Origin of the sequence: Cognatiyoonia koreensis, assembly GCF_900109295.1 — a bacterium.
GTDB lineage: Bacteria > Pseudomonadota > Alphaproteobacteria > Rhodobacterales > Rhodobacteraceae > Cognatiyoonia > Cognatiyoonia koreensis.
The window spans coordinates 226,992-284,662 of the sequence record NZ_FOIZ01000001.1 but is presented as its reverse complement, the minus strand read 5'-3'; the positions used below and the strand labels follow the sequence as shown (position 1 = coordinate 284,662).

General features: G+C 58.6%; 50 protein-coding genes (2 of these 50 cut by a window edge). 23 read left to right on the top strand and 27 right to left on the bottom strand.

Going from position 1 to position 57,671, the window contains the following annotated elements:
* Both BMY44_RS01325 and BMY44_RS01320 read right to left on the bottom strand, forming a co-directional pair.
* Positions 1-939, bottom strand: partial view of a biopolymer transporter ExbB gene (locus BMY44_RS01325; RefSeq protein WP_089994348.1) — the 5' portion only. 165 nt of this gene lie to the left of the window's left edge; the window shows 939 of its 1,104 coding nt (coding positions 1-939); its start codon is at positions 937-939; its stop codon lies off the left edge, out of view.
* A gap of 132 nt (positions 940-1,071) precedes the next feature.
* Complete coding sequence (locus tag BMY44_RS01320; protein WP_089989327.1) at positions 1,072-1,605, bottom strand: gamma-glutamylcyclotransferase; 534 nt, start codon at positions 1,603-1,605, stop codon at positions 1,072-1,074.
* 64 nt (positions 1,606-1,669) lie between these two features.
* Here BMY44_RS01320 and BMY44_RS01315 point away from each other — a divergent pair, with 64 nt between their 5' ends.
* Positions 1,670-2,620, top strand: a complete 951-nt coding sequence (locus tag BMY44_RS01315; RefSeq protein ID WP_089989324.1) for a DUF2125 domain-containing protein — start codon at positions 1,670-1,672, stop codon at positions 2,618-2,620.
* Here the strand turns inward: BMY44_RS01315 and BMY44_RS01310 are convergent.
* Complete coding sequence (locus BMY44_RS01310; protein ID WP_089989322.1) at positions 2,610-3,605, bottom strand: YcjF family protein; 996 nt, start codon at positions 3,603-3,605, stop codon at positions 2,610-2,612. The two genes, BMY44_RS01315 and BMY44_RS01310, sit on opposite strands and share 11 nt — an antisense overlap.
* Complete coding sequence (locus tag BMY44_RS01305) at positions 3,602-5,014, bottom strand: YcjX family GTP-binding protein (protein WP_089994344.1); 1,413 nt, start codon at positions 5,012-5,014, stop codon at positions 3,602-3,604. The genes BMY44_RS01310 and BMY44_RS01305 overlap by 4 nt, the downstream gene beginning before the upstream one ends.
* Positions 5,015-5,114: 100 nt before the next feature.
* Here BMY44_RS01305 and truA point away from each other — a divergent pair, with 100 nt between their 5' ends.
* Entirely contained in the window at positions 5,115-5,873 is a 759-nt protein-coding gene (gene truA / locus BMY44_RS01300) for a tRNA pseudouridine(38-40) synthase TruA (protein ID WP_089989318.1), read from the top strand.
* Here truA and BMY44_RS18275 read toward each other — a convergent pair.
* Together BMY44_RS18275 and BMY44_RS01290 are read right to left on the bottom strand one after the other, a co-directional pair.
* Entirely contained in the window at positions 5,870-6,394 is a 525-nt protein-coding gene (locus BMY44_RS18275) for a hypothetical protein (protein WP_089989315.1), read from the bottom strand. The genes truA and BMY44_RS18275 overlap by 4 nt on opposite strands.
* On the bottom strand, positions 6,391-8,037 hold the full coding sequence (locus tag BMY44_RS01290; RefSeq protein WP_089994341.1) for a hypothetical protein: 1,647 nt from the start codon (positions 8,035-8,037) through the stop codon (positions 6,391-6,393). Before BMY44_RS01290 ends, BMY44_RS18275 begins: the two co-directional genes overlap by 4 nt.
* Before the next feature lie 228 nt (positions 8,038-8,265).
* On the opposite strand from BMY44_RS01290, the gene BMY44_RS01285 reads away from it, so the two are divergent.
* Both BMY44_RS01285 and BMY44_RS01280 read left to right on the top strand, forming a co-directional pair.
* Entirely contained in the window at positions 8,266-10,038 is a 1,773-nt protein-coding gene (locus tag BMY44_RS01285; protein ID WP_242650455.1) for an autotransporter assembly complex protein TamA, read from the top strand.
* Complete coding sequence (locus BMY44_RS01280; RefSeq protein WP_242650454.1) at positions 10,035-14,276, top strand: translocation/assembly module TamB domain-containing protein; 4,242 nt, start codon at positions 10,035-10,037, stop codon at positions 14,274-14,276. The genes BMY44_RS01285 and BMY44_RS01280 overlap by 4 nt, the downstream gene beginning before the upstream one ends.
* Before the next feature lie 6 nt (positions 14,277-14,282).
* Here the strand turns inward: BMY44_RS01280 and BMY44_RS01275 are convergent, their stop codons facing one another.
* The 6 genes from BMY44_RS01275 to acs all read right to left on the bottom strand — a co-directional run bounded on the left by BMY44_RS01275 (position 14,283) and on the right by acs (position 22,133).
* Positions 14,283-15,287: an oligopeptide/dipeptide ABC transporter ATP-binding protein gene (locus BMY44_RS01275; RefSeq protein WP_089989310.1), complete on the bottom strand. Its 1,005-nt coding sequence runs from the start codon at positions 15,285-15,287 to the stop codon at positions 14,283-14,285.
* Positions 15,287-16,255: an oligopeptide/dipeptide ABC transporter ATP-binding protein gene (locus tag BMY44_RS01270; protein ID WP_089989307.1), complete on the bottom strand. Its 969-nt coding sequence runs from the start codon at positions 16,253-16,255 to the stop codon at positions 15,287-15,289. The genes BMY44_RS01275 and BMY44_RS01270 overlap by 1 nt, the downstream gene beginning before the upstream one ends.
* A 3-nt stretch (positions 16,256-16,258) precedes the next feature.
* Positions 16,259-17,215, bottom strand: coding sequence for an ABC transporter permease subunit (locus BMY44_RS01265; RefSeq protein ID WP_089989304.1), 957 nt, complete (start codon positions 17,213-17,215; stop codon positions 16,259-16,261).
* A gap of 11 nt (positions 17,216-17,226) precedes the next feature.
* A complete protein-coding gene (oppB, locus tag BMY44_RS01260; protein ID WP_089989302.1) occupies positions 17,227-18,150 on the bottom strand; it encodes an oligopeptide ABC transporter permease OppB in 924 nt (307 codons plus the stop codon).
* A gap of 75 nt (positions 18,151-18,225) precedes the next feature.
* The gene (locus BMY44_RS01255; protein ID WP_089989298.1) at positions 18,226-19,860 is read right to left on the bottom strand and encodes a peptide ABC transporter substrate-binding protein; all 1,635 of its coding nucleotides are present in this window, start codon (positions 19,858-19,860) and stop codon (positions 18,226-18,228) included.
* 308 nt (positions 19,861-20,168) lie between these two features.
* A complete protein-coding gene (gene acs, locus BMY44_RS01245) occupies positions 20,169-22,133 on the bottom strand; it encodes an acetate--CoA ligase (protein ID WP_089989293.1) in 1,965 nt (654 codons plus the stop codon).
* A 221-nt stretch (positions 22,134-22,354) separates the two neighbouring features.
* Here acs and BMY44_RS01240 point away from each other — a divergent pair, with 221 nt between their 5' ends.
* Positions 22,355-22,852 (top strand): YdcF family protein, encoded by a 498-nt coding sequence (locus BMY44_RS01240; protein WP_089989290.1) that lies wholly within the window; start codon positions 22,355-22,357, stop codon positions 22,850-22,852.
* Positions 22,853-22,906: 54 nt separating this feature from the next.
* The gene (locus tag BMY44_RS01235) at positions 22,907-23,608 is read left to right on the top strand and encodes a hypothetical protein (RefSeq protein WP_089989289.1); all 702 of its coding nucleotides are present in this window, start codon (positions 22,907-22,909) and stop codon (positions 23,606-23,608) included.
* Positions 23,609-23,623: 15 nt separating this feature from the next.
* Here BMY44_RS01235 and BMY44_RS01230 read toward each other — a convergent pair whose 3' ends face one another.
* Together BMY44_RS01230 and BMY44_RS01225 are read right to left on the bottom strand one after the other, a co-directional pair.
* Positions 23,624-25,912, bottom strand: coding sequence for a glycosyl hydrolase family 28-related protein (locus tag BMY44_RS01230; RefSeq protein ID WP_089989286.1), 2,289 nt, complete (start codon positions 25,910-25,912; stop codon positions 23,624-23,626).
* Between the two features lie 121 nt (positions 25,913-26,033).
* The gene (locus BMY44_RS01225) at positions 26,034-26,435 is read right to left on the bottom strand and encodes a DUF4864 domain-containing protein (RefSeq protein ID WP_089989284.1); all 402 of its coding nucleotides are present in this window, start codon (positions 26,433-26,435) and stop codon (positions 26,034-26,036) included.
* Positions 26,436-26,561: 126 nt separating this feature from the next.
* Between BMY44_RS01225 and BMY44_RS01220 the strand changes: the two genes are divergently transcribed.
* Positions 26,562-27,119, top strand: coding sequence for a peptidoglycan-binding domain-containing protein (locus BMY44_RS01220; RefSeq protein WP_089989281.1), 558 nt, complete (start codon positions 26,562-26,564; stop codon positions 27,117-27,119).
* A 68-nt stretch (positions 27,120-27,187) separates the two neighbouring features.
* Here BMY44_RS01220 and BMY44_RS01215 read toward each other — a convergent pair whose 3' ends face one another.
* Entirely contained in the window at positions 27,188-28,753 is a 1,566-nt protein-coding gene (locus tag BMY44_RS01215; RefSeq protein ID WP_089989278.1) for a lysine--tRNA ligase, read from the bottom strand.
* 112 nt (positions 28,754-28,865) lie between these two features.
* Here BMY44_RS01215 and BMY44_RS01210 point away from each other — a divergent pair, with 112 nt between their 5' ends.
* A complete protein-coding gene (locus tag BMY44_RS01210; RefSeq protein WP_089989276.1) occupies positions 28,866-29,285 on the top strand; it encodes a tellurite resistance TerB family protein in 420 nt (139 codons plus the stop codon).
* Positions 29,286-29,319: 34 nt separating this feature from the next.
* On the opposite strand, the gene dacB is transcribed toward BMY44_RS01210, so the two are convergent.
* A complete protein-coding gene (dacB, locus tag BMY44_RS01205) occupies positions 29,320-30,831 on the bottom strand; it encodes a D-alanyl-D-alanine carboxypeptidase/D-alanyl-D-alanine endopeptidase (protein WP_089989273.1) in 1,512 nt (503 codons plus the stop codon).
* 42 nt (positions 30,832-30,873) lie between these two features.
* On the bottom strand, positions 30,874-31,482 hold the full coding sequence (locus BMY44_RS01200) for a nicotinate-nucleotide adenylyltransferase (protein WP_242650453.1): 609 nt from the start codon (positions 31,480-31,482) through the stop codon (positions 30,874-30,876).
* A gap of 171 nt (positions 31,483-31,653) precedes the next feature.
* On the opposite strand from BMY44_RS01200, the gene ettA reads away from it, so the two are divergent.
* From ettA to BMY44_RS01185, 4 genes are all read left to right on the top strand, one after another.
* Entirely contained in the window at positions 31,654-33,309 is a 1,656-nt protein-coding gene (ettA, locus tag BMY44_RS01195; RefSeq protein WP_089989271.1) for an energy-dependent translational throttle protein EttA, read from the top strand.
* Between the two features lie 158 nt (positions 33,310-33,467).
* Complete coding sequence (locus BMY44_RS18130; protein ID WP_165611759.1) at positions 33,468-33,638, top strand: hypothetical protein; 171 nt, start codon at positions 33,468-33,470, stop codon at positions 33,636-33,638.
* 185 nt (positions 33,639-33,823) lie between these two features.
* Positions 33,824-34,030 carry a cold-shock protein gene (locus tag BMY44_RS01190; RefSeq protein ID WP_089989269.1) on the top strand — a complete coding sequence of 69 codons (207 nt, stop codon included), beginning with the start codon at positions 33,824-33,826 and terminating at the stop codon, positions 34,028-34,030.
* 240 nt (positions 34,031-34,270) lie between these two features.
* On the top strand, positions 34,271-34,480 hold the full coding sequence (locus BMY44_RS01185) for a cold-shock protein (protein ID WP_055291916.1): 210 nt from the start codon (positions 34,271-34,273) through the stop codon (positions 34,478-34,480).
* A gap of 61 nt (positions 34,481-34,541) precedes the next feature.
* Here BMY44_RS01185 and BMY44_RS01180 read toward each other — a convergent pair whose 3' ends face one another.
* The 3 genes from BMY44_RS01180 to BMY44_RS01170 are packed head-to-tail and all read right to left on the bottom strand — an operon-like array spanning position 34,542 to position 36,054.
* Entirely contained in the window at positions 34,542-34,742 is a 201-nt protein-coding gene (locus BMY44_RS01180) for a dodecin family protein (protein ID WP_089989266.1), read from the bottom strand.
* A gap of 37 nt (positions 34,743-34,779) precedes the next feature.
* A complete protein-coding gene (locus BMY44_RS01175) occupies positions 34,780-35,364 on the bottom strand; it encodes an SOS response-associated peptidase (protein WP_089989262.1) in 585 nt (194 codons plus the stop codon).
* A gap of 3 nt (positions 35,365-35,367) precedes the next feature.
* The gene (locus BMY44_RS01170) at positions 35,368-36,054 is read right to left on the bottom strand and encodes an arylesterase (RefSeq protein WP_089989259.1); all 687 of its coding nucleotides are present in this window, start codon (positions 36,052-36,054) and stop codon (positions 35,368-35,370) included.
* Here BMY44_RS01170 and BMY44_RS01165 point away from each other — a divergent pair.
* The 3 genes from BMY44_RS01165 to BMY44_RS01155 are packed head-to-tail and all read left to right on the top strand — an operon-like array spanning position 36,053 to position 39,776.
* Positions 36,053-36,733: an ABC transporter ATP-binding protein gene (locus BMY44_RS01165; RefSeq protein ID WP_089989257.1), complete on the top strand. Its 681-nt coding sequence runs from the start codon at positions 36,053-36,055 to the stop codon at positions 36,731-36,733. The genes BMY44_RS01170 and BMY44_RS01165 overlap by 2 nt on opposite strands.
* Positions 36,730-39,246 carry an ABC transporter permease gene (locus tag BMY44_RS01160; protein ID WP_089989254.1) on the top strand — a complete coding sequence of 839 codons (2,517 nt, stop codon included), beginning with the start codon at positions 36,730-36,732 and terminating at the stop codon, positions 39,244-39,246. The genes BMY44_RS01165 and BMY44_RS01160 overlap by 4 nt, the downstream gene beginning before the upstream one ends.
* Complete coding sequence (locus BMY44_RS01155; RefSeq protein WP_089989252.1) at positions 39,243-39,776, top strand: gamma-glutamylcyclotransferase family protein; 534 nt, start codon at positions 39,243-39,245, stop codon at positions 39,774-39,776. The genes BMY44_RS01160 and BMY44_RS01155 overlap by 4 nt, the downstream gene beginning before the upstream one ends.
* On the opposite strand, the gene BMY44_RS01150 is transcribed toward BMY44_RS01155, so the two are convergent.
* The 4 genes from BMY44_RS01150 to BMY44_RS01135 all read right to left on the bottom strand — a co-directional run bounded on the left by BMY44_RS01150 (position 39,756) and on the right by BMY44_RS01135 (position 44,672).
* The gene (locus BMY44_RS01150) at positions 39,756-41,144 is read right to left on the bottom strand and encodes an MATE family efflux transporter (protein ID WP_089989250.1); all 1,389 of its coding nucleotides are present in this window, start codon (positions 41,142-41,144) and stop codon (positions 39,756-39,758) included. The genes BMY44_RS01155 and BMY44_RS01150 overlap by 21 nt on opposite strands.
* Positions 41,144-42,469: a glutamate--tRNA ligase gene (gene gltX / locus BMY44_RS01145; protein ID WP_089989247.1), complete on the bottom strand. Its 1,326-nt coding sequence runs from the start codon at positions 42,467-42,469 to the stop codon at positions 41,144-41,146. The genes BMY44_RS01150 and gltX overlap by 1 nt, the downstream gene beginning before the upstream one ends.
* A gap of 48 nt (positions 42,470-42,517) precedes the next feature.
* Positions 42,518-42,943 carry a DUF1801 domain-containing protein gene (locus tag BMY44_RS01140; protein WP_089989244.1) on the bottom strand — a complete coding sequence of 142 codons (426 nt, stop codon included), beginning with the start codon at positions 42,941-42,943 and terminating at the stop codon, positions 42,518-42,520.
* A 64-nt stretch (positions 42,944-43,007) separates the two neighbouring features.
* The gene (locus BMY44_RS01135; RefSeq protein ID WP_089989242.1) at positions 43,008-44,672 is read right to left on the bottom strand and encodes an NAD+ synthase; all 1,665 of its coding nucleotides are present in this window, start codon (positions 44,670-44,672) and stop codon (positions 43,008-43,010) included.
* Between the two features lie 133 nt (positions 44,673-44,805).
* Between BMY44_RS01135 and BMY44_RS01130 the strand changes: the two genes are divergently transcribed.
* The gene (locus BMY44_RS01130; protein ID WP_089989239.1) at positions 44,806-46,281 is read left to right on the top strand and encodes an MORN repeat-containing protein; all 1,476 of its coding nucleotides are present in this window, start codon (positions 44,806-44,808) and stop codon (positions 46,279-46,281) included.
* A 34-nt stretch (positions 46,282-46,315) separates the two neighbouring features.
* Here BMY44_RS01130 and BMY44_RS01125 read toward each other — a convergent pair whose 3' ends face one another.
* Entirely contained in the window at positions 46,316-47,842 is a 1,527-nt protein-coding gene (locus tag BMY44_RS01125) for a cryptochrome/photolyase family protein (protein ID WP_089989235.1), read from the bottom strand.
* Complete coding sequence (locus tag BMY44_RS01120; RefSeq protein ID WP_089989234.1) at positions 47,836-48,489, bottom strand: SDR family NAD(P)-dependent oxidoreductase; 654 nt, start codon at positions 48,487-48,489, stop codon at positions 47,836-47,838. The genes BMY44_RS01125 and BMY44_RS01120 overlap by 7 nt, the downstream gene beginning before the upstream one ends.
* Before the next feature lie 231 nt (positions 48,490-48,720).
* On the opposite strand from BMY44_RS01120, the gene BMY44_RS01115 reads away from it, so the two are divergent.
* The 7 genes from BMY44_RS01115 (at position 48,721) to BMY44_RS01085 (ending at position 56,994) form a co-directional block, all read left to right on the top strand.
* On the top strand, positions 48,721-50,280 hold the full coding sequence (locus BMY44_RS01115; protein ID WP_089989231.1) for a 2-isopropylmalate synthase: 1,560 nt from the start codon (positions 48,721-48,723) through the stop codon (positions 50,278-50,280).
* 212 nt (positions 50,281-50,492) lie between these two features.
* A complete protein-coding gene (locus BMY44_RS01110) occupies positions 50,493-51,530 on the top strand; it encodes a rod shape-determining protein (protein ID WP_089989229.1) in 1,038 nt (345 codons plus the stop codon).
* A 24-nt stretch (positions 51,531-51,554) separates the two neighbouring features.
* Positions 51,555-52,457, top strand: a complete 903-nt coding sequence (mreC, locus tag BMY44_RS01105; protein ID WP_089989226.1) for a rod shape-determining protein MreC — start codon at positions 51,555-51,557, stop codon at positions 52,455-52,457.
* Complete coding sequence (locus tag BMY44_RS01100; RefSeq protein ID WP_089989224.1) at positions 52,450-52,989, top strand: hypothetical protein; 540 nt, start codon at positions 52,450-52,452, stop codon at positions 52,987-52,989. The genes mreC and BMY44_RS01100 overlap by 8 nt, the downstream gene beginning before the upstream one ends.
* On the top strand, positions 52,986-54,926 hold the full coding sequence (gene mrdA / locus BMY44_RS01095) for a penicillin-binding protein 2 (RefSeq protein ID WP_089989221.1): 1,941 nt from the start codon (positions 52,986-52,988) through the stop codon (positions 54,924-54,926). Before BMY44_RS01100 ends, mrdA begins: the two co-directional genes overlap by 4 nt.
* Entirely contained in the window at positions 54,923-56,062 is a 1,140-nt protein-coding gene (gene rodA, locus BMY44_RS01090) for a rod shape-determining protein RodA (protein ID WP_089989218.1), read from the top strand. Before mrdA ends, rodA begins: the two co-directional genes overlap by 4 nt.
* Positions 56,062-56,994: a 2-hydroxyacid dehydrogenase gene (locus BMY44_RS01085; protein ID WP_089989216.1), complete on the top strand. Its 933-nt coding sequence runs from the start codon at positions 56,062-56,064 to the stop codon at positions 56,992-56,994. Before rodA ends, BMY44_RS01085 begins: the two co-directional genes overlap by 1 nt.
* Positions 56,995-57,052: 58 nt before the next feature.
* Here BMY44_RS01085 and BMY44_RS01080 read toward each other — a convergent pair whose 3' ends face one another.
* On the bottom strand, positions 57,053-57,671 hold the 3' portion of the coding sequence (locus tag BMY44_RS01080) for an SseB family protein (RefSeq protein ID WP_089989212.1). It continues 161 nt past the right edge of the window; only the last 619 of its 780 coding nucleotides appear in the window; its start codon lies beyond the right edge, outside the window; it ends in the stop codon at positions 57,053-57,055.

Here is a 57,671-nt window from a genome sequence, read left to right as displayed (position 1 = left end):
ACCTTCGCCGCCGCCTTCCTCCAGGTGCTTGATCAGCGCCTCTTGCCCTTTGGCCACGCGGTCCAGCGACTCTGCACTGCTGCCTGACAGGCTGATGGCCTGCACCATTTTGTCGATCGCGACGGACATGTCGCCCAATTGCCGTTCCAACGTCAGCCGGCTTTCATCCGCCAGAATCGCATTGGCCTGCAAGGCATCCATCTGTTCGGCCATGTGCTGTGCGAACGCACCCAGCACTGACGTATCCGCGCCGCTGCCGTCCTCTGAACCCGCAAAGCCAAGCCGCGTGATCGTAGAGAGCCATTCTTCAAGTTCGCGGTAGAACCGGTTCTGGCCGTGCCCTGCGAACAATTCCAAAAGCCCAACAACCAGCGACCCCGCGAGTCCCAGAAGCGATGATGAAAACGCTGTTCCCATGCCGCCCAACTGGCTTTCCAGCCCTTTCTGCAAGCGCCCAAAGACCGCGGCACCGGATTCCCCGTCCTCTGGTGACAAGGAACGGATGGTTTCAACGAGGGCAGGCACGGTTGTTGCAAGGCCATAGAACGTCCCCAGAAGGCCCAAGAAAATCAACACATTACCGATATAGCGCGTGATTTCACGATCTTCGTCGATCCGCTGCGCTACGGAATCCTGAATCGACCGACTGGATGTCGAGGAAATCTGCATCCGCGATCCGAGCGAGTTCAGCAGCGTCGCCAAGGGGGCAAGCAGTGACGGGGCCTCTACCAGATTTGCCCCGATCCGCGCACCGGCAAAACCTTCGATCCATTGCACCGATTTCATAAGCTGGAACACCTGCCCGAATGTCGACAGGACACCCAGCACAAAGACGACCAGAATGACGCCGTTCAGATAGGCATTGGACAGAAAGATCGCCTGGATCTGCGCAAAGCCCAGATAAACCAATGCACCGACCACCGCTAACACGACCAGCATCATCGTGATCTGGCGCACGGGTTGGGTGAACTGCGGTCTCGCCTCGGGTTCCCTGATTTCGCTCAACGCGCTGGGTCCTCGTTGTATTTGGTTGCCGGAAATCATAGCGCCGAATGCGCAAAACGAAACCGTTTAATGGGCTTTCATGATTTCCTTCACGCGTGTGACCAACCAGCCCATATCGTCGTCACGGATACCCATTTCGGTCAAATGGTCTGCGGTGTTGAACAGATATTCAGGGTTCGGCCCCTTTCCGCCCACGGATCGGGCGATAATCTGCGCCTGAGTTTCGAGGTCGTACTGGCAATACTGCCGGTGATCCCGGTTGATGATGTAGCAGAGCGCGTGCACGTCGCGTCCGTCGTCCAATTTCAGCGGCAGGGTATCTTCGTAGTATGCCGATGAAATCAATTCGCGTTCCCGGAGGGCTGCCAGAACCGAATTTTCATCCTCTTCAGCAATGCGAAAGGCCACGCCCGTACATTGCCCCCCTTCCTGTGTGTCAAGCGCGAGGACCAGCCCCGGTTCTGCTTCTGATCCGCGGTGATGGATCGACAGCATACAGAACGACCGGTGAAAATCCTTCAGGACCGCCCGGCGGGCTTCCGCAGGGTGAAACCCCGGATTCCACAAGAGCGAGCCATATCCGAATACCCAAAACGCCATGCCACTGGTCCTTCCCTGACGCCCCCTATAAACACCGTCCAAAGCGAAACAGAAAGGCCCCTTCATGCGGCGACTGACCTATTTCATCGTGATATGTGCCGCCCTTTACGGCGGTTACTGGTTCATCGGCGCAAATCGGGTCGAGGCCGGAGTGCGCGCCGCTTTGGTCGAGCTTGAGGCCGAAGGGTGGGACGCTGAGGCCGAGGTGAACACGCGTGGTTTTCCGTCGCGGTTTGACACCACACTTAGCGATGTTTCATTCGCCGTACCGGGGGATCAATGGGGATACGAGGCCCCTTTCGTGCAGGCGCTTGCCCTGAGTTACCGGCCCAATAATGTCATCATCGTGCTGCCAGACGAACAGCGTCTTCGCTTTCCGGGCGATACCGGCACGCTGACCGCCGACCGATTGCGCGCGAGTGCGACTGTCCAGCCAAACCTTGCGCTTGCCTTCGACAATCTCACGGCAGAGGGCGAGATGCTGACTTATACTTCTGATCGCAACTGGACGCTTTTGATCACCAAACTGATTACCGCGGCGCGTCTGCAGCCCGACACGAACGCAAGCTATGATGTCTATGCCAAACTCGACGACATCACCTTGCCCGAAGGCACCGGTGCCATCACAACAATGCTGGCTGACGCCGATGTGCGTCTGCAGGACCCGCTTGACCGGACCACGGTCGAAGTGATTGTCGAACAGATTGTCGTCAACGCCGTACAGGTCACCTGGGACAACGTCGTCCTGACCGGGCGGGGTCAACTTGACGTCGATGCTTCCGGGCTGCCGACAGGGCAGATCGGGCTCGAGATCGAAAACTGGCAGGCGATCCTGCCGCGCCTTGTGGATGCCGGTGTCATTGACCGCAACTTTTCCGATCAGGCCCTGACGATGGGCAGCCTGTTTGCAGCCGGTCAGGACAAGATGGTGCTGCCGCTCAAGTTCGAAAACGGCTATAGCAGCTTGGGCCCGCTTCCGCTTGGCCCGGCACCACGCCTTCACTTCACCCGCTGAAAAGCCCGGTCAGTGCACGTTTGACAAGACCTGTCACCGACGGGCGCTTGCTTGCGTGAAAGGGGAGCGGGCGACAGACTTCGATTGCCGCGACACCGACTCGCGCGGTCAAGGCACCATTGATGACACCTTCGCCGAAACGGCGCGACACTTTCGCGACAATCCCCCCGCCCGCGATGGAACTGATGAGATCGTCCCCGACGGCCACCGCACCTGTCGCCACAAGATGCGTCAGGACAGTGCGGGTCAGCCTCCAACTGCCAAAGGTTCCGGCGCGACCACCATAAATTTCGGCGATACGCCGGATCATCCGCAGGTTCGCGGTAAGCGCGGTAAAGACATCCGCGAGCGCCAGCGGCACGATGGCTGTGACCATGGCAACCTGACGTGCGGCGGCTTCGACCTCGCGCGTGGCGCGCGCATCAAATGGTTCAAGCAAAGTGGTTTCAGCAAGACCGAGCAGGCCATCGGCGTCCAGTACGTCGCTTTCGAGTTCTGTCAGACGCGCTGTGCCCCAGGCCGCGTCATCGCGTTTGTTGTAAAGTGTGCGCAGTTCACCGATCACCCCCCGCGCGGCTGGCAGATCATGCGTGGAAAGCGCATCAATGGCAGCGCGCTGAATACGATCGACGCGGCGCAGCCGGCCCAATGCGGCCAATTCGCGGATCGCGATGGCCAACAAAACTGCGATGAACAAAACGAAAAGCGCGGTGATCAACATCCCAAGGATCGGGGACCGCGCGATCAACGCATTGACGTAATCCCAAGCGGCCAGCGAAACCACGAAGCCGAGCAAGGTCAGAAGCAGCGACCAGAACCATTTGGCCAAGGGCGATGGCCGCCGCGCGGCGATTGCGGCGACGGTCTGCATCGCCGCGCCTTGCGGCGAATCCATAATTTCCGGCACTGGTGCGACGGTCGCAGGCGTTTCACGCGGGCTCGCCTCTTCAAGTTCGATCAGAACCGGTCCTTTGGGTCCGCTCATAGTTTGTCCCCGATCAGGAATTCTGCGGCCTTGTCCAGCCGGATATGGGGCGGTCCGTCGCCGGGTTTGAGGGTCAGGGCGGCAGGTGCGAAACGCATGACCTGATAATCCTGATCCAGCCACTTGTCCTTTCCCGCCTTGGCAGGGGCCAGCAAATGCTGCGGGTCGGTTGGCAAGGCACCGGGATAGAACGCGGCTTGCTTGCCGTTGTCCAGCAATCGACCCCGCACAACGTTCAGCTTGCCATCGACGTGATCGACAGTTTCTTCGACAGTCGTGCGTAAGGCCGCGATCGACATCGCCGCCGTCTGCGCACCTGCAAAGTCTGCGCGATCCTTTGCTTCGCGCAGCAACGCCTCGGTTATCGCCGTCAATTGATTGTGCTGCGTGTGATGCAGATGGTCTGCCTTGGTGGCCGCAAACAGGATTTTCTCGACCCTCCGTCCTTGGAAAATCCGCGTCAGAAATGCATTTCGGCCCGGCTTGAAAGCCCCCAGAATATCAGCCATCGCGTTGCGCAGGTCATCGACGGCTGGCGGCCCTGCATGGATCGCGCCAAGGACATCGACGAGGACGATCTGCCGGTCGATCCGGCTGAAATGATCCCGAAAGAACGGTTTGATCACATTGCGTTTGTAGCTTTCAAAGCGGCGCTGGAACTCGCGCCCCAACGATTTGCGTCCATAAGTTCCCGGCGGGAGGGGTGCGAACGTCAATACAGGCGATCCGGCCAGATCCCCGGGTAAAAGGAACCGGCCCGGCGAACAGTCCGAAAAACCGGCAGCCCGTGCCGCCTGCAGGTGGGACGTGAAGGCACTGGCAAGGTTTTGCGCGGTAACCTCGTCCAAGGTATCTGCCGGATCGACCGCGCCCAAGACATCCATGAACGCGGCATCACCCGGGCGACCGGCGATGCGGGCCAACGCCGCGGCCGACCATTGTTCGAACGAGAGATCAAGCAGCCCAAGATCAAGAAGCCATTCACCTGGATAATCCACAATATCAAGATGCACGGTGCGCGGCCCTGACAAAGCGCCAAATATTCCGCTGGGTTGAACCTTTAGCGACAGCCGCAATTCTGAAATATGCCGCGTGCCATCAGGCCATTCGGGCGTCTGCGCTGTTAGTTGCGCTAAATAGGCCTCATAGGAAAAGCGGGGGAGCGTGTCATCGGGCTGCGGTTGCAGATAGGCCGTCTGGATTGCGCCAGAGGCTGCCGCCCGCAGCTGTGGCATCCGCCCCCGGTTCATCAAGTTTGCCACAAGCGACGTGATAAACACGGTCTTGCCAGCACGCGACAGCCCGGTGACACCAAGACGGATCACCGGATCGCTGAAAGGTGCCGAGAGCGTGTCGGTGACGCCTTCGACGCCGCGCAATATCTGGTCCGCGATGGTGCTGATGACCACGGTGCCGCCTTTCTTCACATTCGTTCGGTTCTAAATAGGCGTGACATCGCCGAATGGGTAGGGATTGATTTCATAACGCTCTCCCCCTAAGCCCGCCGCCATGCCCCGTTTCGCGCTGAAAATAGAATATGCAGGCGCACCCTTTGCCGGGTGGCAACGTCAGGCCGACCAGCCATCCGTGCAAGGCGCGATCGAGGCGGCATTGGCCAAACTCGAACCCGGCCCGCATACGATTGCTGCCGCCGGTCGGACGGATGCGGGTGTGCATGCCATGGGACAAGTGGCCCATTGCGATCTGACGCAAGACTGGGACCCATTCCGTCTGTCAGAGGCGCTGAATTACCACCTGAAACCAGCCCCTGTCGCTGTTTTGGCCTGCGCCCGCGTCGATCCCGACTGGCACGCACGGTTTTCAGCGATCGAGCGTCAATATCTGTTCAAGCTTATCACCCGGCGCGCGCCGCTGACCTTTGCTGCAGGGCAGATGTGGCGCGTGAATACCCCGCTTGATGTTGCGGCAATGCAGGAAGGGGCTGACCATCTGTTGGGACGCCACGATTTCACGACGTTCCGTTCATCAATTTGTCAGGCGGACAGCCCTGTGCGGACATTGGATGAACTGCGTGTCGTCGATCGTGGTGATGGGCTGATTACCTTTCACGTGCGTGCCCGGTCGTTCCTGCACAATCAGGTGCGCAGCTTTGTCGGCACATTGGAAAGGGTCGGTGCGGGCGCTTGGGAACCTGTCGCTGTGCGGCATGCGCTTGAAGCAAAAGATCGCAGCAAATGCGGGCCGGTGTGCCCGCCCGAGGGGCTATATCTGGAACGGGTCGGCTATGACGCCGATCCATTTGCCTAGTCGTTGTCCGTCAGACCAGCACCTGCACCGCCGATCCGTGACGCATCGCTTTCCGGAACATAGGTCAGCGCTGCCCAGCGCTGCCAAAGATCCCAGTCCGTATCGGGGACCTTGATCGGGCCAGGGGTGATTGGTCGTGCAGCGGCTTCAGTCACCTGTCGCAAGACAATTCGCGCCTCGTCTACCTCAATTTCCACCTGTAACCCACTCATCAAAATTGAATTTTCCACCATAGCAAACAGAACTGAAGGGGCATCGACGCACTCAAGCAGGATCGCATTCTCCCCGCACATCAACGCGTCGATTGCAACAGGACCAGCCATGGCAACGCGGGATGCGCGAAAATCCGGCGCAAGATGCGGGCCGCGCAAGGCGGTCGTGATCTGTTCACTGACGCCTTCTTTGTCCGCCAATGCGCGTACTGCCGCCGCAACGAAGACATCCGCATGGCCCAATGGCATGCCCTGACCGCGTGCGGCTTTGAACAGTGTCGCCCCGACCTCGTTGCGGGACAGGATCATGCGGCAAAGCTCGGCAACCACCAATCATCCGCTGCATCAAGTTCGTCCCACAAAGGCGCACCCTGCGCGAGCGTGATGCGTGTCCACAGATGCGACTTGGGATCAAACTTCGCAGCGCCGAAGAACGCCAGCTTGCAGCGCAACATGTCGATAGGCAGGCATTCTTCCCCAATGAGGTTGTCGCGAATTTCTGCATAAGGATGACGGGCGAGGGTTTGCACGCGGCAGACGGCATTGCGATGCTCTGGATGGGCGCGCAAGAACGCAGCGACGTTTTCCTGCTGCCCCAAATCACGCGACATGGCCTGTACTTGCCGCGCGATATCAAGCGGTGATTCCAGTTCCGCGCCTGGTTCTGCATGCCGATCACCTAATCGCGGCTCTTGTTTTTCCTGCGAAACATACCAGAAACGTGCGCAACATTCTGGATGGTTGAAATCTAGATTTATCGCAAATTGCCAATCTGTTGCGATATGATCCTTAAGTTCATCTAGCGTCATCACCGGATCGATTTGCGGCACGAAAGGCGTGGCCATGCAATCGGTCAATCCGTCAATCAGCGCGCCGAAAGGCTCCAGAACCAGTGCGACGACAAGCTCCTGCGTATCAATCGCGTAGGCTTCGCTTAACCGGATGATCGCATCGATGGGGGCCTCTCCCAACAGCAGGTCGGGTGTCAACTGGTCCGTCAAGGCCAGCCAATCGCGACGCATGACGTCAATGCGGCCCGCGGCAATCTCGTCCGCGACGTACCACTCCCCCAGATGCGCCGCTGCCCGTGCAAGAAGTTCGTAGATGCGCGATACCTGATTGGGGCACAGCGCCGGGATGGCACGCACGCGGGCCAAAGCCGTTTCGCGCACTTGCATCCACGCGTCCAGCAAAAGCGGATGGGACACAAGAAACGGAGCCATACCCAAACCTGTGGCATTCCCGATGCCCAGCGCGCGCTTTACGTCGCGGTCCAAGGGATGCCCCCCGATATGTTCCACAAGGTCGTGAGTAAAGCCGCGGATCAGAAGGACGGTCAACATCTCGGCCGCGAAAGCACCGGACAACAAGGGGCGATCAACGATTCTGTCGCGGTCCGCAATTCCGAACTTGCCGTTCCCGTAAACAGCAGTGGTGCGCATCAGATACCCGGTCGCCAGAACCCTGTCGCGGTCCGGCTGCCGCCCTGCCCGCAAGGATTCTACAACATGAGAAAACAGACGCACTGATTTGTTTGCGCGCGATAAAACCAGATCGCGCTCGGTAAAACGTGATGCCTCTTGATGTGGCACGTCACGCACGATCCGTGCGATTTCTTCCGCCGATGGAATGCCGTCATAGAGGATGTAGGACGTATCCCACGCCGTCGCGATCACACGGTCTGTTCGCATGTCGTCCGGCAAGTCGGTGGATACCGCGACAAGCGAATAGTCATAGCCCCCAATGCACACGGAATAGACCGCATGGCCAAACCCGTCCGGTGACATTTCCCAAACTGTACGACACACATAGACCTTATCTTCTGCCATCCCGCGCAAAAGCGTGCGCAGGAACGATAGCCGTGTCGGGAATGCCGCGCCCATCCGGCGCAATCGCATGACTTCGGACGCGGGCCGCAGGTCTTTTTGCGGTGGCATCGTTTCGTCCAGCATGACCATTCCTTTCCGCCCTGAGGCTTGCATTGTCGCCGATACGGTCAGGCTAGGACCGTGCAAAGGTCTTGTGTAGTCCAAAACCGTCGAAAAAACGCGCGGATCACCGCGAATTCATCATTGGAACCATTTCGCTACGCCACGAGTTACTCTACTCAGAACATACCATATTTTGTGACCGCGCGGCTTTGGGGGCATAAGCGAGCGATGATGCTAAGAAACTACGTATTGGCCGGACTGCTTCTGGCATCCGGGCCACTGGCCGCGCAATCCATTTCGCTTGAAATCGGCGATGCAGGCGACGGCCTACGCGGCGACATCGAAGCCGCGTCGCTGACATTGGGTCTGGAAGAACAGGAAGAGGTCGCACCGCAAGATATCGTGGCGGCCGCCCGCGCTGATTATCGCCGCATCCTCACCGCACTTTACAGTGCTGGCTACTATGGCGGCACAGTTTCGATCCGAATCAACGGGCGCGAGGCGGCTGACATCGCACCATTGGATGCACCACGCCAAATCAGCGCAGTCGTCATCGACGTAGATCGTGGTCCGCGCTTTGATTTTGGCCGTGTCGGCGTTGCCCCCTTACCACCAAACACCACCTTGCCTGACCGTTTTGCCACCGGAGAACCGGCGCGCGCGAATGTTATCCGTGAAAGCGTCAGCACCGGTGTGAACGCGTGGCGCGATATCGGATATGCCAAGGCGCGCCCGGCTGATCAGACCATTGTCGCCCGCCACCCCCAACGCGAACTCGATGTGAATGTGACCCTTGCCCCCGGCCAACAGCTGACGTTCGGCCCCCTGACGATCAACGGGAATGAAGATGTGCGCACCTCTGCAATCGCGCGCATTGCAGGTTTTCCGACAGGAGAAATCTATGACCCCGACGCCATCACGACAGTGGAACGCCGTTTGCGCAAGACAGGTGCGTTTGACAGCGTCGCCCTGACCGAAGCGGACGAAATCGGACCGAATGCAACCTTGCCCTTTACGCTCCAGATTGTTGAATCCAAACCGCGACGTTTCGGCTTTGGCCTAGAGCTATCATCAATCGAAGGCCTGCTTGTTTCGGCATTCTGGATGCATCGCAACGCATTTGGCGGGGCTGAACGGTTCCGCGTCGAAGGCGAGGTGTCTGGTATTGGCGGTGAGACAGGCGGCATTGATTACAAGATAGCCACCAGCCTTAATATCCCTGCTGTCTATGGACCCAAAACCGATTTCCTTGCCACCGCGACGCTTTCGCGGCTGGATGAACCGGAGTTCCTTCTTGATAGCATCGCGACAGAGGCCAGCCTGACGCGGTTAATCCGTGACGACTTGACTGCGAACGTCGGCATCGGGCTTCTTGCCGCGCGTGAAGAGACTGCACTTGGGACCCGTGAGTACATTCTCTTGACCGCACCGCTCGGCTTTGAACTGGAGCGGCGCAATGACGTGACCAATCCGACTTCCGGTTACTACGTTGAACTTGATGCGACGCCGTTCCTGTCCCTTGATGGCGCTGGCGATGGCGGGCGTATTTATGCGGATGCGCGCGCTTACGCCAGTTTCGGCACGGACGATCGGTTCACGATCGCGGCGCGCGGCCAGATCGGGAGCGTTATCGGTGTCGACGCACTGACCGCCCCTGCAGATTTCCTGTTTTATTCCGGTGGCGGCGGCACCGTGCGCGGGCAACCCTACCAGTCACTCGGTCTTGAAACCGCTGACAACGGCGGGGTGATCCAAACGGGCGGCCTGTCGTTCGCAGGTGCCCAACTTGAAGCGCGGGTCGGCGTTACGGAAAACATCGGCGTCGTCGGGTTTTATGACTATGGGTTTGTCGGCAGTACGGCAACGCCCTTGGAAGATGGTGAATGGCACGCGGGCACCGGAATTGGCGTGCGTTATAACACAGGGATCGGACCCATCAGGCTGGATATCGGCACGCCCGCGAACGGTGATGATGCGTTTGGTTCCGTGCAGGTCTACATCGGGATCGGACAAGCATTTTGAGACATTTCGCCGCCATTGCCGCACTTTTGTTGTTGCCCTTTGCAGCCCATGCACAGTCGCAGGAAGACGAAGACAAAGGTTATCTTACCAACCTGATCGAGGACAATCTGTCGGGCGATACCCGAGAAGTGAACATCATCGGGTTCGCAGGTGCACTGAGTTCCGAAGCGACGATTGAACGGCTGACCGTTGCAGACAGTCAGGGGATCTGGCTGACGCTTGAAGACGTGACGCTAGACTGGAATCGCTCTGCGCTTTTGCGCGGCGCGATCGACGTGCAGGAACTCAGCGCCGCAAAGATCACCGTGGCACGCGCGCCGTTGCCCGACGACAGTATCGAACTGCCCGACGCGGAAGCCACACCATTTGCGCTGCCCGAATTGCCAGTAAGCATCGAACTTGACGAATTGCGGATCGAGGAAATCTCGCTTGGCGAAAGTTTTCTTGGCGAACCTGTTACGCTGAGCCTGACCGGAACTGCGCAGCTTGCGGATGGGGCCGGGTCAGCGAATGTCGAAGCGGTCCGGTTGGATGACCGCCAAGGCCGTTTCGCGATCGTGGGAAGCTATGACAACACCAGCCAGGTGCTTGAACTTGATCTGGACCTGAACGAGGGGCCTGCCGGAATTATCGCGCGCTTGATCGACCTTCCCGGGCGGCCCGCTGTCGACCTGTCCTTGACCGGGACGGGACCCATCACCGATTATGCAGCGACACTGACGCTTGCCACAGATGGAAGCGAACGTCTGGCAGGTGATATCACCTTGCGCGAAACGGAAACGGGACAGGTTTTCGATCTGGATGTCGGCGGTGATATCACCCCGCTTTTTGCGCCCGAATATCAGGATTTCTTTGGACCGGACGTACAGCTTGCCGTTACCGGTAGCGCGAATGCAAGCGGCGGATTCAATCTGTCCGACCTGACGCTGTCGGCCCAGAAAATCCGCCTGCAAGGCGAAGTCGTCACTGATGAAACTGGCTGGCCGACCCTTATTGATCTCACGGGTGAAGTTGCGGATCAGCCGGGCGAAATCGTCCTGCTCCCGCTTGCCGGGCCGAAAACCTACGTCGAACGCGTTGGTCTGAATGTGGCCTATGACCGTTCGCAATCAGATGACTGGACGGCGAGCTTTCGAATAGCGGGACTTGAACGGCCCGGTCTGCGGATCGACACGACGGATTTGCAAGGCGGTGGCACTTTGCTGGTAGGCGACATGCCATCAGTGACCGCGAATTTCACCTATGGCGCGAGGGGTGTCGAACTGGACGACGCAGGCACCGCCGAAGCCGTGGGCGATGCGATCACCGGCGAAGCGCAGATCAGCTATCAGGCCGGATCACCGACTGAAATTTCGAAGATCACTCTGAATGGTTCCGGTATTTCCCTGCTGGCGGAGGCAACGATTGCCGGGCCTGACATGGGTTTGCGCACCGAAAGCAACATCGCGCTGTCGGTGACGACGCTGGGACGCTTCAGCACCCTTGCCGGTCGTGATCTGGGTGGTGCCGCGGACCTGTCCCTTATCAGCACAATCAGCCCGCTGGACGGCTTTTTCGAAGTCTTGCTGTCTGGCACCACGAGCGATCTGGAAATCGGCATTCCAGAGGTCGATGCGATCATTGCAGGCAACGGCACAATTTCGATGCTCGCAGAGCGCGACACGCAAGGCACACGACTGCGCGCTTTGCGCGTTGCCACGGATGCGGGCGAAATCACAGCCGATGCGAACCTGACCAGCAATGGCAGTGAAGCCGCGTTTAACGTCGCATTGAACGACGTCGCAATCGTGCTTGACGGGATCAGCGGCCCTGCCCGTCTGACTGGAACGATCGACCAGCCTGCCAATGCACCGATCCTGTTTGACGTGACAGGCAACGCACCTTCCGCGCAGCTTCGCGCAAACGGCACGCTGACCACCGACGAAACCCCGCAGATTATTGCAACCATCGGTGTCACGGCGACCAGTCTTGCGACCTACAGACCGCTGATCGGCGACGCCTATGCAGGTGCCGTAAGCCTTACAATCGACGTCAATGGTGCAGCCGATGCATCACAGATTGATGTGACGCTGGACGGCCAGACGCGCAGTCTGCAAACGGGGATCGTACAGCTAGACCCGCTACTGCGCGGTCTTGGCCAGGTGTCGGCGGACCTGTCCCGCACGGGGCCTGAATCCTTTACCCTGAACGCGCTGTCAGTCGAAACGCCACAAGCCAGCATCCAGGGTACTGCCAGCGGAGAACTGAGCGGAGCGCTGAGCGCGAATGCTGATCTTGTCATCAATGACGCCGGGCTGATTGCGCCGGGCCTGTCAGGCCCGCTGTCCGCCACTGTTGACGTTGATCGGGACGCGGCTGAAAATACCGCCGTCGTTCTGGATGCAACCGGCCCTGGTACGAACATCAGCGTCAATGCCAACATTGCGCCAAACCTGCAGATCCGTGGCAATGCAAAAGCGCAAATCGCAAATCTGCGTCCTTATCAGAACCTGATCGGTCAGCCTGTTTCTGGCGGAATTGACGCCGTCGTGGTGGGTACGCTGATGCCTGACCTGTCGCAATTCAACACGGAAATCACACTGCGCACGCAAGACATCGGCATCGGGAATCCGTCGGTCGATCAGTTGTTGCGCGGCAGCGGGACGGCAAATGCCAATATCTCGCGCGGCGAAAACGGGTTGAATGTGCGCAACCTGCGCGCTGAGACAAACAATATTTCGTTGAGCGCAACACTGAACGCGACCGACGCGGGCGGCACTGGCCAGTTCGATGCACGCCTGCGCGACATCGGGCTTTTCACTGATCAATTAAGCGGGCCGGTCACGGCATCCGGCACGGCCAGCCGAAATGGGACCACATGGGGGATTGATGCTTCTGCCACCGGCCCGGGCGGCATTGGCGCAGATATCAACGGTACCGCCAACGATAACGGCACGCTCAACATCAATGTGAATGGCAACGCGCCACTTGGTCTGGCCAATGAAATCATCGCGCCGCGTCGTCTGTCAGGTCAGGCCGACTTTGCCCTGAACGTCAACGGACCACCGCAGCTGTCGTCCCTTGGTGGTCGCATAAATGTCAACGGTGCGCGGCTGGCGGCCCCGACGCTGGCGCAGGCGATCGAGAATATCAACGGCTTTGTCAGCATTGCTGGCAGCCAAGCCACGGTTGACGTCACTGGTGATGTGGAACGCGGCGGTCAATTATCCATCAGCGGCCCGATCGGCCTGACGCAGCCGCAAAACGCGGATGTTACCGTGACGTTGCGCGATGTCATCCTGAAAGACCCCACACTCTACGAAAGCAGCATCGCTGGGGCAATCGCGATCCGTGGTCCGCTTGCTGGCGGTGCGCGCATTTCGGGTGATCTGACGCTTGGCCCATCAGAGATACAGGTCCCTTCTTCCAGCCTGAGTTCGCTTGGATCACTGCCAGACGTCCGCCATGTGGGTGAAAGCGCCGCTGTGCGCCGCACGCTGAACCGGGCGGATGTGAATGCGGCCGCCGGCACAACGAACCCAAGGACCACAAGCGGGCCAGACTTTCCGCTCGATATCACGATCAACGCACCGTCCCGCATCTTCATTCGCGGGCGCGGCTTGGATGCAGAGCTTGGCGGCAGTCTAAATCTGGGTGGCACGGTTGGGAACGTCGTGCCTGTCGGCCAGTTCGATCTGATCCGCGGACGGATCGACATTCTGCAGCAGCGCTTTGAACTGAGCGAAGGCACGGCATCACTACAGGGCGATTTTGAACCCTATATCCGTCTTGTCGCAACGACAGAGGCTGCGACGGGGACAGTGATCAACATCATCGTCGAAGGTCCCGCGTCCGAACCTGAAGTGACATTCTCCTCTACGCCGGAACTGCCGCAGGACGAAGTGCTGGCGCAGCTGATTTTTGGGCGTGACCTGTCCGAAATCAGCCCGCTACAGGCGGTGCAGCTGGCTGCGGCCGTCAGTACGTTGGCCGGGAACGGCGGTGGTGGTCTGATTGACGACTTCCGCCAGAACATCGGGCTGGATGACTTCGACGTCACGACAGACGATGAAGGCAATGCTGCTGTGCGTGCCGGCGCCTATGTGTCCGAGAACGTCTACACAGACGTGACAGTATCAAGCGACGGATCGACCGAGGTGAACATTAACCTCGACATCACGGATGAAATCACAGCCAAAGGCACGGTCGATGCTGATGGCGAAACGAGTATCGGGATATTCTTCGAACGCGACTACTAGGGCGGTTCAGCTTGCGATCAGCACGTCAGCCGGTTCGTGATATGGACAGGCGACCCGATGACCATCGCCCAATTCCTGCATCACCGGGCGCTCTGCGGCACATGACGGCTGCACCTTGGGGCAGCGCGTGCGAAAAACGCAGCCGCTGGGCGGTGACAGCGGGGATGGCAGATCGCCTTCGAGAATGGGGCGCACACGCTGGCGTTCCAGCACCGGATCAGGGATCGGCACAGACGATATCAGCGCCTGACTGTAGGGGTGTTCCGGCCGCGTGGTCAGCGTTTCGGCCGAGGCAGTTTCCATCTGGCGCCCCAGATACATCACGATAATCCGGTCGCTGATGTGTTTCACAACACTCAGGTCATGGGCGATGAAAATCATCGAAAGGCCCATGTCCGCTTGTAGTTCCATCAACAGGTTCACCACTTGCGCCTGGACGGATACATCAAGTGCCGACACGGGCTCGTCACAGATGATCAGCTTGGGCTTCAGAATCAATGCGCGCGCGATTCCGATGCGCTGACACTGCCCGCCTGAAAACTCGTGCGGATAGCGGTTAATCAGGTTGGGCAGCAACCCGACGCGGTCCATCAGGCCGCGCACGCGGGCCTTGCGTTCGGTCTTGGACATCTTGGGTTCATGCGTGACCAGCGGTTCTGCGATAATCTCGCCCACGGTCATGCGCGGGTTCAGCGCGGCGAGCGGGTCCTGAAAGATCATCTGCACGTCGCGGCGATGCACACGGCGCTGACGCGGATCCATGTTGGCCAGATCGTTGCCTTCAAAGTAGATATGCCCGCCTGCGGATGGCACAGTCCCGACGATAGCGCGCGCGAGTGTTGATTTACCTGATCCGCTTTCGCCAACGACGCCAAGGCATTCACCCGGTGCCAGATCGAATGACATATCGCTGACCGCCTGCAGCTTGAGCGATGGCGTCCATGGCCACGCGCCTTGCGGGCGCACATCGAATGTGACGGACAAGTCTTTGACTGAAAGCAACGGTGACATCACACAACCTCCGCGACGGGGACATGGCAGGCACGACGGCGCGCATCACCGTGGGCGACAAGTTCAGGCCGCAGGCTGGCACAGATATTCTGTACCTGGGCGCAACGCGGTGAGAACGGGCACCCGGCAGGCAAACGCGACATATCTGGCGGCTCCCCCGCGATGGTTTTCAGTTCGGTTTCGATACGATCAAGCCGCGGGACGGCTTGCAACAAGCCTTTGGTGTACGGGTGACTCGGGCTAGCGAACACGTCATCTGTCGGCCCGTCTTCCATGATCTGACCGCCATACATCACAAGTGTCCGGTCACAAAAGCCCGCCACGACGCCAAGGTCATGCGTGATCAGAATGATTGCCGTCCCAAATTCGCGCCGGATGTCGGACAGCACGTCCATGATCTGGGCCTGCACTGTCACATCAAGGGCCGTGGTGGGTTCATCCGCGATCAACAGGCGCGGCTGACACAAGAGTGACATCGCGATCATGATCCGCTGGCGCATCCCGCCTGAAAACTCATGCGGGAAGCTGCGGATACGGCGGCCTGCATCGGGAATACGCACCGCATCCAGCATGCGCACGCTTTCGGAGATCGCGTCCTTCTTGCTCATGCCTTTGTGCAGGGTCAGCACTTCGGCCATCTGGTCACTGATGCGGATGTAGGGGTTCAGCGACGTCATCGGATCCTGAAAGATCATCGCCATCTTCGCACTGCGGACCTTGTTCATGGCGTCTGCGCTTAGCCCGATCAGCTCTTTCCCGTCGAACTTGATCGACCCTGTCGCACGACCATTTCGCGCCAAAAGGCCCATCATCGCAAACGCACCCTGGCTTTTGCCCGATCCGCTTTCGCCCACGATGGCAAGTGTTTCGCCCGGATCAAGTGCGTAGCTCATACCATTCACGGCGTTTACGTCACCGTCCGGGGTCGAAAAGGTCACCCGCAAATTGTCGATTTCCAGCAGGCTCATCCGTCAGCGGTCCTTTGGATCAAGTGCATCGCGCAGACCGTCGCCGACAAAGAAAAAGGCAAAGATCGTCACAACGAAAAAGATGATGGGAAAGATCAACTGCCAGAGCACGCCGTAGTTCATCGTACTTGCCCCTTCGGAAATCAACGCCCCAAGCGAGGTATTGGGTTCCTGAACGCCAAGGCCAAGGAAACTGATGAAGCTTTCAAAGATGATGAGCGAGGGGATCAGCAATGTCGCATAGACAATCACGATGCCCAGCAGGTTCGGTACGATATGGCGCAGCACAATTTTCATGGGATGCACGCCCGTGGCGATCGCGACCTCGACGAATTCCTTGTTTTTGATGGTCAGGGTCTGGCCTCGGGCGATCCGCGCCATGTCCAGCCAGCTGATCAACCCGATGCCGATGAATATCCCGATGATATCCATATTCGGAATTCGTTGTAGCGCCGGTGTGTTCTGCACAACGACCAGCAAAAGGATCAGCACGAACATGAAGGGGATGGCCATCAGGATATCGACGACCCGCATCATGATATCGTCGACCCGGCCACCGAAATAACCCGATACCGCGCCGTAAAGCGTGCCGACAACTACCGCGACGAAGGCACCGACGATACCGACCATCAGCGAAATACCTGTGCCCTGCACCACGCGGGCGTAAAGATCACGCCCCGAGCTGTCGGTTCCAAAGTAATGACCGGTCTCAAGCGACGGAACACCCTTGCTGGCGTTGGCCCCCATCAACGTGAAATCGACGGTTTCACCATCGTAGGGGGACACGAGCCCGCCGAACAACGCGAAAAGGGCAACCAAAACCAACAGAACAAACCCAAGGACTGCAGCGCGGTTACGGAAAAAACGGGTACGGGCATCCGCCCAAAGCGAGCGTCCTTGTACTTCGGCCAGATGAAAGGCTTCCTCCAGCCCATCTGCATTTGGCGTCAAGCTTTGCATCGGTCGCCTCCTCAGTATCGGATTTTCGGGTCGATCCACGCGTAAAGCAGATCAACGACCAGATTGAACAGAATCGTCAGGGCACCAACCAGAATGGTGATCCCCATGATGACGGAATAATCGCGGCTAAACGCGGAATCGACGAATGCCCGACCGATACCACCAGTCGAAAAGAACACGTCGATCAGAACAGAGCCGGTAATCATGAACACGAACGCAGGCCCCAGATATGACAGGACAGGCAGCATCGCCGGTTTCAAGGCATGGCGCAGGATCACACGGCGCATCGGTAGCCCTTTGGCGCGCGCGGTGCGGATGAAATTTGCGTTCAACACCTCCAGCATCGAAGACCGTGTGATCCGGGCGATCGACGCCATATAGGATGTGGACAGCGCGATGACCGGCAGCACCAGATATTCCCATTGGCCGCCATTCCAGCCGCCGCCGGGCAACCAACCGAGCCAGAGTGTGAAGACAAGGATCAGGATCGGGGCCAGCACAAAAGTGGGCAGAACCTGCGCGCCGATGGACATACCGATCGCGATGTAATCGATCCATGTGTTCTGCTTGATCGCCGCGGCAACACCAAGGGTCACACCGACGCTGACCGCCAGAATGAATGACCAGAACCCGTAAGTCAGCGTGACAGGAAAGCCCTGCGCAATCACATCATTGACGGTGCGGTCCTTGTATTGAAACGACGGGCCGAAATCGAATTGCGTAACGACGCCGACGACGTAACTGACGATGCGTTCCCAAAACGACTTGTCCAGACCGTATTTCGCTTCGAGATTTGCCAGCACTTCGGGCGGCAGCGGGCGTTCTCCACCAAACGGATTTCCGGGGGCTGTATACATCAGCACGAAGCTGAAAATCACAAGGATCAACAGCGTCGGGATCGCAACGGCAATGCGTCGTAGCACAAATGAAAGCATGTCAGGGGTCCGCTATTGTGATCAGCGAAAAGGAATGCCGCGCCCCAAATTCAGGGACGCGGCAAATGGCACAGCTTATTCAGCGATTTTGTAGAAATCTTTGCTGTACATGTTCTGCTGGAAGTTGTTGTACGGCCAACCTTCGAGGTTCTCGGCCATCATGTTCACGGCAGCATAGTGATAGATCGGAATGATCGGCGTATCCTGCGCGATAAACTCTTCTACCTTGTCGTAGTTGGCCTGCGGATTGTCCGCTGTCTTGGCTTCAGCCAGCAATGCGTCAACTTCTGGGTTGTTGTATTTGCTGTCGTTATAGCCGGATCCGGAATCCATCAGGTCAAGGAAGGTGGACGCTTCGTTGTAGTCTGCACACCAGCCACCACGCGCGACGTCAAAGTCACCGTTGGAGCGGGCTTCGAGGAATGTCTGCCATTCCTGGTTTGCCAGCGTCGTTTCGACACCCAGCGTTTGCTTCCACATCTGGCTGATCGCGATGGCAACGGACTTGTGTGCCTCGGACGTATTGTAGACCAGATCGATGGTGAGCGGATTATCGGCACCGAAACCGGCCCCTTCCAGCAGCTCGACCGCCATCGCGTTCCGCTCGTCCTGAGTCATCTTCGCCATCGGGATATCAGGCGTTTCAAAGCCAGCCGTGGCCCAGTGGGTGAACGTATAGGCGGGCTTTTGACCACCGGCGAGAACCGCATTGGTGATGATGTCGCGGTCGATTGCAAGCGACAGCGCTTTGCGCACGTCGGGGTTCTGCAGCTCTTCCGGAGCGTTATCGCGCAGGTTGAACATGTAGTAATAGGAACAAGCCTCTGGCACGCTCACGGCCTGTTCAGGATAATCGGCTGAAAGGGACGGGAACTGGCCCGCCGGTACCTGTGTCCAGTCAAGCTCTCCGGCCAGATAGCGGGTCAGTGCGGTGTTCTCGTCGGTGATGACAAGGGCCGTGACCTTTTCAATGATCGTATTGTCGTTGTCCCAATACATTGGGTTCCGCTCACGCACCAGACGCTCGCCGGGGACATGCTCTGTCAGAACATAAGCACCATTGGAGACGATGTTCTCGGGGCGGGTCCACTCGGAACCATGTGCCTCGACGGTGGCGCGATGCACGGGGAATGTCGTGCCATGCACGACCATGTCGGCAAAGTATGGCAGCGGCTGTGACAGGCGCACTTCCAGCGTCAGATCGTCGACGGCGGTCACACCCAGCTCATCAATCGGTTTGTCACCGGCGATGACTTCAGCCCCGTTTTCGAGGGACATCAGTTCAATGTACCACGCATAGGGGGATGCCAGTTCAGGAGATGCTGCACGTTTCCAGGCGTATTCGAAATCGGCTGCCGTCACAGGATCGCCGTTCGACCATTTGGCATTGTCACGCAACGTAAACGTGTAGACCAGATTATCGTCGGACACTTCGAAACCGGTGGCGACACCGGGAACCAGATTGCCGTCAGCATCCTGATTCATCAGGCCTTCGAACAGGTCGCGCACGATCTTGGACCCGTCGACGTCTTCAACCAGACCGGGATCGAACGACGGGCTTTCGTCACCGACGCGATATGTGAAAGTCTGCTCAGAGGCGAGTGCTTCGCCAGTTTCAGGGTGGGTTGCGTGGCTGTCGGCCCAGGCTGCACCACCAGTGGCGATCACGGCAGCTGCTGTTGTCGCCTTCAGGAATGATGTCAAAGTCATGAATGTCTCCCTTTTGTCGGCCGCTTTGCGCGGCCATACATTTTGAACGTCATGCGCGTCTTGCGCGCTGATGGTTCATCCTTTGGTGAGTCCGCTAAAAGTGCAAGCACTAAACCCGGGCGACCCGACGGCAAGTTGCCGCGTAGGTCAGCTTGCGCAAAAAACCGCATGTTTGGCGCGCGGTTTGCAAAACAATCAGATAGTTGTTCGCGGGTGGACCACCCCAAATCTGTCTTTCACAAATTGTGACGATCTTGATTCGAGACGCAAAAAGGGCGGCCAAATTGCCGCCCTTCACCTTGAAATTTCTATTTACCGCGGTTCATGCGGTTTTCGATCAAATCCTCGACAACCGATGGATCGGCGAGGGTCGATGTGTCGCCCAGCGATCCGAAATCGTCTTCGGCAATCTTGCGCAGAATGCGACGCATGATCTTGCCAGACCGTGTTTTCGGCAATCCCGGTGCCCACTGGATAAGATCCGGCTTGGCGATCGGGCCGATCTCGGAGCGCACCCATGTTTCCAGTTCCTTACGCAGTTCGTCAGACGGCTCTACGCCGTTCATCAGCGTGACATAGGCATAGATGCCCTGCCCTTTGATCTCGTGCGGATAACCGACGACTGCGGACTCGGCGACCTTGCTATGTGCGACAAGGGCGCTTTCGACCTCGGCCGTACCCATCCGGTGACCAGAGACATTGATTACGTCGTCAACTCGCCCGGTAATCCAGTAGTAGCCGTCCTCATCACGGCGACAGCCGTCACCGGTAAAGTAGTAGTTCTTGTAGTCCGCGAAATAGGTCTTTTCGAACCGGTCATGGTCACCCCAGACGGTGCGCATCTGTCCTGGCCAACTGTCTTTGATACACAAGACCCCCTCGGCCGCTGTGTCAGTCAATTCCGCGCCCGTTGTCGGCTCAAGGATCACCGGTTGAATACCGAAGAACGGCAGTGTCGCTGAACCCGGTTTGGTCGCTGTCGCACCTGGCAGCGGGGTCAGCAGATGCCCGCCCGTTTCAGTCTGCCACCACGTGTCGACAATCGGCGCACGGCCCTTGCCGACCACATCGTTATACCAGTTCCACGCTTCGGGGTTGATCGGTTCACCCACCGTGCCAAGCACCTTGATATCGGACAGGTCGTATTTTTCGACAAAGCTGTTGCCCTGCCCCATCAGCGCGCGAATGGCGGTCGGTGCGGTATAGAATTGATTCACCTTGTGCTTTTCGCAAACTGCCCAGAAACGCCCCGCATCGGGATATGTGGGCACACCTTCGAACATCACCGTTGTCGCGCCATTGGCGAGCGGCCCGTAGACGATATAGCTGTGGCCCGTGACCCAGCCGACATCGGCCGTACACCAGAAGATGTCACCGTCGTGATAGTCGAACGTGTATTGATGGGTCATCGCAGCATAGACCAGATAGCCGCCCGTGGAATGCACGACGCCCTTGGGCTGGCCGGTCGAACCGGATGTATAAAGGACGAACAGCGGGTCTTCTGCGGCTACCTCCTCTGGCGGGCAGTCGTTGCTGACGTTTTCTTCCATTTCGTGCAGCCAGAAATCGAGACCATCACGCCATGCGATTTGCTGGCCGGTGCGCTTGACGACAAGGCATTTGACCTCATTGAAGTCATCGCGCAGCGCCTGGTTGACGTTGTCCTTCAGATTTGTGACGCGACCACCGCGCGGTGCGCCATCGCTTGTGATGACGACTTTTGCGCCGCAGGCATTGACCCGTGCGCCCAGTGCATCAGGCGAGAATCCAGCGAAAACGATGGAGTGGATTGCCCCGATCCGTGCACAGGCCAGCATCGCGTAGGCCGCCTGCGGGATCATCGGCATATAGATAACGACACGATCGCCCTTGCTAACGCCCATCTCCTTCAGAACGTTTGCGAATTTGCAGACGTGTGCGTGCAGCTGCTGGTAGGTGATATGCTGCGCTTCGTCGCTGGCTTCATCGGGCTCCCAGATGATCGCGGTCTGGTTGCCACGGTCCTTGAGATGCCGGTCCACGCAGTTCGCCGCGACGTTCAGCGTCCCGTCCTCGTACCATTTGATGTCGATACTTCCGGGGGCAAAGCTGGTGTTCTTGACCTTGGAATAGGGCTTGATCCAGTCGACGCGCTTACCATGTTCGCCCCAGAATGCATCCGGGTCCGCGATCGACGCGGCATACATGGCGTCATAGGTCTCTTTGTCAGCGTGGGCCCGTGCCGCCTGTTCTGCGGTTGGCGGATAAAGGCCTGCGGTTTCAGACTGTGACATGCGTGTCCCCCCATAGTGAATGTGTATTGCGGTCCGACCTCCATCGGACCTGCCAGCGTGCGCTGACATCCTCCGCTGTGCATCATCCGCAATCACGCAGCTTTGCCAAGCGGGGCTGTCATATGAGCGGACCGGAGTTGTAAAAAAGTTTTACTACATGGCCGCAATTTCTTTACCAAAAGATGGTTCACCTGTCAGCGTCGCGGCGCTAGAGAAGGGTCATGCAAGTCATCCTGATCCTCGGGGCGGCGGTCTGGCAGGACGGCCCCTCACCCACGATGCGACGGCGCTGCGCGCATGCGCTCTCCCTGTGGCAAATGGATCGCGCGCAGGTACTCGTGCCCTGCGGCGGGCTTGGCATCCATGCGCCTGCAGAGGCTGAGATCATGCGCGATATTTTCATCAAGGCCGGGGTGCCTGCCGCGCAGATCATCCCGGAAGCGAAATCGCGTACCACTTACGAAAATCTGCGAAACGCCCGCGCCCTTCTGTCACGTTTCGACGTCACGCGCGTTATCATCGTGTCGGATCGCTATCATCTGCCACGCGCGCGCATGGTTGCGCGCCACCTTGGCTGGCAGGCAGAAACATCGGGGCCGTCGACACGCGGCGGACATCGCAAGACGCAGATACGCAACCTTGCGCGCGAAGCAGGGGCTATCCCACTGTATGCGCTGAAGCTGTGGGGCCACCGGCTGCGCGGGTCAGACCGACGTTAACGGCGCATTAACCATTATGAACAAAAGTAATGCGGTGCCGCTGGAGAGCCCCGCATGTTCCGAATTCTGGTCATCCTGATCGCACTGCTTGCCGGACAACCTGCCCTTTCCGGGGCATGGGCACGCGAAAAGGGAGAGTGGTTCATCGCGTTTGGCGGCAACTTCTGGCTGTCGGACGGCTCTGAGCTGCCCGTCCACTATGACCCCACGCTTTATGCTGAATTCGGGCTGACGGACCGGATAACGGTCGGACTGGACAGCCATCTTGCAGATGCGGGCAGAATTGCGTCCGATTTCATCTTTTTCACCGTCCCGGTCGGTGATCTGGAGGCGCAGAACCGCTTTGCCGTTGGTGTCGGCTTTGGACTGCGACGCACTTTGCACACACCGACCAATCTGGCGACAGCAGATTTTTCCTACTTGCGGACCGAGGAATTGTTACGCGGCAGCGTCTCTTGGGGGCGCGGCTATGAAAGCGGTTGGTACGCGGTCGATGCCTCGGCCACCCTGGCGGTCAGCGAAAACAAATGGCGCCCCAAGGCCGATCTGACCTGGGGGCGCCACTGGAATGATCACTGGACAACGACCGTCCAACTGCAAACCGGACAAGGCTTCACCGATGACTACTATGCAAAGATCAGCCCGTCGGTGATCTATCACTGGAACGATTACTTTTCGATCAGTGTCGGGGCAGTGCAAGGGCTGACCGGTGACAAAGGGGCAGGCATGAAGCTGGAAACGTGGATCACCTTCTGACCTGCCCGCCAAACGCTAAAGCGGGTTGTCCATGCGCACCTGATAGCGGATGCGCCCCTCGACTGCGGTCTTGAAGACAAAACGGACTTCGGATTGGTCTGGGCCGTAATCCGTATTCACGTAAGGCATCTCGTAGACCGTAGCATCGGAACTGTCCTTGAGGGGACCATCCGCCATAACACTGTCGACAAACCGGGCGCGCCCGCCAAATGGAAGGTAGGGCGCGTTCTCGGCAACCCAGGTGCGGGTCGGTGTCGACTCATCGTGTGACAGGATCGCTGGGTTATATACTTCGTCACGCACACTGTGGAAGGTATTCGCAGCGAAGGTCACGCCGCGCATCCGGCCATAGTCCAGATCGGCAAGTGACGTATCGACGTGCTCGACCTTGTCGATGAACCCGTTGATCGAGCGGAACACATTGCTGACCACCGAGAAGCCGTGGATGAAATGGTTCGGGCCATAGGGCTTGATGACGATGAAGTTGAACCAGTCCGCAACATCGTTGGTCGTAAAAATGTTGCCCGTAATAGTCAGCCCGCCAAATGAAAACTGCGCGCCCAGCGCAGGTTCCGCACTGTGTTCGTTCGTCCATTCGATGAAATTGTTGTCACAGTAGTTGCCGGTGATGATGCTTTTGCAGTTCGGGGTCGTGATGATGATCCCGCCCTTGCGCACGCCGTTGTCTTCATTGTCGCCGTGGAACCAGTGATTGCCCGAAATCAGGGTGCCGGTGCCGCCCAATACGCAGAAATGCTTGAACAAGGCCACGCGGTTGTCGCGGATTTTAACATCATTGGCGTTGGCGTTGAAGCCGATGGTGGTGCGGTCCTGCACCGGCAACGGCTGCTCGTTGCTGGCAAAGTTGCAGCGGTCGATCATCATGCCCTGACAGCCCGTTCCAATCGAGGTCAGACCGCGGTTCTTCGGCTTTGTGACAAAGCAATCGCGCAGGTGGAACGTCAGGCCTTGTGGTGCAAGCAAAATGCCGCTGGCATGACCGTTACACTGGAATTCGACGTCATCAATCACGAACTGCGCAAGATCGTCATAGCCCGAGAAATCGAGCAAGTATTTGTAGCGTCGGAACGTATAAGTCTGCGTGCCTACCGCATCATAAAGCGGCTGGCTGAGCGTGACAGTCTTTTGGCCAACATTCGTCGCCCGCACATAGATCTCGCGGCCGACACCCGTCCCGCTGACTCGTGCGCCAACGACCACATTGGCGACGTCGATCACATTGGTCAGTTGATTGGGATTGCTTGCGCTATAGGTGGCTTGTGAAGTCACCGAATCTGTATTCCACGCCGATCCGGGTTCAGGCTGGAACTGCCCGTTGCGAATGACCCGCCGTGTTGCAAAAACCGTGCGTGATGGATCGGCAGCCTGCATGTCCAACGGTTCGGACAAAGTGATCCGGCGGCCGCACAGATCAAGCGACTCGTGATCCGAGAAATTCAGCAGTGCCTGATAGGCTTTCTTGAACGCTGTCTCTTCATCACCGAAGGCATCGACATAGGTGGCGTAGTTAAAGTCCTTTTGCAGGATGAACCGGTGATTGGCCGATTGCACGACGGTGCCTTCAAACTTGACGCGGCTTGACAGGGTCACACTGTCTTCGAGCTTGTAAACGCCCTTGGATACAAGCACCGTACGTCCCTGCGCTGCGGCATCCGCCGCTTCGAATGCAGCTGAATCGTCCGCGCTGCCGTCACCGATCGCGCCGTAATCGCGTACGTCCACCAACGACAACATGTCGCGCTGAAAGGCGCTCGTGATGTCTTCGATTACCAGATCGTCGAGGCGGACCAGCCCACCGTTCGGCCCCGTCAGATCAATCCCGAAATGGCCATAGGCTGCCCCTTGCCAGACCAGATCGACACCATTGCGATCACCTGTGCCGACAATGGCGCTGACCTCCACGATCTCGCCATACGTCGTCAGTGATGTGGATGGCGCTGTCAGATCCAGTCCGCCGACCGGATCACCGCTATTGTCTCCAGCAAATGCAGCAATGCGTACGTTCGGCAACGGTCCGGCGACAGCCTTAAAGCGGGCAGTTACGCGCAGATAGCAGCCCGGCAGAATCGGCGTTTCGCCCATATAGCGCACGCGGGTCGTGCCACTGGTCTTGTTGATCTCAAGACAGCCGCCAAAGTCCTGATCGGCGGCGACGAATACGCCGTTACCGCTTAGGGCATAGGTGTCCGATCCGGGCGTTCCGTCGCCGCTTGACCACACGCCCAGACCTGCCGCGAACGGCAGTGGCATCAGCACAATCCCATCGGTAATCGCTTTGTTCATGGAAAATCCCTTTGAAGACGGCGCGCGCGCCGGTTACAGCAAAGCCGGCCCATGCGGGCGGCACTTGCGCTAGGGAATACTCCTCAGGCGTAAAGGGGTGGTGGGGCCACCGTGACGGTGCTCAGGCGGCAACGTCCGGCGCGGGCAGGACCTGCACGCCGTTAATACGCCATCCGGCTTCAGTCTCGATCATCGCGTATTCTAGGACAAAGGCAGCACCTGCACTGTCGCGGATCAGAACGCGCTGAATCAGGATCCCGTTGACTTCGCCAAGCTCCAGAAATTCAACATCCTTGTTGGTCCAAACCATCGGATAGCCGTTTTCGACCATCATTCCAAAGTTGTCCGGCGTCTGGAACAGACCTTGAATCATCGGACTTGCGAACTGCCAGGCCCCCTGGACATCGCGGTCGTTGAAGGCCTGAAGCTGGCTGCCGATCACGTCTTCGATGGCGCGGTTGTCCTGCGCAATGGCGGGCATCACCCAAACCCAGATCGCCGCAAAGATCGCAAGAAAACGCATGTTCAATCCTCCGTTTTGTCTTCTTTACGCATGATAAGCCAAATTGGTTTCATTTCTCTGCCCTGCCCCTTTCGCTTTGCAATCGAATGTGGTCGACTTTGCCGCAGGCAATAAAGGGATAGCACGATGTCAATTCTCAAACGCGGCATGAAGGGTGCGCCGGTCAAACGGCTGCAGGAAAAACTGGGACTCTCGATCGACGGGGATTTCGGACCCGCGACCGAAAAGGCGCTCAAAGCCTATCAGGAGAAAAACGATCTGGTCGCCGACGGCATCGCTGGTCCCGATACGTTCACTGTCATCGGATTGCCCGAACTGATCCTGCTGCGGCAGGGATCGCGCGGCGAAGCCGTCAAGCTTTTGCAGATGGATCTTGGAATAGATGCAGACGGCAAATTCGGCCCTGGCACAAAGAAGGCGGTGCAGGCATTTCAGGAAAAGAACGGGCTGAACGCCGATGGGATCGCAGGGCCGAACACATTGTCCAAGATGCTGCTTTTCGCAGGCATGATGACACCGGCCACTGTGAAACTCGCCGAAGTGCAGCCCGACGAGGAACACTTCGAGGCCGAACCAATGCCAGAGGTCAAAGGGGCCGAACCGGTCAAGGGCGAAACCGTTACGATCGCCGAAACATCTGAAGAGAAATCGGTCTGGGGCAAGGTCACAGGCTGGTTCAGCTGACCATGCTTCAAAAAAACGCCGCCCCGTAAGACAGGGCGGCGCTTCATCATTCGCGCGACGGCTTGCAGCTAGCCCAACCGATCCTCAATCAGGGCAATGGTTTCGTTCACACCATAAAGCGCAATGAATCCGCCAAAACGCGGGCCCTGCGATGCGCCGAGCAGCACCTCGTAAAGCGCGGTGAACCAGGCGCGCAGCGGTTCAAATCCGTGATCCTTGCCCACCGCAAATACCATGGATTGCAGTTCTTCGGCATCTAGCCCGCCGTCCCAAGCCTTCAGGCGATCCGCAAGATCGCGCAAGGCCGCGCGTTCAGTGTCGGTCGGATCCCGGTAGACCTTGGTTGGCTTCACAAAGTCGTTGTAATAGCGCACGGCAAAACCCGCCGCCTGATCCATCTGCGGGTTCTTTTCGGCTGACGCATCTGGCGCATACCGCTGAATAAAGCCCCAAAGGGCTTCCTTGTCCTCGGCCCCTGAAACGGACGCAAGGTTGAGCAGCATCGAAAACGATACCACCATGTCCGAGGCAGGGACGTTGTGTCCATGGATATGGAAGACAGGGTTATTTGCCCGCGCCGCCGCATCCTGATCGGCATAGGCCCGAAGCTGCTGATGGTATTCATCCACCGCCTTCGGGATCACGTCAAAATGCATCCGCTTGGCCGTCTTCGGCTTGAGATACATGAAATAGGACAGGCTCTCGGTCGAGGCATAGGTCAGCCATTCGTCTATTGAGATTCCGTTGCCGGATGACTTGGAAATCTTCTGCCCGTTTTCATCAAGAAACAGCTCGTATGAGAAATGTTCGGGCTTGCGGCCACCCAGAATCTCGCAAATCCGGTCGTAGATCGCTGTATTCGTGGCATGTTCCTTGCCATACATCTCGAAATCGACACCCAGAGCGGCCCAGCGTGCGCCAAAATCGGGCTTCCATTGCAGCTTAACGTTGCCGCCGGTGACAGGCAGGGTCCATTCCTTGCCGCCCTCGTCATCAAACGTCACAGTGTGATTGACCGGGTCGACGTTCTTCATCGGAACATAAAGAACGCGACCTGTCTCGGGATGGATCGGCAGGAAAATGGAATATGTCTGCTGACGTTCTTCGCGCAAGGATTTCAGCATCACGGCCATGACGTCGTCATACCGCTCACAGGCGCGTTTCAGAACTTCATCGAACTGACCAGTCTCATAAAATTCCTTGGCCGAATAGAATTCGTACTCGAACCCGAAGGTGTCCAAAAACCGGCGCAGCATCGCGTTGTTGTGATGGCCAAAGCTTTCGAATTCGCCAAATGGATCAGGGACAGAGGTCAACGGCTTGTGCATGTGCTTGGCCAGTTCTTCTTGGTTGGGCACATTGCCTGGCACCTTACGCATGCCGTCCAGATCGTCGGAAAAACAGATCAGACGGGTCGGGATGTCAGAGATCACTGCAAATGCACGACGGATCATGGTGGTGCGCAGGACTTCGCCAAAGGTGCCAATGTGGGGTAGACCGGACGGACCATAGCCCGTTTCGAACAGCACATAGCCCTTGGGATATTTCTCATTCTCGTAACGTTTCAGCAGCTTGCGGGCCTCTTCAAAGGGCCAGGCCTTGGAAGTCATCGCTGCGTCACGCAAAGAAGTCATGATAAGTCTCTCAAATGAATCAGGCATCACCGCGACGCCATGAACGCGCACTCCCTATTGCGGCAGGGGTGCGGGGTCAATAAATGGTATCGTACAGGTAAAGGACAAACCCATGACAGCAGACACCCCGATCACCGCCGAAGACGCGCTTGTCGCATTGATGGTTGCGGTTTCCGCATCCGACGAAGACATCCGTACCGCAGAACTGGTGAAGATGAACAACACCATCAACAATCTTCCCGTCTTTGCCGATTACGATACAGAACGCGTGGCGCGGGTCGCCAAGATGGTGTTTGAAATGCTTGAACCCGAAGACGGGCTTGAAGCGTTGTTCGGCATGATACGCGATGCGCTGCCAGAAAAGCTGAACGAAACGGCATATGCACTGGCCTGTGACGTGGCGGCGGCTGATGGCGTGATTGATGATCCTGAAAACCGCATGCTCGAAGAAATCCGGTATGAGCTGAACATCGACCGCCTGCACGCCGCTGCCATCGAACGCGGTAGCCGCGCGCGGCACATGACGCTTTGAGTGGACGCTGCCGGAACCTGCGACCAGTCAAATCTTACAAATCCGCGGCACGTCCCCAGCGTTGCAGCAGCACCTGTTGCAACCGCTTCGCCTTCCCGTTGTAGCTTCCGGCACCGGGCGGTTGTTCATCTGCGGACAGCTTGCCCTTCTCACGCGCGTCCATATCCGCGGCAAAGAACGCAAAGGCCAATTCCCGCCCGCCCTGCGTCGTGATGTAACCCGCCAGCGATGACACAAAGTTCAGCGTGCCGGTCTTGGCGTTGATGGTCGCCGGGAAATCGCGAATGCGTTCGCGGTCATCGTCCAGCATGGCAATGGGTTTCAGGATAGGCTTCAACTGTCGCGCCACATCGCGGGCGTTCAGCAGGCGGACCATATCGCCAGCAGCGATGCGCGACTGATCGCCAAGCCCCGAATGATCCACAAATTGCGGGTCAATCTCCGCGCGATCTGCTGCCCAGCGCGTCATGCCGAAGGCGGATGTGCGCAAGCCGCGTTTCTGATCCGCGCGCGCAGCAGTGGCAGCAAGACCCGTAACTTCCGCCGTCAGGTTCGTCGAAAATCGCAGCATGTCGCGCAGGATTTCGCGCAATGGATCGCTTTTGAATGCGGTGATGACATCGCCCTGCGGTATCTGTGTCATTAGCACAGGCTTTGGCAGCACAATCCCTGCTGTGCGTGCGAAGGTCTGGAATACCTCGCCGGCATAAAGTGCCGGATAGCGTACCGGCAGCCAGCGCGACCCGCCCGAACCCAGTGCGCGACGCGCAACGGTCCAATTGTCCACGCCATTGCTGTCGGCATAGGTGTAAACCGGGGTCGTGCGATCCACGATGCGCATGCGGGCCGTCGTAACCGGCGGGCGGTGCGTCTCGCTGCGCGCGTCAAGCGCGACGGTGTAATTCTCGCCCGCGCGCTTCCATTCAAAATGGACGCGGTTAAAGTTCAGGTTCAGCCCCGCGACGGTCGGATTGTAACCAAGATAGTCAAGCTGCGTATCGTCGATCTCGTCGACCCGCGCGATGGCATCACCCCAGATGCGGAACTCTCCGGTGACTTCTTTCAGTCCTGCGTTCTTGAGCTGATCGACAAGTGTAGCAAGCTGATCGGTGACAAGATGCGGATCCCCGCCACCCGCAAGGATCAGGTTGCCTTGCAAAACGCCGTTAACGATGGGACCATCAGCAAGTACGCGGGTTTCAAAGCGGTAATCCGGCCCCAACGCCTCCAGCGCATAAAGCGCGGTGACAGCCTTGGTCACACTTGCCGGTGGCACAGCGATATCACCATCCACCTCCTCAAGGATTTCGCCGGTCTGTGTGTCCGCGACCACAAAGCCTACAGTCCCGCCCAGACCGGCCCGCGCGATCAGTTCACGTGCGCTCAGGCGGGCCTGCGGGCGGATCGGCGGGATGGGTGTCTCGGCCGGTGCACCCGGTCGCGCCGTCGGGCGCAAAGAAACCAACGGCGCGTCAGCAAAGCTCGCCGTGGCAAGGGCCGATACGGCACCGGTCAGAACATATCGGCGGGACAGGAGGTGCTTCATGACATCGACCTTATGCAGATTGGCACGACAGGAGCAACGGCATCATGTGTCACTGCGGCCCCATGCCCCCTTTGCTCGGATCGCGGTCGAGGACGCATCCGACATCGGCACATTCAGAAAGCACCACGCAGGGGCCTGTGCGCGGGCCAACAGTCCGGCGGCGCGGGCAGGCAGCTGGGCGTGGCGATAGATATTCGCCGCCTTTGAAGTGCGCCCTGAAATACGTTGGCCAGGGCGGGCAAGCACGCCAATGGGAACGTTTTGCATGATCCATTCCCAGTCTTTCCAGTGATCAAACTGCGCCAGATTGTCTGCCCCCATCAGCCAGACGAAACGCGCCTTGGGATACATGGCCTGCAGCTTTTGCAAAGTCCTTGCAGTGTACGTTGTCTCTAGCCGGGTCTCTATATCTGTTATCTGCACGCGCGGGTGATCCATGACGCGGCGGGCTGCGGCAAGTCTGTCTTCCATCGGCGCAGGTTGGCGCGATTTCAACGGGTTGCCCGGTGTGACCAGCCACCAGATGCGATCCAGTTGGAACAGCGTCAGCGCGGCCTTGGTGATCGCCACATGGCCCTGATGCGGCGGATCGAACGACCCGCCAAGCAGGCCGATCGTCTCATAGGGTCGCACGTTCGGCCTTGGCAGCACAGAGTGTTCCTTCGCATTGACAGCGCGTGGACAAAACCGTTGATGGGCGGCAGACGCAAGGCCATTCATGCGAAAGTGATGCATGACAGCGCATCAGGGCATCGGCGATTGCCCCTGCCCCGATCCGCCGTTATCTAGTGGCAAATTTCGTCATTTCCGGAGCATCCTACGATGGCCAGCTACCAATTCGTCTATTTCATGGACGGCGTGTCCAAAACCTATCCTGGCGGCAAAAAAGTCTTCGAAAACATCCGGCTGAATTTTCTGCCGGGCGTGAAAATCGGCGTTGTCGGCGTGAACGGCACCGGTAAATCGACGCTGATGCGGATCATGGCCGGACAGGACAAGGATTTTCAGGGCGAAGCCTGGGCCGCAGAAGGGGCAAAGGTCGGCTACCTGCCGCAGGAACCCGAACTCGACCCGAACTTGTCTGTGCGCGAAAACGTCATGCTTGGCGTGGCCGAAAAGAAGGCGGTACTGGATCGCTATAACGAACTGGCGATGAACTATTCCGACGAAACCGCCGACGAGATGGCGAAATTGCAGGATGAAATCGACGCACAGAACCTTTGGGATCTGGACGCGCAGATTGACGTCAGCATGGAAGCACTGCGCTGCCCCCCTGATGACGCAAACGTCGACACGCTCTCGGGCGGTGAAAAGCGGCGGGTCGCGCTTTGCAAACTGCTGCTCGAAGCGCCCGATATGCTGCTGCTTGACGAACCGACGAACCACCTGGACGCGGAAACCATCGCATGGCTGCAACAGCACTTGATGGATTACAAAGGTACGATCCTGATCGTCACGCACGACCGGTATTTCCTTGATGCAATTACAGGCTGGATTCTGGAACTCGACCGTGGGTCAGGCATTCCGCACGAAGGCAACTATTCCAGCTGGCTTGAGGCCAAGGCCAAACGCCTTGAAAAAGAAGCCAAGGAAGACAAATCCAAACAGCGCACGCTACAACGCGAACTGGAATGGATGCGGCAAGGCGCGAAAGCACGACAAGCCAAATCCAAGGCGCGGATCGCGGCCTACAATGATCTGGCCAACCAGTCCGAACGCGAAAAGCTTGGTCGCGCGCAGATCATCATCCCGAACGGGCCGCGCCTTGGGAACAAGGTAATCGAAGTTAACGGTCTGAAAAAGGCGATGGGTGACAAACTGCTGATCGAAGATCTTTCATTCGACCTCCCCCCCGGCGGGATCGTCGGGGTGATCGGGCCGAACGGTGCAGGTAAATCGACTCTGTTTTCGATGCTGACAGGGCAGACCCAACCGGACGAAGGTGCGGTCGAATACGGTGAGACGGTGGAATTGTCCTACGTCGACCAGTCGCGCGACGCGCTGAACGCGGATGCGACGGTCTGGGAAGAAATCACCGGCGGTGCCGAAATTATCGAACTGGGCGACGCGCAGATGAATTCCCGCGCCTACTGCTCTGCTTTCAACTTCAAGGGCGGCGACCAACAGAAAAAGGTTGGTCTGCTGTCGGGTGGTGAACGCAACCGTGTACACATGGCAAAGCTGCTGAAATCGGGTGGTAACGTTCTGCTGCTTGACGAACCGACGAACGATCTGGACGTCGAAACGCTGCGCGCGCTGGAAGATGCGCTTGTGGATTTCGCAGGCTGCGCGGTCGTGATCAGCCACGACCGTTTCTTCCTGGACCGGATTTGCACGCACATCCTCGCGTTCGAAGGCGACGCACATGTGGAATGGTTCCAGGGGAACTTCGAAGATTACGAGGAAGACAAGAAACGGCGGCTTGGCGCTGATGCGATGGAACCCAAGCGCATGAAGCACAAGAAATTCGTGCGCTAAAGCTGCAACTGAACTCTGATTAACTCTGCCTCGGCAAGCACTGTGCGGCCGGGGCAGTGTCACACTGCACAGAAAATACGCAATCATTGCGTAACAAACGCTTAACAATTGGAAGGTATGCTGCCTATCGTTATGGAAACAAAAAACAGGCAGTCACAATGGGTATCATTCTGAACAGCGCTTTCGTCGCCTTTTCGATCACGCTCTACCTTTTTTCGCTCGGTCTTTTTGGACTGCTAACCGCGCTGCTCTGTTATAGCGCCCTTGGCACACTGTTTGTTTTTGTCCATGCAGCCTTCGAACTGAAGCTGTCGCAAAAGGCGCGTTGATCGGCGAAGAATCGCATTTTCGCCCAAAAACCCTTGCATTTCGATACATAAGGCCCCACATCCGGGTTGCTAACGTTATCCATTTCGACACTCTGTTTTCCTTTTCTAGGCTACAGCGCTCGACTTTGCACTGACTACGCCAAACCGCCGCAATCCTGCGGGCGGCCCAAAAAAGGAAATACACGATGGCTAATGGCACCGTGAAATGGTTCAATACAACAAAAGGCTACGGCTTTATCGCGCCTGAAGGCGGCGCAAAAGACGTGTTCGTACACATCTCTGCAGTCGAACGTTCCGGCCTGACCGGTCTGGCTGATAATCAGGCAGTTACATTCGATATCGAAAACGGCCGTGACGGTCGTGAGTCGGCGATCAACATCGCATTGGCATAATATTTGCCTGAAAACAGGGACGCGCGGACTGCCGCGCCTCCCGATCCGGCGCTAAGCCGCTGATGCCCCTAAAGTTTCCGAAATTCCTTTTCATTCTCAAAAACGCGGCGCATAATTAGTGACGCTACGTTACCTCTATCGACCACTGCCCCTTCACTTTTGACGGCCCAGTCTCTCGATCAAGCACTGACGAGCCGGCCCACTGCATTTCGCGAGCGGGATAATTGAATGGAGGCGCATTTGGCTTCAGGAACAGTGAAATGGTTCAACACCACAAAAGGATATGGCTTCATTGCCCCGGATGGCGGCAGCAAAGACGTATTCGTTCATATTTCAGCAGTTGAGCGTTCAGGTCTGACCGGCCTCAAGGATGACCAGAAGGTCAACTTTGATATCGAAGCAGGTCGCGACGGACGCGAAAGCGCGGTCAATCTGACCCTCGCCGACTAGGCTGAACACGCACCATCTGGAAAAGGCACCCGACAAAAGCGGGTGCCTTTTTTCGTTCAGATCAATCCAGAACGAAGGTCACACGCATCACCACGCGATACTCGTCGACCTTCCCGTCCTTCACGGTCACCTTCTGATCCGCGACCCAGGCACCGGTGATGCCCTTGAGCGTCTTGGACGCCCGCGCGATCCCGTTTTCGACAGCGTCATCAAAGGATTTCGATGAAGATGAAATAATCTCTGTAACTTTTGCAACAGACATGTGTGTCTCCCATTGAGTTGAATGGGATCATCTTACGCTAAGGCGCGGTCCAGTCCACATCTGTCGCAGGGGTCACCGATAAGCGGCCATCAGGATAAGGCACCATCAAGTCTGCGGCGGCATTCTGATCGTCGCCTAACCATACTGAAACATCTTCCCTTTTCAGGATCACGCCCATGCGATGATGAATGTCGCGCACATCCGCCGACGGCGCGCAGGTCAGGGTCGCAACCTGCGCGACTTCGGTTCCGCCAGGTGCCTGCCAAATATCGTAAACGGCTGCGAAATGCAGCACGCCGCCGTCCTTCGGCCGTATCGCCCAAGCCGTCTTACGCCGCTTCTCACCGGTCCATTCATACCATCCCTCGACAGGGACGACGGCGCGGCGCAGCCCTTCGAACGCCGATTTGGTGTAAAGCGTTTCGGAGCGCACATTGATGATCGTTTCAAGCACTGGCCGTCCACGTGCATTTGTGCGCCCCACAGGAATCATACCCCAGCGCATCAGGCGCATCTCTTTGGCAGTCTGCACCCAGACGTCCTCACCGGGCGCAATGTTCGCACGAGGCTGCGTATCAAGGCCTAGAAGGTCGGGGCGCGTCAAAAAGAACCGCCCCGGCATGGCTTAGCGTCCCGCCTGTTGCGCCAGTTGCAGCACCGAGGGTCCCATGGCTTCCACGATCAACCGCACGCCTTCAGCGTTCGGATGCAGACCGTCACGCTGCAGAAATTCGGCGAACCCGTCTTCCATCCCGGACACAGCAAGCAAGCCCGCAAACCACCTACTGTAAAGCGGTACGTCGTAAGTTTCAGCCAAATCGGGATACATGCTGTCGAATTCTTCCTTGTAGTCAGCGCCGTAGTTCGCACCGGCGACCAGCCCGACCAACAGGACATCCACATCGCGGGACTGCGCCTTGTCCAGAATAGCGGCAAGGTTGGCCCGTGACACAGCCGGATCAATCCCGCGCAGATAGTCGTTGCCACCAAGGGCCACGATCATCGCGTCGACATCTTCAGTCAGGGTCCAGTCCGTGCGCAACAACCCGCCAGCGGTCGTATCACCGGACACACCCGCATTGACCAGCTTTACATCGGCCCCCTGCGCATCCAGCCACGCTTGCATCTGCGGCACGAAGCCGTCTGCAGTATCCAACCCATAGCCCGCCGTCAGACTGTCACCCAGTGCCGCAATAGTCACGGTTTCGGCCTGCACAACACCTGCAGACAAAACGATCATCATCGTCAGGTTGCGAATATTAATGAATGCACCATATCCAAAGGCAACAAACCGCGCAAAGGCACGCTTCATGACGGCACTCTCCCTTTCCAACGTTTCACTGTCGCTGCAAGGCAATGCAGGGCCTGTGGATATTCTGCACGACATCACGCTGGATGTCGCAGATGGCGAGACATTGGGCCTGATCGGGCCAAGTGGGTCGGGCAAGTCATCGCTCCTTATGTTGATGGGCGGGCTGGAACAGGCCAGCGCGGGTACGATCTTCGCAGCGGGGCAAGACCTGACCAAGATGAACGAAGATCAGCTTGCCCGCTTTCGTAGAGACAATATGGGGGTGGTGTTCCAATCTTTCCACCTGATCCCGACAATGACTGCGCTGGAAAACGTGGCGACGCCGCTTGAACTTGCCGGGGTGAAGGACGCATTCGCCCGCGCGGAACAGGAACTGACGGCCGTCGGGCTGACCGACCGGATCGACCACTATCCATCGCAAATGTCGGGTGGCGAACAGCAACGCGTGGCCTTGGCCCGTGCGTCGGCCCCGCGCCCGAAAATTCTGCTGGCTGACGAACCAACTGGCAACCTTGATGCCACGAACGGCAATGCCATCATGGACCTGCTCTTTGATCTGCGTGACCGGCACGGCGCGACACTTGTGATGGTGACGCACAGCCACGAACTCGCCCGCCGCTGCGACCGGATCGTGCGATTGCGCGACGGGCAGATCGACACCACAAAGGCCGCCGCATGAGCCTGCGCCTAGCCTGGACCTTTGCGCGGCGCGAATTGCGGGGCGGCTTGCGCGGTTTCCGCGTGTTCCTGGCCTGCCTTGCCCTTGGCGTCGCTGCGATTGCTGCTGTCGGCACCGTGCGCGCAGGCATTTCAGCGGGGCTGCAGGAACAGGGGGCCGCGCTGCTGGGTGGCGATGCGGAAGCAACGCTGACCTATCGTTTCGCCAATGATGCCGAACGCGCGTATCTTGAAAGTATCGCCGATAGGATCAGCGAAACCGTCGATTTCCGCTCCATGGTCGTGGTGGGCGACGAACGCGGGCTGACGCAGGTGCGGGCCGTCGATGACAACTATCCGCTTGTCGGCAACGTGACACTCGACCCGCCAATCACGCTGGACGAAGCCCTGGCAGGCACGCCCGATCTGCCCGGCGGGGTGATGGAGAGGGTGCTTGCAGACCGGCTTGGCCTTGCCGTGGGCGACACGTTCAAACTTGGCACGCAGGAATTCGTCTTCTCCGCGATCCTGACGCGCTATCCCGATAACGCCGCCGCAGGCTTTGGCCTCGGTCCCCGCTCGTTGGTATTGACCCAAGACCTCGCCGACTCCGGACTGATCACCGAAGGCACGTTGTTTGATACGCAGTATCGCATTGATTTGCCCGACGGGGCCGACCTTGCAGCGCTTGAGGAAACGGTCAAGGCGCAGTTCCAAAATAACGGTTTGCGCTGGCGTGACAGTCGGCGCGGGGCTGGTGGCACGGCGACTTTTGTCGACCGGATCGGTGCGTTTCTGATCCTTGTCGGATTGTCCGGCCTCGCGGTCGGCGGTGTCGGGGTCAGTGCGGCGGTCCGCGCTTATCTGGCCGGCAAGACCGGCGTAATCGCCACGCTCAAGACACTTGGTGCTGACCGGCGCACGATTTTTCTGACCTACTTCCTGCAAGTTGGCGTGCTGACCCTGGTCGGGGTGGCGATTGGTGTGATCCTTGGCGGCGGTATCCCCATGATACTGGCCCCCGTGATCGAAGCCTCGCTGCCGGTGCCCGCCAATTTCACATTCAACCCGGCCCCCTTGGGCGAAGCGGCAGTCTATGGCATCCTTGCGGCGCTGATCTTTACGCTCTGGCCGCTTGCGCGGACAGAAGACATCAAGGCCGCCACCCTGTTCCGCGACGCGCTCGACACCGGACATACTATACCGCGCGGGCCGTTCCTGATGGTCACGGCCCTGCTTGTCGGCGCGCTGCTTGGCGCAGCGATCCTGTTCTCCGGCACCGCCTTCCTGACGCTCTGGACCGCTGGCGGAATCGCGGGGGCGCTCGGACTTCTTGTGGTGGCCGCACTGGTCATCCGCTTTATCGCACGACGCCTGCGCAAACCGACGCGCGGGCGACCCGCCCTGCGGCTCGCATTCGGTGCCATTGGTGCACGTGGCGGGGAAAGCACCTCTGTCGTGCTCTCGCTTGGCCTTGGCCTATCAGTGTTGGCTGCCGTCGGACAGATCGATGGCAACCTACGTGCAGCCTTTGACAGCGAACTGCCCGATGTAGCCCCCAGCTACTTTTTCGTTGACATCCAGCCCGACCAGATCGACGGGTTCCGCAAACGGCTGTTGAATGACCCGCTGGTGGAAAACGTGGAATCCGCGCCGATGCTGCGCGGGATCATCACCACGATCAACGACCAGCCCGCGTCTGACTATGCAAACGGCCATTGGGTCGTCGAAGGCGACCGCGGGGTGACCTATGACGGCCCCATGCCGGAGGGTACGGAAATTGTCGCCGGCGAATGGTGGCCCGAGGACTACAATGGCCCGCCCCTGATCAGCTTTTCCGCCGAGGAAGCGCTGGAAATGGGGCTGCAGATCGGTGACGAGATGACCATAAACATCCTCGGGCGCGACATCACTGGCACCGTAGCGAACTTTCGTAATGTCAGTTGGGAAGACGCAGGAATCGGCTTTGTACTGTCCATGAACGAAGGCGCACTTGCCGGCGCACCGCACAGCTGGATCAGCACTGTCTACTCGGAAGAACAAGCAGAAGCGCAAATCCTGCGTGACATTGCGACCGCCTATCCCAACATCACAGCGATCCGTATCCGCGATGCGATTGCCCAGGTCAGCACGCTGGTCGAAGGCATCGCCGCTGCCACACGCTACGGGGCGCTCGCGACGCTGCTGACTGGCTTCTTGGTGCTGATCGGCGCAGCGGCAGCAGGGGAACGCGCCCGCACATTCGAAGCAGCAGTGCTGAAAACCATCGGAGCAACACGGCAGCGGATCATGGTCAGCTTCGCGTTGCGCTCTGCCCTGCTCGGGCTTGCTGCAGGGGTTGTCGCGCTGGGTGCGGGGATTTTGGGCGGCTGGGCGGTCCAGACCTTCATCATGGAAAACGACTATCGGATTATCTGGTCGAACGCGCTGGCGATCATCGGCGGAGGGGTGTTGGTATCCCTGCTGGCAGGGCTGGCGTTTGCGGCGCGCCCATTGGCGGCGCGGCCTGCCCAAGTGCTGCGGGCAAAGGAATGACACCGTCCTTCTTCGGCTACGGCAGCCTCGTGAACCTCGCGACGCACAACTATCCGAATGTCCGCAAGGCGACACTGACCGGTTGGCGGCGGGTCTGGTGCCACGCAAACACGCGACCGGTGGCGTTCCTGTCGGTGCATCGCGCAATGGGGGCAATCGACGGGATTATCGCCGATGTGCCTGACGCCGACTGGACCGCGCTTGACCTGCGCGAACACGCGTACCTGCGGCAGGACGTTTCTGACGTGCTAGGCGGCACCACCGCGATCTATCAGGCCAACCCGGCCAAGATTTCGCCACCGTCCGCAGGACATCCAATCCTGCTTAGCTACCTTGATGTGGTCGTGCAGGGATTTCGCACCCAATATGGCGAAGACGGGGTGGCTGCGTTTTTTGAGAGTACCGATGGCTGGGGACCGATCCGGAACGACCGGTCAGACCCCTATTATCCGCGCTTCCAAAATGTCGCTGCAGTTGACCGCGCGCTTGTGGATCACCACCTCGCGCAGCTATCGGCGCAAGTGAAATAGGCGGTGCAATCGGCCTTGCCGGGCGAATGCATCTTCCTGCGGCACCTCGGCCTTGGCCATCACACGCACAGCAAGCACATAGGCGATGATGGCAAAAACCAGCCCGCCTGCATATTGGCCCACCAGAACGCCCGCAGCCCCGAACCAGGCTGAGCCGACCATGACAAACGGGATCGTACCCAACGTATGCCTGCCCCAGTTCACCCATGTCGAATAGTACGGGTGGTTCAGATTATTGAAGGCCGCGTTACCGACAAAAATGATACCGTTGAAAAAGAAGGCCAGCGACAGTGGTCCCGCGAACAGAAAGACAAGCGTGCGCGCATCGCCTTCCAGTTTGAACAGGAACGCCCATAGGGGACGCGCCAGAAACAGCAGAATTGAAACGGTGACAATCACGATAGCCACAAAGACCAGCCCATCCCGAAATGCGCGGCGCACACGGACGAAATCACCCGCGCCCGCGTTCTGGCCGATGATTGGCCCGATTGCGCCCGAAAGCGCAAAGATAATCCCGAAGGCGATCGGTGTCAGCCGCCCGACAATGGCCATGCCCGCGACTGCATCTTCGCCAAACTGCGACATGGCGCGGGTGACATAGGCCTGCCCGATAGGCGTGGCGAGCTGCGTCAGAATGGCAGGCACGGCAATCGCCGCGATCGGGCGCGCATCCGGCAGCATGTTGGCTGCCGTGGGCCTGTCAAATCCGCCATAAAAACGGATCAGCGGACGCAGCGCGACTGCAGCAATCGTCAGTCGCGCGGCGACAGAGGCTAGCGCGGCACCAGTCAGATCGAGGTCCAACCCGAAGATCAGGATCGGATCAAGCACGGCGTTCACGACCCCACCCCAGATTGTTGCCATCATCGCGCGGCGCGCATCGCCATGGGCACGCAAGATCGCGCCACCGATCATCCCGACCATCAGAAACGGCAATGATGGCACGATGATCTGCAGATAGCCGACCGCAAGGCTCAGCGTTTCATCCTGCGCCCCCATCAGTGCGACGAAAGACGCGAGGTTCAGCCAAACGACAAGCGCAAAAAGCGCTCCGAAGATCACACCGAACAGCAGGGCATTGGTAGATCGCCGCCGGGCCAGCGCCAAATCGCCGGCACCCAACGACCGCGCAACAAGGGCACCGGCGGCAATTGCCATACCGATCCCGAAGGACGTCGTGAAAAACAAGATCGCCCCGGCATAACCGATTGCGGCGGCAAGCTCGGCCTGCCCCAACAAAGAGATAAAGATCATGTCGACGAAATCGACGATGAAAACCGCCATCAGACCGACCGACGCAGTCAGAGACATGACCGTGATGTGCCTGAACAGGCTGCCTTGCAGGAATTTGGCCTGCGCGTCCGCCACTACGCCAAGGTCGGCTTGGTCTGAAGCAGCGGCATCACATCCGCCATTTCCGGCCCGCGCTCACGGCCCGTAACGGCCTTGCGCAGCGGCATGAACAAGGCTTTGCCTTTGCGGCCAGTGGCCTCTTTCACGGCGGTGGTCCATTCCGACCAGGTTTGCGCGGTGTACGGTGGCGACGGCAACATCTCAAAAGCCGCCGCGATAAAGTCGCGGTCGTCATCTTCGACAATCGGCGTCGCGCCATCACGGAACAAGGCCCACCAGACCGCGACGTCTTCCAGTTTCGCGATATTGTCGCGCACAACATGCCAGAAAGGCGCACGCAAATCTTCGGGTATCTCTGCCAGCACGCCGGCCACGGTGTCATCGTCGGCCTCCAGACGCGCCAAATGACGCGCCGTCAGAGGCCACAAATCATCGGCATCGAATTTCGTAGGGGCTGACCCGAACTTTGACAGATCAAAACCAGCGACCACTTCAGAAATGCCGCTGCGCAGTTCCACAGGGTCCGATGACCCCAGACGCGCCATCAGCGACATCACGGCCTCTGCGGCAATCCCCTGCGCGCGCAAATCGCGCAAGGACAACGTGCCCAGACGCTTGGACAAAGCCTCGCCCTGCGGACCTGTCAGAAGCGAGTGATGGGCAAAATTCGGCACGTCACCGCCAAGGGCCGCAATGATCTGGATCTGCGTTGCAGTATTGGTCACATGGTCGGACCCGCGCACGATATCGGTAACACCCATCTCGACGTCATCAACGACAGAGGCCAGCGTATAAAGGATCTGACCGTCATTCTTGAACAGCACAGGATCGGACACAGAGGCCGCATCAATCGAAATATCCCCAATGATGCCGTCGGCCCATTCGATGCGTTCGTGATCAAGTTTGAACCGCCAGTGAGACCCGCCACGCTCTGCACGCAAATGGTTCTTCTCGGCCTCTGACAAGTCAAGGGCCGCGCGATCATAGACCGGCGGCTTGCCCATGTTGAGCTGCTTCTTGCGCTTCAAATCCAGCTCGGTCGGGGTTTCGAAACACTCGTAAAGGCGACCCATCTCGATAAGGCGCTGTTTGGCTTCACCATAGCGAGCCAACCGCTTGGACTGGTACTCCATACGGTCCCAGGTAATGCCAAGCCACGTCAGGTCTTCCTGAATGCCACGGATATATTCCTCTTTTGACCGCTCCTGATCGGTATCGTCGATACGCAGAATGAAAGTGCCGCCCGCCTGCCGTGCGATAGCATAATTGAATAGCGCGGCACGCAGGTTGCCGATGTGCAGCCAACCGGTTGGCGATGGGGCGAAACGAGTCGTGGTCATGGGGCGGTCTCCTGTTGCGGGCCATTGACCACGCGCGCAGGCATTTGTCTAGGTCGGGGTCACCGGCCAGCGGGTACTGAGGTCAGCAACACCGGCCTTGATGATCTCCTCCACCACGTCCAGATCAACATCCGCCAGCTTGTTAATGTAAAGACAGGCTTTCCCCAACTTGTACTTGCCAAGACGTTCCAGAATATGCCCGAAATCCTGATAGCCGGGCATGATGTACAGCACAAGATTGGCCTTGCGCGGGCTGAACCCCGTCGCCTGGCAATCGCCTTCCCGTCCACTGTCATAGACATAATGATAAGACCCGTAACCGATGATTGTCGGACCAAACATGCGTGGCTGCCACCCAGTCGCTTTCCGAAATAGCGTATCCAATGTCTGCGCGTCGGCCCGCCGAACGGGATGATCGATCGCGGCAATGAAATCAGCAACGGATGTATCGGTAAATTGTGTCTTGTTCATCATCTTGCCCCAAAAACTCTCGCCGAAGGCCGTGGGACGGGGGTGGGGCGTCTTCGTCAGACGCGCGTCAACTCTCGTCCCGCCACCGATTCACGATTGGATAGCGGCGGTCCAGCCAGAATGCCCGGTCAGACAACCGTGTGCCCGGCGCGGACTGGAATCGCTTGTACTCACTAATATACACCAAATTCTCGACCCGTTTGACAGTTTCGCGATCATACCCCATCGCAACACATTCCGCGACCGACGCCTCGCGATCGACCAGCATTTCAAGGATACCGTCCAACACATCGTATGGTGGCAGGGAATCCGCGTCCTTCTGATCCGGCTTCAACTCGGCAGACGGTGGCTTATCAATGATCGACACAGGAATGACCTCGCCCGCCGGGGCCTTCATCCAGGGGCGATGATTGGCATTGCGCCAGCGGCAGGTGGCAAAAACGCGGGTCTTGTACATATCCTTGATCGGGTTGTAACCGCCTGACATATCGCCATAAATCGTCGCATAGCCGACCGCGACCTCGGACTTGTTGCCGGTTGTCAGCAGCATCTCGCCAAATTTGTTGGACTGGGCCATCAACAACAATCCGCGCAGGCGCGACTGGATGTTCTCCTCGGTCAACCCTTCGTCCAGCCCTTCAAACAAGGGGGCCAGCGCCTCGGTCACTGCGGCCCGCGGACCGGCAATGGACACGGTGTCATAACGACATCCCAAGGCATCCACGACCGCTTGCGCGTCATCAAGCGAGGCTTGCGAGGTATATTCCGACGGCAGCATGACGCAGCGGACATTCTCGGGACCCAGCGCATCAGCGGCGATGGTCGCGACGATTGCACTATCGATTCCGCCGGACAGGCCCAGCAATACCTTCGTAAAACCGGTTTTGCGCATGTAATCGCGCAGGCTTTCGACCATAGCGCGATAGTCCTGCTCAAGCGTTTCGGGGGGAACGGCCTTTTGCCCGTCAAGCGCGTACCAGCCGTCATCACCTTGCGCGAAATCGACATGCACGATGGCTTCGTCGAAAAACGGCAGCTGCACGGCCAGTGCACCACCCCGGTTCAGCACGAAAGAACCGCCATCAAACATCTGGTCATCCTGGCCGCCAACCATGTTCAGATAGACCAGTGGTACGTTATTCTCGATCACGCGAGCGACCATGTTATTCATGCGGATCGGAAATTTCTCACGAAAATATGGCGACCCGTTGGGCACAAGCAACGCTTCTGCACCGCTTTCGACCATGGCCTCGCAAACATCGGGATACCATGCGTCCTCGCAGATCGGAGCTCCCAGTCGAGGGCCTTCGTTACCAGTGGAAAACGGCCCAGAAATGTCGCCACGGTTGAACAGGCGCACTTCGTCGAAGACGGTAAAGTTTGGCAGGAAAAACTTGTCCATGCGGGCATGGATTGCCCCGCCCTTGAGGACGAAATAGGAATTGTGCAGGCGTTCGCCATTCAGAAACGGCCCGCCAATTGACAGCATCGGCCCATCCGCACAATCCAGCGCAAGGGTCTGGATTGCGGCCAGCGCATCAGAGATGAACTGGCGACGGCGGATCAGATCCTGCGTCTGATAGCCGGTGATGAACATCTCGGGCAGCGCGACAAGGTCGGCCCCTGCCGCCTTGCCCGCGGCCCAGGCGTCACGCGCCTTGGCGGCATTGCCAGCAAGATCACCGACAGTCGGGTTCAGCTGTGCCATTGTCAGGCGGAAAGTGTTGCTCATCGTCCATCCTCGCAGATCCCAATGTGATGTAGCAGACTGACGCCCAAGGGAAAGCCGATAGCATCACGATGAAGCGTTGTCAGATGCAGACCGCTGCTTTAGTCTGCCCTCCGAGGACATATCGGGGACAAACATGACACGAAAAGCATGGCCCACCGGATTGGCAGGCGCAGTATTGGCTATCGGGTTGGCAACAGGGGTTGCCGGACAAACGGTCGAAACAAAGCAGTACGATGATGGCGGTGTCTACGAAGGCACGTTCCTGAACGGCAAACAGCATGGCCAGGGCACCTATCGGCTGCCAAATGGATACGAATACACAGGCGAATGGGTCGAAGGCGAGATTCGCGGGCAAGGCACCGCACGCTTCCCCAACGGCTCGATCTACGAAGGCACATTTGCCGCAGGCAAACCCGACGGCACCGGCAAGATCACCTTCGCTGACGGTGGCACCTACGAAGGCGACTGGTCCGATGGCAACATCACCGGACGCGGCGTCGCCAACTACGCGAATGGCGTGATCTACGAAGGCGAATTCCGCAATGCGATGCACCACGGCACCGGCACGATGCGCAGCCCCGGAGGCTATGTCTACGAAGGTCCATGGATCAACGGCGTCAAGGAAGGCGAAGGGCAGATCACCTACCCCGATGGTGCGGTCTATGTCGGCAACCTGCGCAACGGCGAACGCGACGGAGAAGGTACGCTGACCATGCCCGACGGGCTGGTCTACAGCGGGACCTGGGTCGATGGCCAGATTCAGGGTCAGGGCAGGTTGGAACAGCCCAACGGCGACGTCTTCGAAGGCGAACTTGTCGCCGGACGACGCGAAGGCACAGGGACTGTGACCTATGCCAATGGCGACACCTATATCGGCGGTTTTCAAGACGATAAACGCCACGGACAGGGCGTGTTCCGTGGCACCGACGGCTATGTCTATGACGGCGCGTGGGTCAACGGGCAAATCGAAGGCGAAGGCAGTGTGACCTATCCTGACGGTTCGGTCTACACCGGTACATTCGCGGCTGACCTCGCCAACGGCACTGGCAAGATCGTTTATCCGGACGGGTCATCCTACGAAGGTGACTGGGAAAACGGTGTGATCAACGGCACCGGCGTGGCCACCTATGCTAACGGCCTTGTGTATGAAGGTGAATTCCTGAACGCCAAGAACCACGGCACAGGCAAGATGACCTACGCTGATGGGTATACCTATGTCGGTGAATGGGCAGACGGGCAACGCAACGGCCAAGGCGTCGCAACCTACGCAGACGGTACGGTCTATGAAGGCGGGTTCAAGGACGGCCAACGCTCCGGCACCGGCACGATCACCCTGCCTGACGGGTTTAGCTATGCGGGTCAGTGGGAAGATGGCGAGATGTCGGGCGTAGGGGTTGCCACCTACGCCAACGGCGACGTCTACGAAGGCAGCTTTGTGCGCGGACGCCGGCAGGGACCGGGCACCATGCGCTATGCCACCGGGCAAGAGGCAACAGGCGAATGGGCTGATGGGGCCCTGCTTAGCTCTGACAGCGAAGTTGCGGATGATACGGAAGAAGCACAGCCCGAAACACCCGCAGACGACAGCGAAAGCGGTGACAGCAACTAAGGTCGCTTGCGTCCAGCCGTGATCGCGGGCGGCCTCACACCGTTTCGCCCGCGTCCATTTTGGCCAGCCAAGCACCTGCGTCTTTCAGCACTGTTTCGCGCTTGTCCGCTTCCATTCTGTCCCAGACCCGATACATCTGTGCCATACGCGGATTGCCTTCAAACCGCGCGCGATGCCGGTCGAGGAAATGCCAGTAAAGTAAATTGAAGGGACAGGCATCAGGACCGGTCTTGTCCTTGATCTTGTAGGAACAGGACTTGCAGTAATCCGACATCTTGTTGATGTAGTTCCCGCTTGAAATATAGGGCTTGCTGGCGATAATCCCGCCATCGGCAAACTGGCTCATCCCGATGACGTTGGGGGCCTCGACCCACTCGTATGCATCAGCATAAACAGCCAGATACCACTCATGCACTTCATACGGGTCGATCCCCGCAAGCAGCGCGAAATTGCCCGTGACCATCAACCGCTGGATGTGATGGGCATAGGCTTCCTCTTTCGTCTGGGTCACCGCATGATCAACGCAAGCCATCCACGTCTTCTTGCCCCAATACAGACCCGGCAACTTACGATCATGTTCCAGAATATTGCGGCTGGTATATTCAGGGCCTTCATGAAAGTAGATGCCGCGCATGTATTCCCGCCAACCAATGATCTGGCGAATGAAACCTTCGGCCGCATTGATCGGGATATCGCCGTCCTTCCACGCCTGTTCGACGGCCTGGCAGACCTCCAACGGGTCCAACAATCCCGCGTTGATATAGGCTCCGACAAAACCATGATAAAGGAACCTTTCATCCTGCATCATCGCATCCTGAAAGTCGCCAAACAGCGGTGCACCCATACGGATCCAATAGGCAAGATGCTGGCGGGCCTGACCGGTATCGGTGGCAAACCAGAATGGCGCGAGATCTCCGAAGTTGTCGCCAAAACGCTCCGCGACCAGTGTCAGAACCTCAGAAACAGTCTCATCGGGCGTGAAACGCATCGGCCCATTGAAATCGACTGATCCGGGGGCGGGCTTGCGGTTGTCGTGGTCATAATTCCACTGTCCACCAGCAGGCGCGTCACCTTCCATCATCAGGCCCGTTTTTCGACGCATGTCGCGATAGAAATACTCCATACGCAGTTGTTTGCGTCCATCGGCCCAGTTCTGAAAATCCTGATGCGAGGCGATAAAGCGGTCGTCCTCAAAGCTGGTCGCAGTCAGCGGCAATTCAGCAAGGTCACTGATGACGCGAAACTCGCCAGGTTCAGTGACAAGCACCTCGTCGGTGCCGAATTCTTCCGCGCGCCGCAGCAGTTCGGATGAAATCGATCCGCCATTCTCCGCATCTTCCAAGCGGGAATATGCCACGCGCCAGCCATCGCTTTCCAATTGAGCCGCAAACTTGCGCATAGCCGCAAAGAGAAAGGCGATCTTCTTGGGGTGATGCTGCACATAGGTCGCCTCGCCCATCACCTCGGCCATCACAACGACATCGGACGTCTTGTCCGCCTTTTTCAGCGCGGCGACGCCGGGTGACAGCTGGTCACCAAGTACAAGAACAAGCCTCACCATGGGATTTCGCTGCCATCATAGGCGTAAAATCCGCCCGTCTGATCTGGCGTCAAGGAGGTCATGACATTCACCAGATTAGTGGCAGCTTCCTCCGCCGTGACAGTCTTGTGCCGCCCCTGAAATGCAGCTGTAAACGGTGTTTCGACAGTGCCGGGATGCAGGGCGACGACAATGGATTGCCTGTGCGTGCGCTTCAATTCAATGGCCGCACCATGGACGATCTGGTTCACTGCGGCCTTTGACGCACGATAGGAATACCATCCGCCGATCCGGTTATCCCCGATCGATCCGACGCGCGCCGAAAGCACCCCGAATACCCCGCGCCCGTCCTTTGGCAAAAGCCGGGAAGCATGACGCAGCAGCAAGGCGGGACCGATGGTGTTGACCTTGAACAGATAGGACATCTCCTCGGCAGTTAATGCCGACAGGGCTTTCTCCGGCGTTCCAAGGACACCAACTGCACTAAAAACCAGGTCAAACGGACCATCCACTGCATCCATATGACGATCCACCGACTCTGCGTCTGTCACATCCAGCCCATCAGCGGAGCGTGACAGCTGCGTCACCGCAACGCCCCGCGCTTCCAGTTCTGACACAACGGCCCGGCCAATGCCGCCGGACGCCCCGATCACAAGTGCTTTTTCCATGGACCAGACCTAAGGCAATGACACGCAGCTTCCAGCTTCATCTGGCCAAAAAACTCCCGCCGGAGGCATTCCTGACTTTCCAAAAGGAAATCCAGAGGTATAGTGCCCAACATGTCGAGACTGAGCGCAACACTCTTCGCACTACTCCTTAGCCGCCTCTGAGCGTGCCATTTGGCGCGACCGCTCAGAGGGGACGACGCGCCATGACACACTCAAGCTAAGGAAACCGACATGACCGATCATGTACTGATATTCGACACCACACTGCGCGACGGCGAACAATCGCCCGGCGCGACCATGACCCATTCCGAAAAACTGGAAATCGCCGAAATGCTCGACGATATGGGCGTGGATATCATCGAGGCAGGCTTTCCCATTGCCTCCGAAGGCGACTTTGCAGCCGTCAGCGAAATCGCGAAACGCGCCAAGAACAGCACCATCTGTGGTCTGTCGCGTGCAAACTTCAAGGACATCGACCGCTGCTGGGAAGCCGTGAAACACGCCAAATCCCCACGCATCCACACCTTCATCGGCACATCGCCGCTGCACCGGGCAATCCCCAATCTCACCATGGATGAAATGGCGGAACGCATCCACGAATGCGTAACCCACGCCCGCAACCTGTCAGACAACGTGCAATGGTCATCGATGGATGCCACACGGACAGAGGAAGATTTTCTCTGCCGCACCGTCGAAATCGCCATCAAGGCTGGTGCAAGCACCATCAACATCCCCGACACTGTCGGCTACACGGCTCCGCGCGAAAGCGCGGACCTGATCCGGATGCTGATCGAAAAGGTGCCCGGCGCGGACGAAGTAATCTTTGCCACGCACTGCCACAACGATCTGGGCATGGCGACGGCCAACAGCCTTGCCGCGGTCGAAGGTGGTGCGCGCCAGATCGAATGTACCATCAACGGGCTGGGTGAACGTGCAGGCAACACCGCACTGGAAGAAGTTGTGATGGCCCTGCGCGTGCGCAACGACATTATGCCCTTCGACACCCGGATCGACACGAAAAAGATCATGCAGATCTCGCGCCGCGTCGCGACGGTTTCGGGTTTTCCGGTGCAGTTCAACAAAGCCATCGTTGGCAAGAACGCCTTTGCCCACGAAAGCGGCATCCATCAGGACGGGATGCTCAAGAACCGCGAAACATTCGAAGTGATGCGCCCCGAAGACGTGGGCCTGTCCGGCACTTCCCTGCCCCTGGGCAAACACTCGGGCCGTGCCGCGCTGCGCGCAAAGCTGGCAGAGCTGGGCTTCGATTTGGCCGATAACCAACTCAAGGACGTGTTCGTTCGGTTCAAGGATCTGGCCGATCGCAAGAAGGAGGTTTTTGACGACGACCTGCTTGCCCTGTTGAGCACAAGCGAAGGCGAAGCAGACCGGCTGAAGCTGAAAGCCCTCAAGGTCATCTGCGGAACCGAAGGGCCGCAAGAGGCGACCATGACGCTTGAAATCGACGGTGTCGCGGCGACGACAACAACGACCGGCGACGGCCCCGTCGATGCGACGTTCAATGCGGTCAAATACCTCTTCCCGCACGGCGCGCGACTGCAGCTCTTTCAGGTGCAGGCCGTGACCGAAGGCACGGACGCGCAGGCCACTGTCTATGTCCGCATGGAAGAAGATGGCCGGATCGGCACCGGCCAGTCGGCCGATACGGACACGGTCGTCGCCTCTGCCAAGGCCTATATCAACGCGCTCAACCGCTTGCTTGTGCGACGTGACCAAACCTCTGTCGGCTATGACGAGAAATCGGTCAGCTACAAAGACGCGGGAGAGTAAGCCGCACCAATGTTGAAAAAGTACAAGAATCCGCGTGTTTCAAAGGGCAAACACGCGGGTTTTGCGCAGAAAAAAACAAGCGGCAAATAAGCGCTGAAACCCTGCAAAACAGGCCTTTCCACCCCTGAACACGCATCCTATAAGGCAAGACTACCGCACTTGTGGGGAGTCGCGGTTCAAAGCTGGATATTGGGAACGGGACGCGCACGCGCATGGCACTTTTTGGCAGTTTGTTTTCGTCTGACATGGCGATCGACCTCGGCACAGCGAACACGCTCGTCTACGTCAAGGGAAAGGGCATCATCCTGTCCGAACCGTCGGTCGTGGCCTATCACGTCAAGGACGGCGTCAAGAAAGTGCTGGCGGTAGGTGAAGACGCCAAGCTGATGTTGGGCCGCACGCCGGGCAGCATCGAAGCGATCCGCCCGATGCGCGACGGTGTCATCGCCGATTTCGACACCGCCGAAGAGATGATCAAGCACTTCATCCGCAAGGTCGCGAAACGCTCCACTTTTTCCAAGCCGAAAATTATCGTCTGCGTCCCGCACGGCGCGACACCGGTGGAAAAGCGGGCGATCCGCCAATCGGTCCTGTCCGCCGGCGCGCGCCGCGCCGGATTGATCGCGGAACCCATTGCAGCAGCCATCGGCGCTGGCATGCCGATCACCGATCCAACCGGCAACATGGTCGTCGATATCGGTGGCGGCACGACCGAAGTCGCCGTTCTTTCGCTTGGCGATATCGTCTATGCCCGCTCTGTCCGTGTCGGCGGCGACCGGATGGACGAAGCTATCGTCAATTATCTGCGTCGCCAGCATAACCTTTTGATCGGTGACAGCACCGCTGAACGCATCAAGACATCTATCGGTACAGCCCGCATGCCTGACGACGGGCGCGGGTCATCCATGCAGATCCGGGGCCGCGATCTGCTGAACGGCGTGCCGAAGGAAACCGAAATCAGCCAGGCTCAGGTGGCCGAGGCGCTTGCAGAACCGGTACAACAAATTTGCGAGGCGGTGATGACCGCGCTCGAAGCCACGCCACCGGACCTCGCCGCCGACATTGTGGACCGCGGCGTCATGCTGACCGGGGGTGGTGCATTGTTGGGACAGCTTGATCTGGCGCTGCGCGAACAGACCGGCCTTGCCATCAGCGTCGCTGACGAAAGCTTGAATTGCGTCGCCTTGGGCACCGGCAAGGCTTTGGAGTATGAAAAACAGCTGTCACACGTTATAGATTACGACAGCTAAACGAAGTTTTCTAAGGGGACGCCCTTGGCGAAAGACCGCAACAGCAATGATTTCGTTGGCCCGATCCGCAGACTGCTGGTCGGGCTTTTCGTGCTGTTTCTTTTCGGGACATTTCTGGTCTGGCGGATCGACAGCCCCCGCGTCGAACGCTTTCGTCTTGCGGTGATCGATCGGGTGGTGCCGTCCTTTGACTGGGCCATGGCCCCTGTGACAGGTGTCGCGAACCTCGCCTCCGATTTCCAAAGCTATCAGCAGCTTGCCGAACAGAACGACGATCTGCGCCGCGAATTGCAGCAAATGAAGGCCTGGAAAGAAGCCGCACTGCAGCTTGAACAGGAAAACGCGCGGCTTCTGGATCTGAACAATGTGCGGCTTGATCCGCAGCTGACCTATGTGACCGGCGTCGTCATGACCGACAGCGGTTCGCCCTTCCGGCAGTCGGTTCTGCTGAACGTTGGGGCACGTGACGGTATCGTGGACGGCTGGCCGACCATGGACGGCATCGGCCTTGTCGGCAGGATCAGCGGTGTGGGGCAGGAAACCAGCCGTGTTTTGTTGCTCACCGATACATCCAGCCGGATTCCGGTGACGATCCAACCATCAGGGCAAAAGGCTATTCTGGCAGGCGACAACACACTGAACCCACCGATTGAATTCCTTGAGGACGCTGACCTCGTGCGCCCGGGCGACCGGGTGGTCAGTTCGGGCGATGGCGGGGTCTTTCCAGCCGATCTGCTGGTCGGTCAAGTCGCGCTCGGGTCTGATCGGCGGTTGCGCGTCCGTCTGTCTGCCGACTATGGGCGGCTTGAATTCCTGCGCGTGCTACGGTCCCGTCCACATGAAATGATTGCCGATCCCGGCGGGCTTCTGTCGCCCGCCACTGCTGTACCACCCGACATCGAAGCCGCAGAGGCAACAGATGGCTGAGCTTGCAAAACGACAGGTCTGGACAGGGCGCGGGATCTACCTTGCGCTTGCGATCACGATCATCTTCATCCAGCTGTTGCCGCTCGACCAACGTCCGACGCTGTTTTCGCCGCCAGATTTCCTGTTGGTGCTGACACTGGTCTGGGTCGCCCGCAGACCTGACTTTGTGCCCTTCTATATGATTGGCACGGTTTTCTTTCTCACAGATCTCTTGTTCCAGCGCCCCCCTGGCTTGATGTCAGCCCTTGTGCTCATCGCATCCGAGGTTATTCGCTCGCGTGCGCAGTCGATCCGTGATCTGCCCTTCCTGGGTGAATTCGGACTTGTGGCTTTCGCGGTGATCGCGGTCGCCGCCGTGAACCGCGCCACATTGGCCATTGTTTTGACACCGCAGCCCTATCAACTGCTGGAGCTGCTTCACATTCTCGCAACGCTAATCGCCATTCCTTTCGTCATGTTTTCAGCACAGTTTATCTTTGGCGTCCGCCGTCCCGCACCGGGACAGGTCGACAGTATGGGACAACGACTATGAAAAGGCCGAACCGCGACAACGGCGACAGCATGCGCATGATCAGCCGGCGTGGGCTGATTATCGGCGGCGCACAGGTCGCAGTGGCCGGCGCGCTTGCCTGGCGAATGCAGTCCATGCAGGTCGAACAAGCCGACCAGTTCCGCCTGCTTGCCGAAGAGAACCGCATCAATATTCGTCTGATCCCGCCCGCACGCGGCCTGATCTTTGACCGCAACGGCCACCCGCTTGCCGAGAACGAGCAAAATTACCGTGTGGTCATGGTTCGCGAGGACGCTGGCGATGTGGAAGAGGTGCTGGCCAAACTGATGCAGATCGTTGATCTGGATCCCGAAGCCGTCGCAAAGGCGGTAGAGGAGATCAACCGCCGCTCGCCCTTTGTGCCGGTCACCATTGCGGATCGCCTACGCTGGGAAGATGTGGCCGAAATCAATATCAACGCCCCCGCCCTGCCCGGCATCACGGCAGAAGTGGGCCTGTCGCGCGCCTATCCTTTCGGTGCCCCGCTTGGCCATGTGGTCGGCTATGTCGGCCCGGTCAGTGACTATGATCTAAGCCGGATCGACGATCAGGACCCGCTATTGCAGATACCGAAATTCCAGATCGGCAAGACCGGTGTCGAAAACAAGCTGGAACGTACACTGCGCGGCGCAGCGGGCACCAAACGGATCGAAGTGAACGCCCTTGGCCGTGTCATGCGCGAACTGGACCGGCAGGAAGGCACAAAGGGTGCCGATGTCCAGCTGACCATTGACGCCAAGCTGCAGACCTATTGCCAGGCGCGTCTGGACGGCGAAAGCGCGGGCGCGGTCGTAATCGACCTTGAAAACGGTGATCTCAGGGCCGTCTGCTCGTCGCCGTCATTCGATCCGAACCTTTTCGTACGCGGCATTTCCGTCAAGGACTGGGGTGATCTGAACGAAAACAAGTATCGCCCGCTTGCGGCCAAAGCCGTGCAGGGAATCTATCCGCCCGGATCGACCTTCAAGATGGTGACAGCACTCGCAGCCCTTGAAGGTGGTGTGATCTCTCCGGATGAAACGGTCTATTGTCCGGGGCATACAGATGTCTTCGGCACGCGCTTTCACTGCTGGAAACGGGCGGGTCATGGCAACATGAACCTCAACGAAAGCATCAAGCAATCATGCGACTGTTACTACTACGAAATCAGTCAGCGGATCGGCATCGACAAGATCGCTGAGATGGCGCGCAAGCTGGGCATCGGGATCAAGCATGATTTACCCCTGTCCGCGGTCGCCAACGGTCTGGCCCCCGACAAGGCCTGGAAGGCCGAGGTGCGCGGCGAAGACTGGCGCATCGGCGATACCGTCAACGCCTCTATCGGGCAGGGCTACGTGCTGACGTCGCCGCTGCATCTGGCGGTGATGACGGCGCGCATCGCGACAGGGCGCGAGGTAACACCGCGCCTGATCAAATCGGTCAGCGGTGTCGAAACGCCCAGCGGGCTGGGTGATAACCTTGGGATCAATGAAAACACGCTGCGCCGTATTCGTGCGGCCATGGACGACGTCGTCAACCACCAGCGCGGCACCGCCCGCCGGTCGCGCATTGTTGCAGATGGCATGCGCATGGCCGGTAAGACCGGCACGTCGCAGGTCCGCCGGATCACTGCCGAAGAGCGCGCCCGCGGTGTGACCAGCAACGCTGATCTGCCATGGGAACGGCGCGATCACGCTTTGTTCGTCGACTTTGCGCCAAGCGAGAATCCGAAGTTCGCGGTCGCTGTCATCGTCGAGCATGGCGGCGGCGGGTCGACTGCTGCCGCCCCGATCGCCCGCGACATCACATTGCAGGCGCTTTACGACGGCACGCCCCCGCTTGAGGCTTATCCGTCCGCCGACCGTGGCCGCATTGCCGAACAGCAAAGCCGGATCGAGGAATTGATTGCGACCGTGGATAACGTGCAGGACCGTGCATGAGTTATCTTGAGTATAACACCAAGTTTGTCCCGAGCGGGTTTCGCAAGCTGATCTACCTGAACTGGCCGGTCATCATTCTATTGACCGCCGTAGCCTGCGCAGGTTTCATCATGCTCTATTCCGTTGCTGGCGGATCGGCGAGCCCGTGGATGGAACCACAAATCAAGCGTTTCGGCCTTGGCATGGCGCTGATGATGGTCGTCGCAATGGTGCCCATCTGGTTCTGGCGCAACATGGCCGTGTTGGCCTATCTTGTGTCGATCGGTCTGTTGGTCGCTGTCGAATTGGTCGGTGCAGAACGCAACGGCTCGCAGCGCTGGCTTGATCTGGGGCCCATGGATTTGCAGCCATCCGAGTTGGCCAAGATCACGCTGGTGATGTTGCTTGCCGCCTACTACGACTGGTTGCCAGCGAAAAAGACATCGCACCCGTTCTTTGTGATCCTGCCAGTCTTTCTTATCCTTTTGCCGACATATCTCGTCCTCTCGCAGCCCGACCTTGGCACATCCTTGCTATTGGTCATCGGCGGTGGGGCGATGATGTTTTTTGCCGGCGTGCATTGGGCCTATTTCGCTGCCGTCATCGGCGCGGGCGTCAGTATGATCTACGCGGTTTTCGCCTTCCGTGGCACGCCATACCAGCTTTTGCAGGACTATCAGTATCGCCGCATCGACACGTTTCTGGACCCCGCCAACGACCCGCTTGGTGCCGGCTATCACATCACGCAGGCGAAGATCGCCCTTGGCTCTGGCGGCTGGACCGGACGGGGTTTCATGCAAGGCACGCAAAGTCGCCTGAACTTTTTGCCCGAAAAGCATACCGATTTTATCTTTACCACCCTGGCCGAGGAATTCGGCTTTGTCGGCGCAATCGCGCTCTTGGTCCTTTATATGTTGATCATCGTCTTCTGCGTGGCATCCGCCGTAACCAACAAGGATCGTTTCGCATCTCTGCTGACCCTAGGTGTTGCGATGACCTTTTTCCTGTTCTTTGCTGTGAACATGGCGATGGTCACGGGGCTGGCACCTGTTGTCGGTGTTCCATTGCCGCTGGTCAGCTACGGCGGGTCAGCGATGCTGGTTTTGCTGGGTGCTTTCGGGCTGGTGCAATCCGCCCATGTACATAAGCCTCGCTGATGCTCAACGTTCTGTTTTCTGCTGAAGACGCGCGCTGGCCCGAGTATGAAGGCCCGCTGAAACAAGCCTTTGACAAGGCCGGTCTGGACGTCGCCCTGTCGCGCGATCATGCGCCAGAAACCGTGGATTACATCGTTTTTGCCCCGAACGGCCCCGTTAGCGACTTCAGCCCCTACACCCGTTGCAAAGCGCTGCTTAGCCTTTGGGCAGGGATTGAATCCGTCGCGGACAACCAGACACTGACACAACCGCTGTTGCGCATGGTCGATCACAGTCTGACGCAAGGCATGGTCGAATGGGTTGTTGGCCATGCGCTGCGTCATCATCTTGGCATGGACGCCCATATCAACGGGCAGGACGGCGTCTGGTGCAACAAAGCCTATCCTCCTATCGCTGCGCACCGTCCTGTGACGATCCTTGGCCTTGGCGCATTGGGCGCGGCCTGTGGTCGTGCGCTTGCAGCGCTGGGCTTCCCAGTTTCGGGGTGGAGCAGGACCGCCAAGGAAATCACCGGGCTGCGCTGTTACTACGGCGCGCAAGGGTTGCAATCGGCGCTGAGCGGCGCGGAAATCGTCGTGCTGCTGTTGCCGGACACGCCTGCGACTGAAAACACCCTTAACGCGCAGACCCTGTCCCTGCTGGCCAAAGGGGCCTTTGTCATCAACCCGGGTCGCGGCCCGCTGATCGACGATGATGCCCTTCTGTCCGCACTGGACAGTGGTCAGGTCGGTCATGCAACGTTGGATGTCTTTCGCATTGAGCCGTTGCCGCCAACACATCCGTTCTGGTCACATCCCGGCGTGACCGTCACCCCGCACATCGCGTCATTCACACGGCCCGAAAGCGCGTCCGAGGTCATTGCAGCGCAAATCCTGCGTGGCGAAAACGGTGAACCGTTCCTGCATGTCGTCAACAGAGATGCAGGCTACTGAAACCCGCCAATTGTTTCGCATGCGAAACAATTTGTATTTATTTACAATATGTTAACCACTATCTCAGCTTAGGTGGCTTGTCCGGATCCGATCCGGGGGCGATGGGCATGGGGCGTGCCTTGACCGGCTCGGGCAGATCAAAGCGCAAGCCGACTTTGGCAAGACGAGCTGCCAATGGGTCTGACGATCTGCAGAACAACACGTCCATTGTGCCCGCTTCGATGCCCGAAAAGGTCAGCGCCTCGCCCGCCGCGTTGGCAAGTGCCTTTTCAGCCCCTTCCTGCGCATCGACGAAGGCAAGCACATGACCCTTCATGCCGCCATCGTAAGTGGCTGCAGCCAGATAAGCCCATTTTGCAAGGCCTGCCGCAATCGCAAGCTTGCGATCAAGACCGGTGATCACCGCCTCTGGCAGGCCGGTCGGGGCCGCGATTTCCTGTAAGCGCGCCTCTGTCTCGTCGGGCGCGTGCTGCAATATCGCCGCCAGCCAATCGACCGCTTCCGTCGGGATTAGCATGGCAGAGGGGGCGACCTCGAGGTTGAAGGCAAGGCCAATCCCCTGCCCCGTCAGCATCTGCACTAACGCCCGCCCCGGCAGCCCGGCATAAGGGGCGGCCCGCCCGACAAAATCGGCAAGCCGTTCTTCGCGGTCGAACACCAGCGCGAACTTACGGTCT

What these genes read in the sequence shown, in the direction of transcription:
- BMY44_RS01310 (WP_089989322.1), bottom strand. Translation starts at nt 3,605, where the DNA reads ATGAGCGGACCCAAAGGACCGGTTCTGATCGAACTTGAAGAGGCGAGC.
- BMY44_RS01315 (WP_089989324.1), top strand. Translation starts at nt 1,670, where the DNA reads ATGCGGCGACTGACCTATTTCATCGTGATATGTGCCGCCCTTTACGGC.
- BMY44_RS01130 (WP_089989239.1), top strand. Translation starts at nt 44,806, where the DNA reads ATGACACGAAAAGCATGGCCCACCGGATTGGCAGGCGCAGTATTGGCT.
- ettA (WP_089989271.1), top strand. Translation starts at nt 31,654, where the DNA reads ATGGCCAGCTACCAATTCGTCTATTTCATGGACGGCGTGTCCAAAACC.
- BMY44_RS01125 (WP_089989235.1), bottom strand. Translation starts at nt 47,842, where the DNA reads ATGGTGAGGCTTGTTCTTGTACTTGGTGACCAGCTGTCACCCGGCGTC.
- acs (WP_089989293.1), bottom strand. Translation starts at nt 22,133, where the DNA reads ATGTCACAGTCTGAAACCGCAGGCCTTTATCCGCCAACCGCAGAACAG.
- BMY44_RS01265 (WP_089989304.1), bottom strand. Translation starts at nt 17,215, where the DNA reads ATGCAAAGCTTGACGCCAAATGCAGATGGGCTGGAGGAAGCCTTTCAT.
- BMY44_RS01270 (WP_089989307.1), bottom strand. Translation starts at nt 16,255, where the DNA reads ATGAGCCTGCTGGAAATCGACAATTTGCGGGTGACCTTTTCGACCCCG.
- BMY44_RS18275 (WP_089989315.1), bottom strand. Translation starts at nt 6,394, where the DNA reads ATGATCCTGTCCCGCAACGAGGTCGGGGCGACACTGTTCAAAGCCGCA.
- BMY44_RS01275 (WP_089989310.1), bottom strand. Translation starts at nt 15,287, where the DNA reads ATGTCACCGTTGCTTTCAGTCAAAGACTTGTCCGTCACATTCGATGTG.
- BMY44_RS01155 (WP_089989252.1), top strand. Translation starts at nt 39,243, where the DNA reads ATGACACCGTCCTTCTTCGGCTACGGCAGCCTCGTGAACCTCGCGACG.
- BMY44_RS01135 (WP_089989242.1), bottom strand. Translation starts at nt 44,672, where the DNA reads ATGAGCAACACTTTCCGCCTGACAATGGCACAGCTGAACCCGACTGTC.
- BMY44_RS01160 (WP_089989254.1), top strand. Translation starts at nt 36,730, where the DNA reads ATGAGCCTGCGCCTAGCCTGGACCTTTGCGCGGCGCGAATTGCGGGGC.
- BMY44_RS01190 (WP_089989269.1), top strand. Translation starts at nt 33,824, where the DNA reads ATGGCTAATGGCACCGTGAAATGGTTCAATACAACAAAAGGCTACGGC.
- BMY44_RS01225 (WP_089989284.1), bottom strand. Translation starts at nt 26,435, where the DNA reads ATGCGTTTTCTTGCGATCTTTGCGGCGATCTGGGTTTGGGTGATGCCC.
- BMY44_RS01115 (WP_089989231.1), top strand. Translation starts at nt 48,721, where the DNA reads ATGACCGATCATGTACTGATATTCGACACCACACTGCGCGACGGCGAA.
- BMY44_RS01320 (WP_089989327.1), bottom strand. Translation starts at nt 1,605, where the DNA reads ATGGCGTTTTGGGTATTCGGATATGGCTCGCTCTTGTGGAATCCGGGG.
- BMY44_RS01110 (WP_089989229.1), top strand. Translation starts at nt 50,493, where the DNA reads ATGGCACTTTTTGGCAGTTTGTTTTCGTCTGACATGGCGATCGACCTC.
- BMY44_RS18130 (WP_165611759.1), top strand. Translation starts at nt 33,468, where the DNA reads ATGGGTATCATTCTGAACAGCGCTTTCGTCGCCTTTTCGATCACGCTC.
- BMY44_RS01165 (WP_089989257.1), top strand. Translation starts at nt 36,053, where the DNA reads ATGACGGCACTCTCCCTTTCCAACGTTTCACTGTCGCTGCAAGGCAAT.
- BMY44_RS01240 (WP_089989290.1), top strand. Translation starts at nt 22,355, where the DNA reads ATGCAAGTCATCCTGATCCTCGGGGCGGCGGTCTGGCAGGACGGCCCC.
- gltX (WP_089989247.1), bottom strand. Translation starts at nt 42,469, where the DNA reads ATGACCACGACTCGTTTCGCCCCATCGCCAACCGGTTGGCTGCACATC.
- BMY44_RS01235 (WP_089989289.1), top strand. Translation starts at nt 22,907, where the DNA reads ATGTTCCGAATTCTGGTCATCCTGATCGCACTGCTTGCCGGACAACCT.
- mrdA (WP_089989221.1), top strand. Translation starts at nt 52,986, where the DNA reads ATGAAAAGGCCGAACCGCGACAACGGCGACAGCATGCGCATGATCAGC.
- dacB (WP_089989273.1), bottom strand. Translation starts at nt 30,831, where the DNA reads ATGAAGCACCTCCTGTCCCGCCGATATGTTCTGACCGGTGCCGTATCG.
- BMY44_RS01140 (WP_089989244.1), bottom strand. Translation starts at nt 42,943, where the DNA reads ATGATGAACAAGACACAATTTACCGATACATCCGTTGCTGATTTCATT.
- rodA (WP_089989218.1), top strand. Translation starts at nt 54,923, where the DNA reads ATGAGTTATCTTGAGTATAACACCAAGTTTGTCCCGAGCGGGTTTCGC.
- BMY44_RS01210 (WP_089989276.1), top strand. Translation starts at nt 28,866, where the DNA reads ATGACAGCAGACACCCCGATCACCGCCGAAGACGCGCTTGTCGCATTG.
- BMY44_RS01085 (WP_089989216.1), top strand. Translation starts at nt 56,062, where the DNA reads ATGCTCAACGTTCTGTTTTCTGCTGAAGACGCGCGCTGGCCCGAGTAT.
- BMY44_RS01120 (WP_089989234.1), bottom strand. Translation starts at nt 48,489, where the DNA reads ATGGAAAAAGCACTTGTGATCGGGGCGTCCGGCGGCATTGGCCGGGCC.
- BMY44_RS01230 (WP_089989286.1), bottom strand. Translation starts at nt 25,912, where the DNA reads ATGAACAAAGCGATTACCGATGGGATTGTGCTGATGCCACTGCCGTTC.
- BMY44_RS01215 (WP_089989278.1), bottom strand. Translation starts at nt 28,753, where the DNA reads ATGACTTCTTTGCGTGACGCAGCGATGACTTCCAAGGCCTGGCCCTTT.
- BMY44_RS01175 (WP_089989262.1), bottom strand. Translation starts at nt 35,364, where the DNA reads ATGCCGGGGCGGTTCTTTTTGACGCGCCCCGACCTTCTAGGCCTTGAT.
- BMY44_RS01290 (WP_089994341.1), bottom strand. Translation starts at nt 8,037, where the DNA reads ATGCTGGACGAAACGATGCCACCGCAAAAAGACCTGCGGCCCGCGTCC.
- BMY44_RS01180 (WP_089989266.1), bottom strand. Translation starts at nt 34,742, where the DNA reads ATGTCTGTTGCAAAAGTTACAGAGATTATTTCATCTTCATCGAAATCC.
- BMY44_RS01255 (WP_089989298.1), bottom strand. Translation starts at nt 19,860, where the DNA reads ATGACTTTGACATCATTCCTGAAGGCGACAACAGCAGCTGCCGTGATC.
- truA (WP_089989318.1), top strand. Translation starts at nt 5,115, where the DNA reads ATGCCCCGTTTCGCGCTGAAAATAGAATATGCAGGCGCACCCTTTGCC.
- oppB (WP_089989302.1), bottom strand. Translation starts at nt 18,150, where the DNA reads ATGCTTTCATTTGTGCTACGACGCATTGCCGTTGCGATCCCGACGCTG.
- BMY44_RS01100 (WP_089989224.1), top strand. Translation starts at nt 52,450, where the DNA reads ATGGCTGAGCTTGCAAAACGACAGGTCTGGACAGGGCGCGGGATCTAC.
- BMY44_RS01170 (WP_089989259.1), bottom strand. Translation starts at nt 36,054, where the DNA reads ATGAAGCGTGCCTTTGCGCGGTTTGTTGCCTTTGGATATGGTGCATTC.
- BMY44_RS01220 (WP_089989281.1), top strand. Translation starts at nt 26,562, where the DNA reads ATGTCAATTCTCAAACGCGGCATGAAGGGTGCGCCGGTCAAACGGCTG.